This is a genomic window from Methanosarcina sp., from assembly GCF_049706645.1.
GTDB lineage: Archaea > Halobacteriota > Methanosarcinia > Methanosarcinales > Methanosarcinaceae > Methanosarcina.
Genome location: NZ_JBNAKP010000008.1, coordinates 57,672 through 115,342, shown reverse-complemented (window position 1 = coordinate 115,342; position 57,671 = coordinate 57,672). Strand labels below are relative to the sequence as shown.

48 protein-coding genes (2 of these 48 cut by a window edge) are annotated in these 57,671 nt (G+C 43.1%); 28 read left to right on the top strand and 20 right to left on the bottom strand.

Annotated elements, in window-relative coordinates; translation table 11 throughout:
* The 5 genes from purL to ACPK8D_RS03360 all read left to right on the top strand — a co-directional run.
* Nucleotides 1-2,083, top strand: the 3' portion of a protein-coding gene (gene purL / locus ACPK8D_RS03380; protein WP_424716432.1) for a phosphoribosylformylglycinamidine synthase subunit PurL. It extends 65 nt beyond the left edge of the window; only the last 2,083 of its 2,148 coding nucleotides appear in the window; the start codon falls outside the window, past its left edge; it ends in the stop codon at nt 2,081-2,083.
* A gap of 417 nt (nt 2,084-2,500) precedes the next feature.
* Complete coding sequence (locus ACPK8D_RS03375) at nt 2,501-3,637, top strand: glycoside hydrolase family 57 protein (RefSeq protein ID WP_424716431.1); 1,137 nt, start codon at nt 2,501-2,503, stop codon at nt 3,635-3,637.
* On the top strand, nt 3,634-4,830 hold the full coding sequence (locus ACPK8D_RS03370) for a glycoside hydrolase family 57 protein (protein WP_424716430.1): 1,197 nt from the start codon (nt 3,634-3,636) through the stop codon (nt 4,828-4,830). Before ACPK8D_RS03375 ends, ACPK8D_RS03370 begins: the two co-directional genes overlap by 4 nt.
* Nucleotides 4,831-4,867: 37 nt before the next feature.
* The gene (locus ACPK8D_RS03365) at nt 4,868-5,680 is read left to right on the top strand and encodes a V4R domain-containing protein (protein ID WP_424716429.1); all 813 of its coding nucleotides are present in this window, start codon (nt 4,868-4,870) and stop codon (nt 5,678-5,680) included.
* A complete protein-coding gene (locus ACPK8D_RS03360) occupies nt 5,677-7,698 on the top strand; it encodes a glycoside hydrolase family 15 protein (protein WP_424716428.1) in 2,022 nt (673 codons plus the stop codon). Before ACPK8D_RS03365 ends, ACPK8D_RS03360 begins: the two co-directional genes overlap by 4 nt.
* Nucleotides 7,699-8,031: 333 nt before the next feature.
* Here the strand turns inward: ACPK8D_RS03360 and sppA are convergent, their stop codons facing one another.
* On the bottom strand, nt 8,032-9,225 hold the full coding sequence (sppA, locus tag ACPK8D_RS03355; protein WP_424716427.1) for a signal peptide peptidase SppA: 1,194 nt from the start codon (nt 9,223-9,225) through the stop codon (nt 8,032-8,034).
* 325 nt (nt 9,226-9,550) lie between these two features.
* On the opposite strand from sppA, the gene metG reads away from it, so the two are divergent.
* Nucleotides 9,551-11,674, top strand: coding sequence for a methionine--tRNA ligase (metG, locus tag ACPK8D_RS03350; protein WP_424716426.1), 2,124 nt, complete (start codon nt 9,551-9,553; stop codon nt 11,672-11,674).
* 551 nt (nt 11,675-12,225) lie between these two features.
* Here the strand turns inward: metG and cyaB are convergent.
* The 5 genes from cyaB to ACPK8D_RS03325 form a co-directional block, all read right to left on the bottom strand.
* Nucleotides 12,226-12,759: a class IV adenylate cyclase gene (cyaB, locus tag ACPK8D_RS03345; protein WP_424716437.1), complete on the bottom strand. Its 534-nt coding sequence runs from the start codon at nt 12,757-12,759 to the stop codon at nt 12,226-12,228.
* A gap of 160 nt (nt 12,760-12,919) precedes the next feature.
* Nucleotides 12,920-13,318 (bottom strand): Zn-ribbon domain-containing OB-fold protein, encoded by a 399-nt coding sequence (locus ACPK8D_RS03340; RefSeq protein ID WP_424716425.1) that lies wholly within the window; start codon nt 13,316-13,318, stop codon nt 12,920-12,922.
* 6 nt (nt 13,319-13,324) lie between these two features.
* A complete protein-coding gene (locus ACPK8D_RS03335; RefSeq protein WP_424716436.1) occupies nt 13,325-14,497 on the bottom strand; it encodes a thiolase domain-containing protein in 1,173 nt (390 codons plus the stop codon).
* A gap of 16 nt (nt 14,498-14,513) precedes the next feature.
* Nucleotides 14,514-15,563, bottom strand: a complete 1,050-nt coding sequence (locus ACPK8D_RS03330) for a hydroxymethylglutaryl-CoA synthase (protein ID WP_424716424.1) — start codon at nt 15,561-15,563, stop codon at nt 14,514-14,516.
* Between the two features lie 48 nt (nt 15,564-15,611).
* Nucleotides 15,612-16,352, bottom strand: coding sequence for a helix-turn-helix domain-containing protein (locus ACPK8D_RS03325; protein ID WP_424716423.1), 741 nt, complete (start codon nt 16,350-16,352; stop codon nt 15,612-15,614).
* A gap of 139 nt (nt 16,353-16,491) precedes the next feature.
* On the opposite strand from ACPK8D_RS03325, the gene ACPK8D_RS03320 reads away from it, so the two are divergent.
* The 3 genes from ACPK8D_RS03320 (at nt 16,492) to ACPK8D_RS03310 (ending at nt 17,894) form a co-directional block, all read left to right on the top strand.
* Nucleotides 16,492-17,310: a Dna2/Cas4 domain-containing protein gene (locus ACPK8D_RS03320; protein ID WP_424716422.1), complete on the top strand. Its 819-nt coding sequence runs from the start codon at nt 16,492-16,494 to the stop codon at nt 17,308-17,310.
* Nucleotides 17,271-17,465 carry a hypothetical protein gene (locus ACPK8D_RS03315; RefSeq protein ID WP_424716421.1) on the top strand — a complete coding sequence of 65 codons (195 nt, stop codon included), beginning with the start codon at nt 17,271-17,273 and terminating at the stop codon, nt 17,463-17,465. The genes ACPK8D_RS03320 and ACPK8D_RS03315 overlap by 40 nt, the downstream gene beginning before the upstream one ends.
* A gap of 186 nt (nt 17,466-17,651) precedes the next feature.
* Nucleotides 17,652-17,894, top strand: coding sequence for a hypothetical protein (locus ACPK8D_RS03310; RefSeq protein WP_424716420.1), 243 nt, complete (start codon nt 17,652-17,654; stop codon nt 17,892-17,894).
* Nucleotides 17,895-18,247: 353 nt separating this feature from the next.
* Here the strand turns inward: ACPK8D_RS03310 and ACPK8D_RS03305 are convergent, their stop codons facing one another.
* The 3 genes from ACPK8D_RS03305 to ACPK8D_RS03295 all read right to left on the bottom strand — a co-directional run bounded on the left by ACPK8D_RS03305 (nt 18,248) and on the right by ACPK8D_RS03295 (nt 19,302).
* Nucleotides 18,248-18,517, bottom strand: a complete 270-nt coding sequence (locus ACPK8D_RS03305) for a type II toxin-antitoxin system RelE family toxin (RefSeq protein WP_424716419.1) — start codon at nt 18,515-18,517, stop codon at nt 18,248-18,250.
* Nucleotides 18,507-18,710 carry a hypothetical protein gene (locus ACPK8D_RS03300; RefSeq protein ID WP_424716418.1) on the bottom strand — a complete coding sequence of 68 codons (204 nt, stop codon included), beginning with the start codon at nt 18,708-18,710 and terminating at the stop codon, nt 18,507-18,509. Before ACPK8D_RS03300 ends, ACPK8D_RS03305 begins: the two co-directional genes overlap by 11 nt.
* A gap of 304 nt (nt 18,711-19,014) precedes the next feature.
* Nucleotides 19,015-19,302, bottom strand: a complete 288-nt coding sequence (locus ACPK8D_RS03295) for a hypothetical protein (protein ID WP_424716417.1) — start codon at nt 19,300-19,302, stop codon at nt 19,015-19,017.
* A 225-nt stretch (nt 19,303-19,527) separates the two neighbouring features.
* Here ACPK8D_RS03295 and ACPK8D_RS03290 point away from each other — a divergent pair, with 225 nt between their 5' ends.
* Nucleotides 19,528-21,432 carry a phosphoadenosine phosphosulfate reductase family protein gene (locus tag ACPK8D_RS03290; RefSeq protein ID WP_424716416.1) on the top strand — a complete coding sequence of 635 codons (1,905 nt, stop codon included), beginning with the start codon at nt 19,528-19,530 and terminating at the stop codon, nt 21,430-21,432.
* 203 nt (nt 21,433-21,635) lie between these two features.
* Here ACPK8D_RS03290 and ACPK8D_RS03285 read toward each other — a convergent pair whose 3' ends face one another.
* Both ACPK8D_RS03285 and dinB read right to left on the bottom strand, forming a co-directional pair.
* Entirely contained in the window at nt 21,636-21,890 is a 255-nt protein-coding gene (locus ACPK8D_RS03285) for a protease inhibitor I42 family protein (protein WP_424716415.1), read from the bottom strand.
* Nucleotides 21,891-22,259: 369 nt separating this feature from the next.
* On the bottom strand, nt 22,260-23,357 hold the full coding sequence (gene dinB / locus ACPK8D_RS03280; RefSeq protein WP_424716414.1) for a DNA polymerase IV: 1,098 nt from the start codon (nt 23,355-23,357) through the stop codon (nt 22,260-22,262).
* Nucleotides 23,358-23,494: 137 nt separating this feature from the next.
* On the opposite strand from dinB, the gene ACPK8D_RS03275 reads away from it, so the two are divergent.
* From ACPK8D_RS03275 to cbiQ, 4 genes are all read left to right on the top strand, one after another.
* The gene (locus tag ACPK8D_RS03275) at nt 23,495-24,238 is read left to right on the top strand and encodes a hypothetical protein (protein WP_424716413.1); all 744 of its coding nucleotides are present in this window, start codon (nt 23,495-23,497) and stop codon (nt 24,236-24,238) included.
* Nucleotides 24,238-25,839, top strand: a complete 1,602-nt coding sequence (locus ACPK8D_RS03270) for a helix-hairpin-helix domain-containing protein (protein WP_424716412.1) — start codon at nt 24,238-24,240, stop codon at nt 25,837-25,839. Before ACPK8D_RS03275 ends, ACPK8D_RS03270 begins: the two co-directional genes overlap by 1 nt.
* Before the next feature lie 492 nt (nt 25,840-26,331).
* A complete protein-coding gene (locus tag ACPK8D_RS03265) occupies nt 26,332-27,372 on the top strand; it encodes an ATP-binding cassette domain-containing protein (protein WP_424716411.1) in 1,041 nt (346 codons plus the stop codon).
* A 37-nt stretch (nt 27,373-27,409) separates the two neighbouring features.
* Nucleotides 27,410-28,216: a cobalt ECF transporter T component CbiQ gene (gene cbiQ, locus ACPK8D_RS03260; protein WP_424716410.1), complete on the top strand. Its 807-nt coding sequence runs from the start codon at nt 27,410-27,412 to the stop codon at nt 28,214-28,216.
* 213 nt (nt 28,217-28,429) lie between these two features.
* Here cbiQ and ACPK8D_RS03255 read toward each other — a convergent pair whose 3' ends face one another.
* Nucleotides 28,430-29,098, bottom strand: a complete 669-nt coding sequence (locus ACPK8D_RS03255) for a class I SAM-dependent methyltransferase (protein ID WP_424716409.1) — start codon at nt 29,096-29,098, stop codon at nt 28,430-28,432.
* A gap of 1,081 nt (nt 29,099-30,179) precedes the next feature.
* Between ACPK8D_RS03255 and ACPK8D_RS03250 the strand changes: the two genes are divergently transcribed.
* The 4 genes from ACPK8D_RS03250 (at nt 30,180) to ACPK8D_RS03235 (ending at nt 32,781) form a co-directional block, all read left to right on the top strand.
* Nucleotides 30,180-30,704, top strand: a complete 525-nt coding sequence (locus tag ACPK8D_RS03250) for a hypothetical protein (RefSeq protein ID WP_424716408.1) — start codon at nt 30,180-30,182, stop codon at nt 30,702-30,704.
* A gap of 159 nt (nt 30,705-30,863) precedes the next feature.
* Nucleotides 30,864-31,232 carry a hypothetical protein gene (locus tag ACPK8D_RS03245; RefSeq protein ID WP_424716407.1) on the top strand — a complete coding sequence of 123 codons (369 nt, stop codon included), beginning with the start codon at nt 30,864-30,866 and terminating at the stop codon, nt 31,230-31,232.
* A 581-nt stretch (nt 31,233-31,813) separates the two neighbouring features.
* Nucleotides 31,814-32,479, top strand: coding sequence for a cobalt transporter CbiM (gene cbiM, locus ACPK8D_RS03240; RefSeq protein WP_424716406.1), 666 nt, complete (start codon nt 31,814-31,816; stop codon nt 32,477-32,479).
* The gene (locus ACPK8D_RS03235; RefSeq protein WP_424716405.1) at nt 32,476-32,781 is read left to right on the top strand and encodes a PDGLE domain-containing protein; all 306 of its coding nucleotides are present in this window, start codon (nt 32,476-32,478) and stop codon (nt 32,779-32,781) included. The genes cbiM and ACPK8D_RS03235 overlap by 4 nt, the downstream gene beginning before the upstream one ends.
* Nucleotides 32,782-32,794: 13 nt before the next feature.
* On the opposite strand, the gene nth is transcribed toward ACPK8D_RS03235, so the two are convergent.
* A complete protein-coding gene (nth, locus tag ACPK8D_RS03230) occupies nt 32,795-33,508 on the bottom strand; it encodes an endonuclease III (RefSeq protein ID WP_424716404.1) in 714 nt (237 codons plus the stop codon).
* A 117-nt stretch (nt 33,509-33,625) separates the two neighbouring features.
* Nucleotides 33,626-34,978, bottom strand: coding sequence for a dihydrolipoyl dehydrogenase family protein (locus tag ACPK8D_RS03225; RefSeq protein WP_424716403.1), 1,353 nt, complete (start codon nt 34,976-34,978; stop codon nt 33,626-33,628).
* Between the two features lie 385 nt (nt 34,979-35,363).
* Between ACPK8D_RS03225 and purH the strand changes: the two genes are divergently transcribed.
* Nucleotides 35,364-36,980, top strand: a complete 1,617-nt coding sequence (gene purH, locus ACPK8D_RS03220; RefSeq protein WP_424716402.1) for a bifunctional phosphoribosylaminoimidazolecarboxamide formyltransferase/IMP cyclohydrolase — start codon at nt 35,364-35,366, stop codon at nt 36,978-36,980.
* 926 nt (nt 36,981-37,906) lie between these two features.
* On the top strand, nt 37,907-38,692 hold the full coding sequence (locus ACPK8D_RS03215) for a helix-turn-helix transcriptional regulator (RefSeq protein WP_424716435.1): 786 nt from the start codon (nt 37,907-37,909) through the stop codon (nt 38,690-38,692).
* 164 nt (nt 38,693-38,856) lie between these two features.
* On the opposite strand, the gene ACPK8D_RS03210 is transcribed toward ACPK8D_RS03215, so the two are convergent.
* Entirely contained in the window at nt 38,857-39,780 is a 924-nt protein-coding gene (locus ACPK8D_RS03210; RefSeq protein WP_424716401.1) for a UbiA family prenyltransferase, read from the bottom strand.
* Nucleotides 39,781-40,033: 253 nt separating this feature from the next.
* On the opposite strand from ACPK8D_RS03210, the gene ACPK8D_RS03205 reads away from it, so the two are divergent.
* A complete protein-coding gene (locus ACPK8D_RS03205; protein ID WP_424716434.1) occupies nt 40,034-41,332 on the top strand; it encodes an NCS2 family permease in 1,299 nt (432 codons plus the stop codon).
* Nucleotides 41,333-41,942: 610 nt separating this feature from the next.
* Complete coding sequence (locus ACPK8D_RS03200) at nt 41,943-44,765, top strand: cation-translocating P-type ATPase (protein ID WP_424716400.1); 2,823 nt, start codon at nt 41,943-41,945, stop codon at nt 44,763-44,765.
* Between the two features lie 211 nt (nt 44,766-44,976).
* On the opposite strand, the gene ACPK8D_RS03195 is transcribed toward ACPK8D_RS03200, so the two are convergent.
* Complete coding sequence (locus tag ACPK8D_RS03195) at nt 44,977-45,582, bottom strand: acetate uptake transporter (protein ID WP_424716399.1); 606 nt, start codon at nt 45,580-45,582, stop codon at nt 44,977-44,979.
* Between the two features lie 250 nt (nt 45,583-45,832).
* Between ACPK8D_RS03195 and gpmI the strand changes: the two genes are divergently transcribed.
* Together gpmI and ACPK8D_RS03185 are read left to right on the top strand one after the other, a co-directional pair.
* Complete coding sequence (gene gpmI / locus ACPK8D_RS03190; protein ID WP_424716398.1) at nt 45,833-47,401, top strand: 2,3-bisphosphoglycerate-independent phosphoglycerate mutase; 1,569 nt, start codon at nt 45,833-45,835, stop codon at nt 47,399-47,401.
* A gap of 231 nt (nt 47,402-47,632) precedes the next feature.
* Nucleotides 47,633-48,589: a beta-ribofuranosylaminobenzene 5'-phosphate synthase gene (locus ACPK8D_RS03185; RefSeq protein ID WP_424716397.1), complete on the top strand. Its 957-nt coding sequence runs from the start codon at nt 47,633-47,635 to the stop codon at nt 48,587-48,589.
* Between the two features lie 12 nt (nt 48,590-48,601).
* Here the strand turns inward: ACPK8D_RS03185 and ACPK8D_RS03180 are convergent, their stop codons facing one another.
* The 4 genes from ACPK8D_RS03180 to ACPK8D_RS03165 form a co-directional block, all read right to left on the bottom strand.
* Entirely contained in the window at nt 48,602-49,540 is a 939-nt protein-coding gene (locus tag ACPK8D_RS03180; protein WP_424716396.1) for a cation diffusion facilitator family transporter, read from the bottom strand.
* 149 nt (nt 49,541-49,689) lie between these two features.
* Nucleotides 49,690-50,706: a flap endonuclease-1 gene (gene fen / locus ACPK8D_RS03175; RefSeq protein WP_424716395.1), complete on the bottom strand. Its 1,017-nt coding sequence runs from the start codon at nt 50,704-50,706 to the stop codon at nt 49,690-49,692.
* A gap of 625 nt (nt 50,707-51,331) precedes the next feature.
* Nucleotides 51,332-51,634: a hypothetical protein gene (locus ACPK8D_RS03170; protein WP_424716394.1), complete on the bottom strand. Its 303-nt coding sequence runs from the start codon at nt 51,632-51,634 to the stop codon at nt 51,332-51,334.
* Nucleotides 51,635-52,143: 509 nt separating this feature from the next.
* Nucleotides 52,144-52,467 carry a hypothetical protein gene (locus ACPK8D_RS03165; RefSeq protein WP_424716393.1) on the bottom strand — a complete coding sequence of 108 codons (324 nt, stop codon included), beginning with the start codon at nt 52,465-52,467 and terminating at the stop codon, nt 52,144-52,146.
* A 441-nt stretch (nt 52,468-52,908) separates the two neighbouring features.
* On the opposite strand from ACPK8D_RS03165, the gene ACPK8D_RS03160 reads away from it, so the two are divergent.
* The 4 genes from ACPK8D_RS03160 to mmp3 form a co-directional block, all read left to right on the top strand.
* Nucleotides 52,909-53,802 carry a presenilin family intramembrane aspartyl protease PSH gene (locus ACPK8D_RS03160; RefSeq protein WP_424716392.1) on the top strand — a complete coding sequence of 298 codons (894 nt, stop codon included), beginning with the start codon at nt 52,909-52,911 and terminating at the stop codon, nt 53,800-53,802.
* Between the two features lie 95 nt (nt 53,803-53,897).
* Nucleotides 53,898-54,698 (top strand): HAD family hydrolase, encoded by an 801-nt coding sequence (locus tag ACPK8D_RS03155; RefSeq protein WP_424716391.1) that lies wholly within the window; start codon nt 53,898-53,900, stop codon nt 54,696-54,698.
* Nucleotides 54,699-55,058: 360 nt separating this feature from the next.
* Complete coding sequence (gene atwA / locus ACPK8D_RS03150) at nt 55,059-56,672, top strand: methyl coenzyme M reductase system, component A2 (protein WP_424716390.1); 1,614 nt, start codon at nt 55,059-55,061, stop codon at nt 56,670-56,672.
* A 41-nt stretch (nt 56,673-56,713) separates the two neighbouring features.
* Nucleotides 56,714-57,671: the 5' portion of a methyl-coenzyme M reductase-associated protein Mmp3 gene (mmp3, locus tag ACPK8D_RS03145; protein WP_424716389.1), read on the top strand. 599 nt of this gene lie beyond the right edge of the window; only the first 958 of its 1,557 coding nucleotides appear in the window; the start codon lies at nt 56,714-56,716; the stop codon falls past the right edge of the window.

The window sequence follows — 57,671 nt, the reverse complement described above, 5'->3', positions numbered from 1 at the left end:
ACAGGGCTGTTTTTTAAACCTGTGGAGCGAACACTGTTCCTACCGCTCAAGCGCTCCTCTCCTGAAAACTTTTACTACTACGGGCGAAAACGTAATTATCGGCCCCGGAGACGATGCTGCAGTTATTAGATTCGAAGATGGATACGTGCTTACAATAGGTATGGAAAGCCATAATCACCCTTCTTATGTCGATCCCTACAACGGGGCTGCTACAGGTATAGGAGGCATCGTACGGGATATAATCTCCATGGGAGCCCGCCCTATCGCTCTCATGGATCCCCTCTATTTCGGGCCTCTGGACACTCCAAAGAACCTTTTCCTTTTTGAGCAGATAATTAAAGGAATTGCAGGATACGGAAACTGCATAGGAGTGCCTGTGGTTAACGGTGAGACTTTTTTTGACCGAAAATACAGTGGAAACCCTCTTGTAAATGTGGTTGCAGTAGGACTCTGTCGGGAAGAAGATATTATAACTGCCCGCTCCCAGAAGGCTGGAAACAGGCTTGTGCTTGCAGGCTCAAGCACAGGAAGAGACGGACTTGGAGGGGCTTCCTTTGCCTCCAGGGACCTTTCTGAGTCAGCCGAGGCCGAAGACCGCCCAAGTGTCCAGGTGGGAGACCCTTATACTGAAAAGCTTGTAATCGAAATGACTCTGGAAGCCATGGAGAAAGGCTACGTAAAATCCTGCAAAGACCTCGGAGCCGCCGGTCTTGGAGGAGCAAGCTCGGAACTGGCTGCAAAGGGCGGGCTTGGAGCCCGGATCATTACAGATACAGTGCCCCAGCGCGAACCCAATATGAACGCTTATGAAATCTTGCTTGCAGAATCTCAGGAACGCATGCTCTTTGAAGTATCTCCTGAAGATGTCGATGCCGTACTTGCTCTGGTAGCAAAATATGACCTTAATGGGGCTGTAGTAGGGTATCTGACAGAGGAACCAAATTATACAGTTGAGTTTAAAGGGGAAATTGTTGCTGACATTCCAATAGCTTTACTGACAGGTGGAGCTCCGACCTGCGAAAAACCCTCAGTAGCCCCCATTCCCCAGGTTGAAGAAAGTAAAGCACCCGAAACTCCGGAAGACCTGAAAGCAGCTTTCCTGAAAATCCTGTCTTCGTATAATATTTCCTCAAAAGAATGGATCTACAGGCAATATGACCACGAAGTCCAGTTGAGAACCGTTGCCAAACCCGGAGAAGACTCTGGCGTGCTCAGAATTACGGATAAAAGAGGAATCGCGCTTTCCTGCGGCTGCCAGCCAAGAGCTACCCTTCTTGATCCCTACAACGGGGGAAAGACCGCAATCATTGAAAATGCCATGAACCTTGCAGTAAAAGGTGCTGACGGGCTTGCAATTGTAAACTGCCTGAACTTTGGAAACCCCGATCGCCCGGAAATTTACTGGCAATTTAAAAACGCCGTGCTTGGGCTTGGAGACGGGGCCAGGGAGCTCTCAATCCCGGTCGTTGGAGGAAATGTTTCTCTGTATAACGAAAGCGATGAGTTCAAGACTGCAATTCTCCCAACCCCCTCAATAGGAATGATAGGGAAAGTCGACCTTGAAACTCCTCTCCCTTCAGGCTTTTTTGCAAAATCCGGAGATACCATTATCTTGGTGGGAGAAACAACTGCGGACATGGGAGGTTCCGAATATTATGCCTGTCTCGGAGCTCCGAATGCCGGAAAAGTTCCTCCGGTCCCGAAAAATGCCCCGGAAATGGTAAAAGCCGTGATCGAAGCTGTAAGGAGTGGAAAACTCAGTTCGGCCCATGACCTTTCCCTTGGAGGAATTGCTGCCGGGCTTGCAAGGATGTGTAAAAACGCCGGTGCAGAGGTAGACCTGAGTGAAGTTGCAGAAATGAAAGCTGATGAGCTGCTATTCTCAGAAGCTCCTGCAAGAGCTCTGCTTGCTACATGCGAGCCAGAACCTGTACTGGAAATTCTCAAAAACGTACCTTATATCATAATCGGCAACGTCGGAGGCAGTTCACTTAACGTTAAAGGAAAAGATTTCGAGATTTCCCTCTCCCTCAAAGAAATCTCCGATGCGTATGGCAGCCTTACAAGGTTTATGATTGGCTGAACCTACCGAGTTCCGCTTCTTTTCTGAAGAGGTTTGATCGAAAACGGCGTGACGGCGTGATCACAAACCTTTTCAAAAAAGGTTTGATCGAAAAACCCCTGGCAACGGCGTGATCAAACGGCTCAACGGTTGCGGCTCAACGCCTTCACTCAGGCAAAAGAACTTACAGGGCTGCGGCTTTTCCGCGCAGGTCTTGTTCTGGGTACGAGATTTTCTTTGCTTCCAATTTAGGTGGGAGCCCATCCCATCTTACCTTTTAAGCTGTCTTTAATCTAAACTGATCTTTTTAACCCCTGAATTATCCTATCTTTAGTTTTTTCTAATTTCTTGCAAGTCCGGGTTTGACATAAAAATAGTTTTGAGTTAAGCTAAATAAACAATAGTTTTTAGTAGGTTTCCGCACTAGATTACTTTGTTATGAAAGCTGTATGCATCTGTATGGGAGTGCATCTGCCTTACAGTCCCAAGTGGTACTGGCCTGTAGAGGGTTTTTCCGGGGTGCCTGAAATGGACCGGTATTTTGACCGGAACAATATTTTTTCAAAATTTTTAAAAACAAGCCGGCAGTTTCTACGCCTTAATGACCTGATTCTGGAATCCGTGGAAAGGGGAGGGAAATATTCCTTTGATCTATCCGGGCCGTTTCTGGAACAGTGTCGATGGGATCCCGAACTTCTCGAGTCATTCCGCGAACTTGGGGAAACCGGAAGCGTGGAATTCACAGGGAGCTGCGGTTATCATTCCCTGAGTTCGCTGTACCCGGACCTTTCCTGGTTTAAGGAGGAAGTGCTCATGTACAGGGAAACGCTTCAGGAATTGTTTGGGATTACCCCCGAGACATTTGTAAACACAGAGCTTCTATATACTGAAAAGGCAGGAAGAATTCTTACCGATCTTGGTTTTAAGTGTCTTATCGCCGAGGGGTCCAGGAACCTTATGAATGGATACGAGCCTGTATATGTTTTTGAAAATCATCTTCCGACTCTGCTAAGGCATATAAACCTTAGCGAGGACCTTGAGCTGCGCTTTTCGGAAAAAGACTGGCAAGGATATCCTCTTATTCCGGAAAAGTTCGCGGACTGGATTGCCAGCATGGAAGGTGACGTGCTGACTCTTTATTTTAATTATGCAAATCTCTGCCTTCATTATAGAAATAAAAGTCTGATAGCCGACTTTATCCGGACGTTTCCAGAGACCCTCAAAGCCAGGGGCATTGAGATGTTCACGCCTGCAGAGGCTTTGAAGAGATTTGAACCCTTAAAGCTTCCTACGCTGGGAACCGAACAGACAATCCGTTATGGGATGCATAACGCAGTAGGAAATCATGCTCAACAGCTTTACCTGCGAGAACTGGTCAGAGTTGGAGAAGAACTCTCAGGGCTTAAAGAAAATAAGGATTATCGGAAACTTAAACAGGTATTCGGTTACCTCCAGCAGAGCGAAATCTTTTTTTCCATGAATCCTGGAAATATCAGGGAAGGCTATGAAAGGGCTATAAATTATTTTTCCATCCTGTCCGATTTCAGGAGAGCTGTGCTGGAGGAGGGAGCATGACCTCGGTTTGTATGTATTTCCAGGCGCATCAACCGTTTAGACTGCGCAGGTTCTGGCCTGATGACCGATCAGGTTTTTTCCGCTATTTTGATGAGAGAAGCAACAAGGAGATCTTTGAGAGAGTAGCCCGGAAATGCTACGTTCCTGCAAACAGGGTACTCCTGGACTCTCTTGACGAGCATAAAGGGAATTTCAGGTTTTCTCTTTCTGTTACCGGAACCCTGCTCGAACAATGCGAACTCTGGGAAAAAGATGTGCTCGAAGGCTTCCGACAGATGGCGGAAACCGGAGCAGTGGAATTCCTGGACGAAACCTTTTATCACTCCCTTTCAAGCCTTTTTGAAGACAAAACCGAATTTGTTGAGGAGATAAAAGAACACAGAGAACTTCTGTCTGACCTTCTGGGAGTTAAACCTCAGGTATTCCGAAATACCGAACTGCTTTACAATAATACAATAGCAAAGCTTGTTTCCGATCTCGGGTACAGGGCGATCCTTACTGAAGGCGCGGATCATATGCTTGATGGAAGGTCTCCCAACATGCTTTACAGGGCAAAAGGTTCGGGACTTCCCATTATTTTCAGGAACTATAAGCTGAGTGACGATATAGGTTACCGATTTTCAGCAAGGTGGTGGGAAGGATATCCTCTGACTGCGGAAAAATGGGCCTCATGGGCTTCAGGGATTAATGAAGATTGTATTAATATCTTTATGGACTATGAGACCTTCGGGGAGCATCAATGGGAAGAAACCGGAATATTTGCCTTCCTGAGAAAGCTGCCCGAAGAAGTGCTCAAGACTCACCTTAATTTCAACACCCCTCTCGAGCTTGTCGAAAAATACTCGCCTGTAGCCGAAATAAATATCGAGGATTTTTCCACAATTTCCTGGGCTGATATGGAACGTGATACCAGCGCATGGCTTGGCAACGACATGCAAAGGCGCTGCTTTGAAGAGATAAAACTGCTTGAACCCTTTGTAAGGAAGACCGGGGATCCTGAGATCCTGCGTATATGGAAGCACATGCTTACCTCGGACCACTATTACTACATGTGTACCAAGTGGCTAGGAGACGGGGATGTACATTCGTATTTCAGTGTCCACTCCACACCCTACGACGCAGCGGTTAATTTCATGGCCGTACTTATGGACTTCAAAGCGCAGGTATTCAGGAAACTTAACTCAATAGTTTAATTAGATGTACACATACTAATTCATGGGAGTAGAGTACATGGTAAGAGACTTATTTATGTTTGCAGGCTTCAATGAGAGCTCTCAGATCGTATGGTTTAAAATTATTTATTTGAAAGAACCCGGATCTTTATCCTCAATAATCGATTTTCTGGAAAAAGAGAATGCATTCGTCATGTTTGGCCATCTGGATAACATTACACAAAAAACAACAGGAGAATACTCAGTATTTATCGAACTTAATAAAGATGTCGATCCAGAGAGCTTCGCCCGGAAAATAAAGGAACTTGAGGTCGTAAGCGAGGTAGAATATGGAATTTCAAAGTACGGGATGATTTATGCCATGGACTTTCCTCTCAATGTTGTAGGAGTCAGGGGAGTTGCGGCAAGGGCACTTACCATTGTTGATATCATTAAAACTTTCAACCAGAATGCGCCGCATGCCGAAGGACTTCTCACAATTTCAGGACTTAAGGGTGGGATTCACTCAGCAAAATATTTTAAGAGTATTCTGAACCTTAATGATAGTAATTTTGCAAGCGTGCTTGCGGAACTCTATAGGGCTGTGGGTTGGGGAATTCTGGAAATTGAATGTGATCCAGCGACCTTTGAAGGAAAAATCATTGTGAAGGACTCGTTTATAGCTGATGTTTACGGAGGGTCGGACCAGCCAGTTTGCGCCTTTATGAGTGGCTATTTTGCAGGTTACCTGACCGAATATTTCGGGAAAAACATAAGTGTGAGGGAGGTAAGCTGTAAAGCTACAGGAAAGAAGGTCTGCGAACATATAATCTCGCCGGCGCCTTCCGGCGGTACAAGCCAGGAATACCAGATGAGAGGGGAGACACGGTGATAAGGCAACCCAACGTCATTCTCGGAAATGAGGAACTGCTTGTAACAATGGGGAAAAAGGGGGAGATCTTAGGCTTTTTTTACCCCCGCAGAGACCATGCTCAGCACGTTGAAGAATCCGTCGCCTGTATCCATACAGGAGAAAAACTTCTCTGGACAAACGACAACGATTGGCACTGCATTCAGAATTATATTGAGGACACCAATATCGTATCCACAAAACTTTATCATGATTCAGGCATCCGGATTTCCATTCTTGACCTTGTACATCCCGACGTGCCTGTTCTCATCCGCAGGTTTAAGGTTCAGTCCCAGAAAAAAATTTCAGGAAAATTCTTCTATTATTCGAATTTTAATGTAGGGGAGACCTCCAAGAAAAACTCCGGCTTTTGCGATACCGATGCTCGTTTGCTTGTACAGTACTGGCAAAACTATTATTTAGGAATGTATTCCCTGCCAGAGTTTACAGAGTGGCAGATAGGAAAGGCAATGGATACCATATGGTGGACGAATTCCAAATACGATATGGAAGACGGAAAACTCCAGGGCAATAAAGAAGATATAGGGAATATTAATAACGCGGCTGGCTGGGACCTTGAACTTGAGGCGGATGGGGCAAACGAGTTTGTTATCCTGATAGGAGCTGCATCTTCCAGACGCCTCCTGTATAAGAGAATGCACGAGCTCTCAAAACTGCCTCTGGAATATATTTTCGAAAAGACGCGGGAACACTGGGTTATGTGGCTTTCCAGAAAACAGGTGCTCAAAATGCCAGGGATCGAGGGGTACGATAACCTGCGCCAGGAACTGTTTAATGCCTATAACCGGGCTCTTCTTGTGCTTTATCTCCTTAATGACCACGAATATGGATCCTTTGTGGCTGCTCCGGAATTTGATTCCAATTTCGAGAAATGCGGAGGTTACGGCTTCTGCTGGAATCGAGATACTTCAGAAATCGTGCTCGCACTAAAGCATTCCGGATATCCGGAATACTGTGACACTTTTTTCAAGTGGTGTATTCGGACTCAACTCCCTGATGGCTCATGGTTTCAACGCTACTGGCTCAATGGGGACATAGCTCCTTCCTGGGGCAATTTTGATTATTCGACTCAGATAGATGAAACCGGATCCACGCTCTATGCTATGGATGTTTATTACAAGATTCTCGAAGGCCTGAAAAAAGCCGAGTTTCTCGAAGAGGTCTGGGTTTCCATACTCAGGGCTGCCGAATACCTGATGAAGCGGACAAAGTCAGGAATTCATGAAAGCTGTATGGATCTCTGGGAGACTTACTACGGAATTTTCACATATACGAATGCTTCAATCTATGCCGGGCTCATGGGCGCTTCCCACCTGGCTGAAGAAAACGGGGAAGCTGGCATGGCAAGGCGCTGGAAAAAGAGGGCAGAGTTCATCAAACAGGCTACGATTGATCGTTTCTGGCTTCAGGAAGGCTATTTTGCAAAAGGAGTTATTAACGAGAAACTGGACAAAACCATTGATGCAAGCATTCTAGGCACTTATATTCCCTTTGGAATGCTGTCTCCGAAAGAGCCCATAGAGAGGGACATGATCCAGTTTATGATAGAGAATATTCAGAAAAAACTCTCAGTACCCATCAATCTCAATTACGGTATTAAAAGGTATGAGAATGACAGTTACATGAACGGAAACCCGTGGGTAGTAACAACTCTCTGGCTTTCGGAAGCAATGTTTGCCCTTGCCCTTGACCTCCCCTATGAAAAATCAATGTTTGCCCCCACGCATGAGATTCCCCGTGAGAAAGAAGAAAAGTATGATGAGCACGTAAAAAAGCTAACCGGTGAAGGAATTAAATGTCTTAAATGGGTTCTTGCCGGAGCAACCAGTACAGGACTTCTCCCGGAACAGGTGGACCAGTCCACAGGCAAACCTGCCTGGGCAATCCCTCTCGGATGGAGCGAATCTCTGATGCTTGATAATATTCTGCTGCTGGACAAAATCTGCAAGAGAAAAGCCGGGGATTCAAAGGAAAGCTAAGGAAAAAGAGAATTAAAAAATAACAACGGAAAGAACTGAAAAGCAATTGGAAAGAAGAATTGAAGTGTAAGGGCGAAAATAGAAATTATGAATAAAAGTCGTAAGAAAAGTTAAAAATATGAATAAAAGTCGTAAGAAAAGTTAAAAAATTGAAAAGGAAAAGGAAAAGAAAAGGGGAAAGGGTAGGGAAAGGAAAAAAGGAGAAAAAGAGAAAGGAAAAAAGGAGAAAAAGAGAAAGGAAAAAGGAAATTAGGGATTTCTTAATTTTTCTGTAATTGAGTTATTTGCCTGTTACATGGATTCCTTTTTAAGGTTATATGCTTTTAAGCGGTTTCAGGCAAGGATTTTTCCATATGGGTTTTCTTCAAAGTAACTGACAAACTGCTCAGCGGTCTCGTTAGATCCTCCGGAACCCGAACCCAGAAGCAGCCTTGAGAGAGTTGCCCTGTTCATATATTCGATTCTTGGTTCCCCTTCAATTCCTCCGAGTTCCGCAGCTTTGTCAACTGCATCATAAAGATTTCCAAAGCCATCCACAAGCCCAAGCTCTTTTGCCCTGGCTCCGGTGTATATTCGGCCGTCGGCAAGCTCTTTTACTTCACTTCTGGACATGTTACGTCCTTCGGAAACCTCGGTTATGAAATCCTCATAGCTTTCCATAACCACAGCATCAGCGTACTCTTTTTCCTCATCAGTAAGCCCTCTCCAGGTACTTCCCATGTCCTTTAATTCTCCGGACTTTGCAATGTAATGATCTACACCTTCTTCCTGATAAGAGGCAGACATATTCTGGAAGACCCAGATAACTCCTATAGATCCGGTATTCGTTGAAGGGTTTGCAATAATATAATCAGTCGGCGCAGAGATATAATATGCAGCACTGGTTGCAAGATCCCCCATAGACACAACAATAGGAATTCCTTTTGCCCTGGCTTTTTCAATTTCTCTTACAATTTCCTGCGCTGCTGCAGGAGATCCCCCAGGACTGTTAATTCGAAGCACAATTGCCCTGACTCCGCCGTCTGCCGCAGCCTTGCGGATATTTTCGGAAATCTCTTCAGAAGTCGCATAGCCAAGCCCTGCAGGAACATTTCCGGAGAGTATGGTGCCCTGGATATAGATAACTGCCACCTTCTCAGAACTCCCCAGGTCCCCTCCTGCACCGAAACTGAAGGAAATCGCTGCAATACTCACCAGTATAACGGTAATCAGAGCCAGTACTACCAGCAGGTAGGGTATCAGGCTACGTTTTTTTTTCTGTGGAGACAGATTGGAATTCATGCTTAGACTCTTGTTTTCGATTTCTTTATTTCCAAAGGAAGCTCCCTGATCACCTTTTTTTCCCGAAACATCAGGGGCAAAGTCTGGAACTGAGGAGTTACGACCTGAGGAGTTATCGCTCGTACCGTAAGCTCCTTTATCAGGGTTGAAGTTCTCTCTTCCATCGTGAGAACTGCTTTGCAAGTTCTCATCTCCAGATAACTCCTCTGAGTTCGTGTCTTCAGGATTTGTGCTTTTATCGTTCATATCTTATAGGACCGTATATCTTAGATTCGTCGCTTTAATCTGCGGTCTTGAGCGTCGTTGAAATTTATAATTAAGAGAGCAGATATATTACGGTAACCGGCAATGCAGAAAGGAGAACCTGCAGAAGCATACGGGCAATAGAATTTGCTTAGCAGCCTGAATTGTCGGAGCTATTATTTATCTGTCTCTCATTCCACCCTTCTTTATATAGGATTATTAACTATCCCTCAAATAGGTTACCTTGTAAAACACAGTAAGCGAAATATATTTTAGAGTTGCAATCGTCGAAGAGGAATATATTCACAAAAAATATATGGAGATAAGAATGCCAGAATCATCCAGTAAACCCGTACTTGTCACCTGTGGCCTGCCTTATGCTAACGGCAAGGCTCATATCGGGCATCTCCGGACCTACGTGCCCGCTGATATTTTTGCCCGTTCCCTGCGAAAGGAGGGGAGGGACGTTACCTTTGTCTGCGGCTCGGACACTCACGGCACCCCAATTGTCGTAAACGCCGAAGAACTCGGAATCACCCCTAAAGAGCTTGTAGAGATATACCACAAACATTTTGACGAGACTTTCAAGCAGCTTGGCGTTTACTTTGATGCTTTTGGGACAACGGATGATCCTGAGAATCACAACAGGACCCTGGATATTGTCAACAGGCTGATTGAAAAAGACTACGTGTACCCAAAAACCATTGAAATTGCCTATTGCCCGAAATGTAACCGTTTTCTCCCTGACCGCTATGTAGAAGGTTCCTGTCCCCACTGCGGTGAAATTGCAAGAGGAGACGAATGCGATCAGGGATGCGGAAAACACCTCGAGCCCGGAGAACTTCAGAGCCCTGTCTGCACTATCTGCGGAGGGCCTGCCGAATACAGGCAGCAGGAGCATTTCTTTTTCAAGCTTTCCGAATTCAGCGATTACCTCATGGACTATCTCTCAAATGATCTTGGCGGAACCATAAATGCCAGAAACTATGCACTGGGCTGGGTAAAGCAGGGGCTTACGGACTGGTGCATTACCCGGAACCTGGAATGGGGAGTTAAATTCCCCGGACATGATGATCTCGTGGTCTATGTCTGGGTAGATGCCCCTATAGGATATATCGCTTTTACCGAGGAGTGGGCTGCAAAAGCCGGGAATTCCTGGGAAAAATACTGGAAAAACGATGGGGAAATTGTCCATTTCATAGGAGGGGACATTACCTATCACCACTGTATCTTCTGGCCGGCAATGCTTAGAGGTGCGGATTACTCAGTACCTACGGCTGTCGTAGCTTCAGGCATGGTCAAAATCGAAGACAAAAAGTTTTCCAAGACCCGGGGCTATGTGGTCTGGGTCGGAGAAGATTACCTTGACCACGGTTTCCATCCCGATCTCCTGAGGTATTATCTGGCAAGTTATACTTCCCACACAAAGGAGCTGAATTTCTCCTGGCGCGTGCTTCAGGAAAAGATCAATACCGAACTTGTGGCCGTACTGGGAAATTTCCTGTACCGGACAATGCTTTTCGCTTTCAAGAACTACGGGGAAGTTCCAGCCGGAGAACTCGAACCTGAAGTAAAGGAAGAAATAGAAAAGGCTTTAAAAGAAGTAAAAACAGCAATGGCAGAATACGAGTTCAAAAAAGCCGTTGATTCTGCAATGGCTCTTGCATCTTTCGGAAACACTTACTTCCAGTCCCACGAACCCTGGAGCCTGATAAAACAGGATAAGGCAGCCTGCGGACATGTGCTTTATAACTGCCTCCACCTGGCAAAAGCCCTCAGCCTTATTTTTGAGCCCGTGATCCCGGAAACCATGGAGACCGCCTGGAAAGAGCTAGGGCAGGAAGGAGACCTGCATACTATCCCGTATGATGAAGCTCTCGTGCCCATAAAAGTAGGCACAAAGCTTGCAAAACCCCAGATCCTTTTCACCAAACTCGAAGATGACAGGATCGGGGAAATGGAAGAGATCGCAAACCAGAGGGTAAAAGCCGCCGATGCTAAGAAAGCCGCAGGAAAAGGAGAAGAAAAAGAACCCTCCAAATCCGAAGGAATGGGCACTGCAGAAGAAGCCGCAAAATCGGAAAAAGTCGAAGCCGAAACCCCCGAGCCGAGAGAAATCCTCCCCACGATCGAGTACGAAGATTTTGCAAAACTCGATATCCGCGTAGGAAAGGTTTTACTTGCCGAACCCGTGAAAAAGTCCAAAAAACTTCTCAGGATTGAAGTGGATATAGGCGAAGAAAAGCCAAGGCAGCTTGTTGCGGGCATGGCTTCGTATTACACTCCTGAAGAACTTGTAGGGAAACGTGTAATCGTACTCGCCAACCTGAAACCTGCAAAACTCTGCGGAGTGGAATCAAACGGCATGATGCTTGCAGCCGACGACGGCATGGAAATCGTAGCAGCCCTGACTCCGGACAAAGAAATAAAACCCGGTTCCAGGATATGCTGAAACACCCTCCGGATGAAAAATACTTTTACTGATTCAGAACCGCCTTTAATCTACACCTTACAGGATGACCCCGCCAGTTTATCTGGCGGCGCCTCCCATAAAAAGTAGAAGTGAGTAAAAAAGGATGAAAAGGCAGTTTTGAAAAGAATACTGTACATCAGGTGCATAAGTTCTATTTAATTTTACTTTGGGGTTTGTAGAAATTTTCTAAATCAAGTTGCGGTGGCGCAGCCGTTCAAATTAACTCTTGAAAGGCGTTTTGTGGCTGTGCTTTCTTGCGACACAAAGAGCATGCTCATTTTTTAAACCGACTATATTTTGGTTATTTGTTGGCTAATAGTAATTCCTGCAACTCTTGTAACGAGAGGACTGAATCCTTTCTTCTGTGAATTATACGATGACAATTGGCACAAACGCATATTAATAGCCACAAGTTAACCAGCTTTGAACCTAATATACAGTTAGTGAACATTCAAAAAAAGCGTCAGGAAAAAGTATTACGATTTGTAATGTTTAACTGCTAAATGTAAGATAGAAGCATCAATCAGAAATTAATCTTTATATTTTTCCAGCACCATTTCAAGGTAAGAAGTCCGAATAGAATCTTTTTCCCCGGCGCCAAACTGTTTTAGCAATTCAAATAACTTTGCCCTTGAAGTTTCAAGTTCTTTTTCGTTTTCAGCCACGATTTCTACTTCAAGAAATTCTCCAAGGCTTTCGACGGCATCAAGGCAAACGGTTATCTCTCCTGCGCTGAAAACTTCTCTTTTTTTGCGGACTACTCCGGCTTCCGAGAAGCCTAGGGCATGCAGGATTTGTGTTGTGGTGGCCTCGTCTACAGGAGTTTCGAATTCTTTTCGGGTTTTGGAAACGCTATCGAGTTTGGGGCCTTTATAGGTCAGGACAGCCTTGCCGTCCAGTGAACGGATCCTGAGCGCTTCGTCGGTTTTAGCAAAATCCCTGTAAGGAGCTGCAAAATAGATATCGGACTGGCTCTCAACCCCGAGCTGTACTGCTCCTATCGTTTTAAGGATGGAGCGGGCTTTCGAATGCTCTAGTCTGACCTTGACCTCGATTTCGATCATATTTCCAGGCATCTCCAGTTAAATTCGGTTAAGATTTGTTAAATACTTAAAACTAAATGTTTGCTTGCTAGAAATTCACTTAAGAACTAGCTTAATTAATCGAAGAAAAAAAATGGAACCCGGAAGATCCGGATCTTATTGTGGATCTTTATTGATCCTATTACGTATCTGCAGGGACAAACTTGGTGCCGTAGTAAATCATACCGCGTTCGCCGTCTTCACCGAGCTTGCGGAATACGGGTCTTACCCTCATTCCTATATGCATCCTTTCGGGCTCACCGACAACCTGAGATGTCAGACGGGGCCCTTCATCCAGCTGGATTATTGCAAGGGTGTAAGGGGACTGATTTTCAAAACCTTCTGCAGCTGTGTGGATTAATGTATATGTTACGATTTCGCCAGTGCCTTTGAACTTGAAGGGCTCAATCTGGCCTTCACGCCTGCAGTTTACGCAAACATTGCGCGGGGGATAGAAATGTTCCCCGCATTCTTTACAGCGGGTACCTTCAAGATTATACCTGCTGCCGAGGCTTCTCCAGAATCTTGGAACGGAAGACATCGAATATCACCTCTCCCTCGAAAAGATATGCACTACTGCTGTTGCGCCTGACCCTCCGACATTGTGGGTCATGCCGTACTTTGCGCCTTCGACCTGGCGCTTGCCTGCTTCCCCGCGCAGCTGGGTCGTGATTTCTACGGCCTGTTTTATGCCTGTTGCTCCTACTGGATGTCCACAGGCTTTGAGACCGCCGGACGTGTTGACAGGAATCCTGCCTCCTATTGCGGTTTCTCCGTTTGCCGTGACAATTCCGCCTTTGCCTTTTTCTGCAAACCCGAGGTCCTCGATTGCGCAAATCTCGGCAATGGTAAAGCAGTCATGCACTTCCACAAGGTCAATATCCTCAGGCTTCAATTTTGCCATGGAATATGCCCGCTCTCCAGCCACTACGCTTGCATCCAGGGTTGTTAGATCGCGTCGGTCGTGAAGCGCAATCGTATCACTTGCCTGAGCAGTTGCCCTGATAAAAATGGGAGTATCGGTATATTTGTGGGCAATATCCGCAGGAGCAAGCACAAGGGCTGAAGCCCCGTCCGTTATGGGAGAACAGTCAAAAATATGCAAAGGATCGGCTACCATAATGGAATTCAGCACATTTTCAACAGTAATTGCATTTTTGTACTGGGCAATTGGGTTTAGACATCCGTTTTTATGGTTCTTTACGGCAACCTCGGCAAGCTGTTCGCTGGTAGTCCCGTACCTGTGCATGTGCAGCTTTGCAATCATTGCATAAAGTCCGGGGAAAGTTGCCCCTGCCATACCTTCCCATTCCCGGTCAGCTGCTGCCGCAAGAGCTGAAGATGCCTCTTCAGACCCGACATCAGTCATTTTCTCTGCTCCCGCTGCAACCACGATATCACTATAACCGGAAGCTACAGCCATGATAGCCTGCCGCAGGGCAAGCCCGCCCGAAGCACAGGCAGCTTCCACTCTGGTCGCGGGAACGTGCAGGTTCCTGGAAAGCCCCGAGTAATCCGCAATAAGAGCCCCTATGTGCTCCTGCTCAATGAAGCGGCCTCCGCTCATATTTCCTACATAAAGAGCATCGATTTCTTTTCCGCTAACACCTGCGTCTTCAATTGCTCCTATTCCGGCTTCTACCACTATGTCCCTCAGGGAACGCTCCCAGAGTTCTCCGAACTTAGTGTTTTTTACTCCGACAATTGCTACATCTCTCATTATACTCACTCCGTTTTCAGGCCAGGCGAATCTTGCCTTTATGTCTGGCATACCTGGCGTAGTCGATATATATAGGGTCCTTAATCAGCTCGGAAACCGTCGGAGCTCTGTTTCGGATTTCCTCGATCCTGTCTGTAACTGTTATGCTGAAAGCGTCAGACCCTGCACCTGACCCGAAGGCAGTTGCAAAAATCCTGTCCCCAGGTTTTGCCTGATCCAGAGTCGCGGCAATTCCCATAAGACATGAACCTGAGTACGTGTTCCCGATTTTTGGAACTACAAGCCCGGGAGCAATCTGGGCCTTAGTGAAACCCAGGGTTTTTGCAGCTTTGGTAGGGAATTTCCCGTTTGGCTGGTGGAAGACTGCATAATCGTAATCAACAGGCTTCGTCCCTAGTTTTTCCATAAGACCTTTTGCGCCATTGGTTACGTGCTTGAAGTAACCCGGTTCTCCAGTAAAACGGCCTCCATGCTCAGGATAGGGCATTCCTTCCCTTCTCCAGAAGTCAGGGGTGTCAGTTGTAAAGGAGTAAGTGTCTTCAATTATTGCAGCAAGCTCGGATTCTTTTCTCCCGATGAGACAGGCAACTCCACCTGCAGCTGCCGTGTATTCAAGGGCATCACTTGGAGCTCCCTGGGAAACGTCTGCCCCTATGGCCATACCAAGGTCAATCATTCCCGAGCCCACCAATCCCATACAGGCCTGAACTGCGGCTGTACCGGCCTTACATGCGAATTCAAAGTCTGCTGCAGTCATATCCGGGGTCGCTCCTATAGCCTGCGCAACAATTGTGCTTGTCGGCTTAACGGCATAGGGATGACTCTCCGAACCAGTGTATACTGCCCCGATCCGGCCTGAGTCGACCCCGCTTCTTGCCATCGCGTATCTTGCTGCTTCCACAGCTATAGTTGCTGTGTCTTCATCGATATCAGGCACGGATTTTTCATATACCATGAGGCCTTTTTTAAGAGCCTCTGCGTTATCACCCCAGAGCCGAGCGATTTCTTCGATTTTTATACGGTATCGGGGGACATAAGCACCGTAGGATACTATTCCAATAGTCATTATTTTCACCTGTTTTTGAGTTTTTCAGGGCATCAGTTCTTAGAGAGTTTATTCCCTGGCATAATATTGACTGTATTTTTTCAATAACTGGACAATCTGGTCAAGGTCCATTGTAGTTGCGACCAGTGGAATGCGGTCGACTTCAGCCATTTTGATTACAACGGGTTCTACCTCTTCTTTTCGAAGCCCGTGGAGTACCACAGCGCCGGGCTTAAGGTTGGTAACCCGGATGGCTACCATTGGGGATTTCCCGGTACTGACCTTCGTAAAGACCATAGCCCGATCCGTACTCCAGCCATAAAGCTTCTGGAACTCGTGGGAGGAAAGTTCCAGGATTGCCCTCTGGCTGTCAACAATGGAGAAACCATAAAGCGGCCTCTCAATTCCTTTGTAGACAATCTCTCCTTCAATAAGATTGACCAGTTTAGCAAGCTGTATAGGGAGGGTATACTCGTACGTTGAGTAGATTGACTTTGTACTGCTTTCGGCGTTAAGTATTGACTCATAAGCATGAATCTTTTTGCCTCCCCTATCAACGTCAATTTCAAGAAGAGACTCCACAATTTTCTTGATAATCAGTGTCCCTGGAGACTTACGCCTCCCGCTTTCATAATCGCTAATAACAGAAGGGGAAACCTTAAGGTAATTTGCAATATCGGTCTGGGATATCTCGAAATTCGATCTCCATTTTTTGAGTGACTCTCCCGGTTTTTCCGAAAGAGTGATATCTCCAGCCATTTTTTCCGCTAGACGGTTGCGCAGATTTTCTGAGGATTCATTAGATGTCATGACTCACGTACTCTAAGAGGAAACATTACCATATATATCTAACGAATATGAGTTCGGCAATTGTCGCAGAACATCTGTATTGAATTACGGCGAGTACTTTCGAAAAAATATATAACATTTGTAAAAGAAATATTATCTGATGCCAGCCGAATCACCCAATCCGGAGATAAACGTCTCAGATCTTCTTCTGTATGCCAGCTGCCCACGAAAGATATACTTTGTCAATCGGGGCTTTGAGCTGTTTCCAGAAATGAATGGGCAAAGGCTCGAGAGAATGATCCTGAAAGAACTCTCCCTGACTTACCCTGAAATTTTGAGAAAGTGTTCGTTAAACGCCGATACCCTCCGTAAAGAGCTTGAAATTTCCCTGGCACAGGCGTGTACAGATCTGCCGCTCCTGTTTCCGCGGGAACTTGCAGAGGTTACAAGGGAGATTCTTGAGGAAGGAGAAGCGCGGGCGAGAGCTAAAATTCCCGAAATTGCAGCCAATCTCCTGGGAGCACTTGAAGAATATGGGAAAGAGCCCATGCTTGCGGCACTCACGCCTGTTAAAGCCGAGCCGTTTCTTTCTTCAGAAAGACTCAACCTTAAAGGTGTTCCCTCCAAACTTGTTTGCTTTGAAGGCGTGCAGGTTCCGTCAATCTTAAAGCCGGGAAGCTGCCCTGAGCAGGGTGTATGGGCTTCTGACCGGATGCATGCCGCAGCTCTTGTGCTGCTTCTTGAAGCCGAGAATGGGAAAGAAATTCCCTTTGCCTTTGTTGAATATGTGAGTTACGGCCTGCTCCGAAGGGTGGTTGTTCGAAGTTCGGATAGGCGGGAAATTCTCAAAACCTGCAGGGAGGTAGAGAAAATTAAAGCCGGACTCATGCCCGAGAGAAAAGAAGAGAAATTCTGTAAAGAATGCAATTTTTTACAGCATTGTACTTCAGATTCGTCCCTTATGTCGAAGTTTTTCTGAAACGGCATAAATTTGAAAATTACCAGAATGAGTTTGACTTCGGAGTCCTTACCCCTACACCTTCAGAACTCAAGAGAACACCGGAGAAGAGAAGAAAAGCCAGCCAGGAAGCCAGGAAAAACGCACACTGGAAAGGAAGAGGGAACCCTGATTAAGAAGTTATGTAAAAAACTGTAATCAGCCTTTTGAGACTTCGAACCCCAGAAAAGAGACATGTAGTGATAAATGCCGATCCGCTTATTCACGAAGGAGAAAAGTAAGTTTCTGAAGATTCCGGAGTCTTTTTGAACAAATTTAATACTCCCATTGCTTTTTCTAAACTTTGCTCCAAGGAGTCCTGAATGTCTCATTGTGTAGCTGTCGAACAAATACAAATGAAAGCAAAAAAAGAAACGAGAGCTAAAAAGAGACAGGAAGAAACGCATGAAGACGCTATAAGCACAAAGCTAAAAGCGCATGTTAATGCTTCGAAGAAAAAAGCATATAAAACTTCGGAGTGTGGAATTACGAAGATAGAATTTGAACCGAAGGAGCTTTTAGAGCTCATCATGGTTACAGCCATTCTCGTAAGAATGATGCTGTAATCACAAAAGGGCTCTCCTGACAACAAATTTTCTAATCGTCTCGAAGAAAGAAAAGAAGCCTAAATTATCGCATAGAAAAGTAACACGAGACGTTAAAATACCGTGTAATTATTATAAAAGACCAACCAGGCCAGTTGGGAAAATGGTAGATGGTGTATTGATAACAATACAACCAGAAAAACTCGAAAAACGTTGTATAGCCCTTCAAGTAGAATACTATCCATAAGAAAGTGAGAAGAAAAAACGCTGCGACGGCGATGATTTCAAAAAATGCAAACGCTATATGATGTGACACGGCAGGAAACCTATAGAAGAAAAATAAGAAAGGGTAAGTGAGGAAAAAGAGTTTAGGATTATTTAAAACGATTGTACTTCTTATGCGCCTGTTCAGCCGTTATTATATTAAAAACAAGAACTTCGCTTCGTTCAAAATCAATTTCGTATAAAATGCGAAAATCGCCTACGCGAAGCCTATAAACTGTTTTGTTACTTCCTTTTACTTCTTTTTTGTTTCCCCCTGGAAAGGGGTCTTTTAGTTCTTGAAGTGCCTCTTTTATTTGATCCCTACGATCTATGGGAACCTTTTCGAAGACCTTGGGGTGGATCAGAACTTTAAAGGTCATCGATGCTCACGAACTCGTCACGATGTTCTCTTATGAGCCTATCGCCTTCGTCTATAAGTTTATTGCAGTTGTGTTCATGGATCAATTTTCGTATAACGGTATTGTAGTCATCACCCATTTTCCCAATGTTTTTTAACTCATCACGAGTGTCTTTGGAAATCTGTATGGTTGTAGTTTCGGACATAATAACCATTATAGCTATCATAGTATTTATAACTTTAAATGTTCAAAAAACAGAGCGAACTAATGGTTTCAAAAAATATTAAAGGGTAAGTCAAAAGTATACATTTTTCGAAAATATTCTAATGAAAGCACAAAAAGTAAGGAAATGGAGAAAAACCGGCAGTGTGACGATTTTCTCCTTGGCACACAAAAAATGACTTCAAATTTACAGCAAATTCACGACAGTGCACCAAAAAAGGAAGAAAAAACAGAAAAAGGCGAATTACAGAGATGCGAAGCTTCGGTTTTTAATTTTTGATATAAAGTCCGTATTTTTAGCGTAAAACCTCAACTCTGAGCCCTTTTTTCGAGCCAATTACAGTATTGTACAAGCCAGCTGCGATACGCCCTATAAGATAACCCGAGACTCCGTAAAATAGCGGTAAGCTGAATACAGCCTGCCTCCCGAAGATCAGGGAAAAAATCCCAAATCTTTTTGGCATCGAAACCCCCATAAAAGTGGCAATTGTTGTGAAGAATCCGAAAACGAGACCCATTGTCCCGTGAACGATCAAAAGAGTTTTTCCGAATTCGGCAGGATCAATTTCTTTTATAATTACCATTAAATTCCCCCAATATCTCATGTTTCTCGTTTTAGTGTATATAATTTAACTATTGATCTCGAAACGTATCGGAAGATAAAACCTTTCAAATGGATCTTTGATCAAGCTTTTTTGTAAAAAGCCTGGGATGAAAGCCAAACCTTTCAAGTTGATTTTGATCAAACTTTTTCAAAAAAAGTTTGAGCCAAAACCTTTTAAAGGGGAACCTCTCTCAATCTGCATGACATGTCCAGACCAGCATATCTTGGCAAAATGCTTCTGCACTGGTGCGAGGCCTGTAATGTGCCTTTACTGGGAAAACGGTGCGGATGCGGCAAAAGTACAAAAAAAGTTGAGGTCACCCCGCCTGGGGATATCCGTCCGGCTTTTGATTATGATATAAAACGCATAAACGCTGTTTCTGAAAAACAATTCAATGCGTCCCTTATACCCGAAGGGCACCTTGTAGTGCTAAATAAAGCTCCGTATGAAGACCGCATGGATGAAATCATAGTTGACGGGGAAGTGCTTGCATCTCTCAGGTTTGAAATCGAGAGCTGTGAATGGGTCCTGCTTCCCAGGCTCGAAGGGGCAAGAAGGCTTTTCCAGGGCAGGGATAGAAAAGCCCTGAAAAAATGGGTTGTTATCGAGCAGGCAGTTGTACCTTTTATTCTGGAAAAGGGAGCAAGTGTCCTGACGCCTGGCGTTCTTGATGCCGATCCCGAAATCAAAAGAGAAAACGAGGTAGTTGTGCTGAATCCTGCAGGAGAAGTAATCTGCTGCGGGCGTGCCCGAATGGCAGGAAAGGAAATGTGTGAGGAAAAACGCGGTAATGCCGTAAAACCGCGCTGGAGTGGAGAGCCAGAGCCTCAAAAAATAAATTCTGCTGGCCAGAACTGGGAAGATTCTGTGAAAGCCAACGAGAAAATCCTGGACGGCATGATAGAAAAATCCCACGCCTTCATCAAAAACGTAGCAGGGAGCATGAATATGGAGGTAAGCGTATCCTATTCAGGGGGAAAGGATAGCCTTGCCGTGCTCCAGCTTGTTGATGAGAGTCTTGATGATTATGAGATCATGTTCGCAGATACCGGACTTGAGTTTCCGGAAACCCTTGAGAACGTCAAGCAGGTTGCTGAACATTACGGGAAAACGCTCAGGACTGCGGGTGCAGGAGACTCATTCTGGGACTCGATAAGCGTTTTTGGCCCTCCTACCATGGATACCCGCTGGTGCTGCAAGATTTGCAAGCTCGGGCCAATTGCCCGGTTAATTGATGAGAACTACGAAGGAGGGTGCCTGAGTTTCATAGGGCAGCGCCAGTACGAATCTCACGCCCGCTCAATCAGCAAGAAAGTCTGGAAAAACCCCTGGGTTGGAAACCAGGTAGGAGCCTCCCCTATACAGGAATGGACAGCCCTTCATATCTGGCTTTATCTTTTCAGAACAAAAGCCCCCTACAATCCGGCTTATGAGAAAGGATATGACAGGATGGGATGCTGGCTCTGTCCGTCTTCCTCGCTTGCCGACTTCTTCCAGCTCGAAGAAAGCCATCCCGAACTTGCAAAAAAGCTCAACTCCCATCTTCTTGCCTATGCCGAAAAAATGGGTCTCTCTGCTGAGTGGGTAAAGTACGGCTTATGGCGCTACAAGCGGTATCCCCGGGTTCTCCAGACACTTGCCGAGAAGAAAGGGATTTCCCTTCTCCCGTCCCAGGAAGCTCCAAAAGAACTCCATTTTGAAGTGGCAACCGGATACAGGCCCTGCAAGGCTGGAGGAATGTCTGCAGACGGAAGTTTCGGGCAGGCAATCGACATAGAGACCATGGAAGAAAGCGGAATGCTTTCCCCGATCGGAAAGGTTTCTTTTATAGAAGGTGCTGCGTCGGTCGCCTTCGGAGAATCCAGGGCGCAGGTTTTTGCATCTGGAAATGTTAACGGGAGAAGTGACAATGAGAGAATGCTAAAAAAGCTTATGAGAGTTATTGAGTTCTCGGTAAGAAGGGCTCTACTCTGCCAGGGATGTGGAGTTTGCGTGGGGCACTGTGAACACAATGCGATTGAAATGAAAGAAAAAAAGGTAAGGATTAAAGAAAGCTGCATTCACTGCGGTGCATGTATCGAAGTCTGCCCGCTTGTTAAATTTATATAATCTTTTCAGTTGCCGCGAATTAGAACAGGAACAATTTGCAAAAAAAGGCTAAAGGAAAGAACAGATGAAGGAGATGGGGTAGTAGAAGAACTTAGAAAATCTGAAAAGAAAATAAAATGAGCCTCCGGCAAAGTCGGGCAGATCTGTCTTTGCCGGAGAAGGTGCCCTTAGCAGGGCATGGGAACTTCGGAGGATCAGGAGTATTACTCAGCATCAATAATAATTTCAAAACAACTTGCTATCTGCTTACCCCTGCGGTATGTACCCGTGAGCTTTTGACTTCCCTGGCAAGTAACCTGAATATCCCATACGTGGTACCCGCCGCTGCCAATTTTTCCCTCGTCCTCAGGAACGAACCTGTCCCTCATTACCTGCAGTCCGTTACTGGTTGCGATATCCCAGCTAAACCCGCTGACTGGGTTTTCCGGAAACTGGATGGTAAACGGTTTTTTAATCATACAATCTTCTCCTAACCGTCACTGTCTGCAGACGTCCTTTCCTATCCCAATTTACACATTCTGACAAAAATCTAAAATAAAAATAGCCACAGTTGAAAATATGGGAGTAGAAATTCAGGTCATGGATGCAATTTTGAGATATAGCTCATAGAAATATAACTCATATTATTATTACATTTCTTGTTTGATAAATTTTATGAAAAAAGAAGCTTTTTGAGGTTGACAGAAAAGAAGAAATGCAACATTAGATTCCCCGAACTGAAGCCGAAGAAGTATGAATAAGCTATTTGGAAATATAATTACTGTTAGGGGCCAACATCGTTTTGCACCTCAGATAAAGGTAAACATAAAACTTCAAAATAGGTAAACTCAATAATCGAAGAGACTTTTCTGACCCATTCTTTTCTGGAGTTCCCCTACCCTGACGCCTACACGCCTGAACTCAGTCCGACTTTCCGAAAGGAACTCGCCCAGGATTTCGCGAGCCACCTCAAGAAGGACTTCCTTTGAATAGGCCGGGTGGTTTAATGTACGGCTTTTTGTGTACATTCTGAACTTTGAATTTATGACCGTAACGGTTACAGTCCTGAAGGAAAGTCCCCTTGAATCGAGTTTTAAGATTACATCCCCTGCCAGCCTGTCAAGTAACTGAGAAATAATGTTAATGTCAAGGGTATCCTCAGGCAAGGTTGCAATCCTCCCTATCTGTTCGGAGCCTTCCCTTTCTTTGACTGGAGAATCATCGAGTCCTGCAGCAGCCTGTTTAAGCCAGATTCCCCGGGTTTTTCCGAAATTAGAAATCAGGTCGATAACGTCGTATTCAGCAAGATCTTTTATTGTGATTATGCCCATTTCCTGCAGTTTTCCTGCAGTTACGTCCCCGATCCCCCAGAGTTTGGACACATTAAGGGGCCAGAGAAAACTCTCGAGTTTGTCCGGACTTATAACTGTAATCCCGTCGGGTTTCTGTACAGAGGAAGCCATCTTGGCAATGAGCTTATTTGGGCCTATTCCCACCGAACAGGTCAGCTTCTCTTTATCCTTTATTTCATTCTTAATCCTGATTCCGGCCTCAAAGGCCAGGCTAAAATCTCCACCTGTCTTTTCAGTAATTTCCAGGAATGCTTCGTCTATGCTGATCTGCTCAAACGCATCCCCGGTCTCCCTGGCATCCGCATAACTCTTGAGAATTTCCATAACCCGGTCCGAAACCGAAGTGTAGAAATCCTTTCTGACAGGAAGAAAGACAGCTTCAGGATTCAGCTTTTTAGCCTTCGAACAGGACATACCTGCCCTGATCCCGAACTCTCGCGCAGTATAATTGCAGGTACTTACAGCCCCACTCAGTCCGCTTCTTCCGGAGAGCATGCAGACAACGACGGCTTTTCCCTGAAGTTCAGGGTTTTCCCTCTCTTCGATGGCTGCAAAAAAATAGTCCATATCCACATGGAGAACAACACGCTGCATCGAAAAAAATATGCCGGGAAGATTTGTATAATTAACTAATCCTATATACAATTAATAAAAAATCCATTTGTCAGATAATAATGCGAAGAATACACAAAGTTTAAAAATTAGAGTAATGTTCTTATAGCGAAAAATAAATGACAGGTAAAGACAATCCAAGGCATCTAAATATCAAAGAGTATTATCGCGATTTGTACCGGCGATGTGGAGAAATATTAGAATTATCTCTTGAATCGGAAGAAATCGATTTCAATCGGAGCCACAATTTTTTGTCCGATTTAGAAATATGGATGAGAGTATTATCTCTAAGACCTGAAGTTACCATTCTCCAAGCAGCTTCCCGTGAGTATCAGTTTTCCCTTTTGGCATTAGCTTTAGGTCAATATAGACAAGCATTTATGGCACTACGTCTCTTTTTGGAACTTTCTCTCACATCAGTGCATTTTTCAGCCCATGAACTTGATTTCAGGATATGGGAAAAAAAGAATGGGGATATAAAATGGAATATTTTGGTTGATAACGACAATGGAGTTTTTTCTAAACAATTCGTCGAAGTGTTCTGTGAAGATCTAGCTGATGAAGCTTTACATTATAAAACCCTTGCAACGAAAGTCTATCGTGAGTGCTCAGAATATGTGCATGGGAATTCAAACACTCATGATTCGTTACCAGAGAAGTTACAGTTTATTTCAAATGTACATTATGCTTGGCTTGATAAAGCAAAGTCTGTTCGTCAAGTAGTATCTTTTGCACTCAGTGCGAGATATCTAATGACTTTAGACAATGTAGGTAAAAATAATTTAGAGCATATTGTTTGTGACGAATTAGGACATCTAGAGTTTATTCGCCTTTTCTTCGGGAACGACACGGAGGAAAAATAATGCAGGAATTTATTTATAGAACAGAGAGTATAAAAAATGAAGAAATTCTCGATTTTTTTGTAGAAACCGAAGATAATCGGTTAATAATTGATTCTCTAAAAGAACGCAATCCTATTATATTGGTAGGAAGTCGTGGAGTAGGAAAGTCATTTCTCTTTCGTGTAGCAGAAGCAGAACTCACAAATCAATTTGAGGAGAAGCGAATACTTCCAGTATATGAATCATTCTCAAAATCCTCTTTTGTCGTTTCAAAAGATAGTGAACGATTCCAACATTGGATGCTAGCACGTTTATGTAGTAAGATTCTGAGAACTCTTAAAAAATTTGGGTTTCTCTCAAAAATATCTCCAAGTATTTCGATACTCGGTGGAGAAGATTCTTTAAATCTTGAAGAAAAGACTAAAATTGAAAAAATAGCAGAAGAGTTTGAGAACTCTTGGAAAAATCCTACTCGTGAGATTAATACTGATGCTCTCCCAACTACCGATGAATTGAAAGACATAATCGAAGATCTGTGTCTGGACCTAAATATAAATCGTTTTGTTATCTTTTTTGATGAGGCTGCACATGTATTTTTACCAGAACAGCAAAGACAATTTTTTACTCTATATAGAGACCTTAGAAGTCCCTATATAACATGCAATGCGGCTGTATATCCAGGAGTAACATATTATGGAGAATCGTTTCAACCAGAGCATGACGCGACTATGGTATCTCTTGACCGCGACATTAAGTCACCAGAATATATAAATTATATGAAAAAGATGGTTGAAAAACAAGCTGATAGCTCTATTATAAGAGATATAGGCAAAAACGAAGCAAACTTTTCTTTGCTTGCATATGCTTCTAGTGGCAATCCAAGAATATTGTTTAAGACACTTTTAAGCGCTAACAAGGTAAATAGCGCTCAAGTCAATAAAGTAATCCGTGAATATTATCGAACTAATATATGGTCTGAGCATTCAGATCTTGCTGAAAAATATAGTGGGCATAAGTTATTAGTTGATTGGGGACGCAGATTTATCGAAGAAGAGGTCCTTCCAGGCCTTAATGAAAAAAATCAAAAAAATATGAAATCAACGTGCTACTTCTGGATTCATCGAGATTCTCCCCAATTAGTAAAAGAAGCATTGCGCCTTCTAGCTTACACAGGAATAGTGCGCCAGCATTCAAAAGGAATAAAAGCTACACGTTCTGAGATTGGCACTCGTTATATGGTAAATTTAGGATGTTTATTTGCGCTCGAAGCGACACCTACTTCTACTGCTATCGAAATAGTAAAAAACCTCTCTGTTAGTAGAATGAGTGAATACGGCTTAAATCATATTTTTTATCAAGATCTTCTCAATGATGTATCTAATTTAACTGAATCTTTGGATATGTCAGAAGTACTGAGGCAGCAAATGAGTAAGTCTATTGAAGTTTTGGATATTACAGAATGGCAAAAAGAAAGATTAAAATCTATAAATATTAACACAATAGAAGAAGTTCTTAGAGCTAAAGAAGAGAAACTAAAAGAGGCGCGCTATGTAGGAGATAAGAGAGCTAGAAGAATGTATAGCGCTGCAACAACAGCAATTTATGAGTACTTATCTGGATGAAAATTATATAAATACTTTAAAATTTAATGATTCGGGATTTATGAGAAATTCTATTTATCAAGTTTCTCGAATTATTCACCGTAGATTTCTTTATCTGCATTTAATGATCTCAAATTGGGCTCTATACTATTGGATAGTTTTAAGAATAATAAGATTGAAAGGCGAAAGAGATGGAGTATTCCCATTCCGCTCTCTTTTAGCACTGCGGCTTCCCACCTGACTTTATATATACAGGTGAGAAAACCAAAGTTGCAGGCTCTTTAAACAGATTTAGGAGACATATCTGTTTTTGTCGGTTCGTATGACATATTAAGTTACGATGAGGAATTATTTAATACTTTGGCATATGAGCGTGTTACTTATTATGGAGAAACTGAATTTAGATGTTACCCCTCAAAAGAATGAATTTATTTTTGTAAGCTGATACGGAAACGTAAAAAAGTGCAAACCATAACGCATAAAAAAGATAACTTCATTAGTTGTAACACTATTTTGAAAAAAGTTAGTTTTCAGCAGTTAGACGCGATTTTCATACAGGACGTTTTCAGAATGAGCATTTCGAATTCCCCACATAATTCCGAAGAAGCAGCAACCTTCCCGAAAGAAAACGCAGGCATGAGGAGCCATAAATCCGAAGCCGGTTCCGAAAAATCGGGCCAGGCTCCTGAAAGAAGCGGCGTTCCTGTACTGGAGGTCAGAGATCTCTGCCATAGATATCCTCATCTTGATTCAAACGCCCTGGATAAAATCAACCTCAAGGTGTTCAAAGGAGAGAGAGTGGCAGTGCTTGGGGCTAATGGAGCAGGAAAATCAACTTTATTTAAACACCTTAACGGAATCCTCCGCCCTCTTTCAGGGGAAGTCCTGGTAAAGGGGGAAAAAGTAAGTAAAAAGAATGTCCGGGCCTGCAGGGAAACCGTAGGAATCGTCTTCCAGGATCCTGATGACCAGGTGCTTGCTCCGAGTGTTGAAGAAGATATCGCTTTCGGGCCTATTAATATGGGTCTATCCAGAAAAGAGGTCGAAACAAGAGTCAAAGAAGCCCTTGAGATGGTCGGACTCACAGGTTTTGAAGAAAGAGCCCCGCATCATCTAAGCGGAGGGCAGAAAAAACTTGTGGCAATTGCAGGCATCCTTGCCATGCGCCCTGAAGTCATAGTCCTTGACGAACCAACAGCCGGTCTTGATCCTCTCAGTTCTGCCCGCGTTCTTGAACTGATTATGAAGATGAACAGGGACCTTGGAATCACCCTGCTCCTTTCTACACATGATGTGGATGTTGTTCCTTATTTTGCGGAAAGGGTTTTTGTCCTCCACCATGGGAAACTTGAAGCCGATGGAAGCCCGGATGAGATCTTCAGCGATCCCGACCTCCTCAGGAAAGCCCATTTAAGACTTCCGAGGGTAGCTGAAGTGTTCGAGATGCTCCAGCAGGAAGGACTCGAGGTCAATATACAGATAACAGCCGAAAAAGCCAGAGATGAAGTATTGCGGCTCATAAGCTCCGGACAGCAAAAGGCAGGGATGAAGTGACAGCCAGAGAAAAATCTTCTGCACAGGAGAACTTTTAATGGTAACGCTCACGGACATTGAACGTGAATCCTATAAAAACAGTCCATTACACAGGCTTGACCCCAGGATAAAGTTGCTTTTTGCGCTTGCGATAATCATTTATGTAGTTAGCCTACCCCGGATTCACGAAAAAAATATGTTCCGCCTTCTTGCCATAGAAGTCTATTTGATGTTCCTTGTGCTTGCCGCAGGGCTGGATTTAAAATATTTTTTCCTTCGCATTCTTGCGATTTTACCATTCGGGCTCGGAATTGCCCTTATCCAGCCATTCCTAAGACCTTCCTTTATAGAAAGTTATACTCCATACCCTCTTGACCTGCCTTTCGGACTCGGTATAACTTATGAGGGACTTGCCTTTGGAAGTACGCTGCTTGCGAAATTTTTGGTCTGCATAACAGCTGTCGTCCTGTTATCTTCCACTACGCGGCTGAGAGATATGGTTGCAGCAGCAGACAGGATAGGCATCCCAAGGGAATTTACTCTGCTCCTGAGCATGATGGTACGTTATCTCTTTCTGTTCTGGGCCGTCCTCAAAAGGATAAGGATCGCACAGCAGACCAGGCTCTTTGATATCTGGAACAAAAACGTGCCAAGAAGATGGGTCATCGAGCAGGTAGGAAACAGTATGAGCGCAATTTTCATACGCTCCTACGAGCAAGGAGAAAGGACCTATATAAGCATGCTTTGCAGAGGCTACGGAAGTGGATACGAAAAGGCGTATTACAGAACAAAAATCAGAACTCAGGACGTCTTTTTTCTGCTCCTGAGTGCAGGCTGCATATTATTCATCCATCTTTATGTTTAAGACTGCTTCCATTGTTTCCTTAACTCTTCTGAGAACTGAGTATTAATGGCTACAGGTTTAATGGCTACAAGTTAATAGCTACAGGTTTTTGAAAACCACTTATGCAGTCTCAGAAGTTTTTATCTCTAATACAAAAAATGGAAAAGAGAGTTGTTAACAATGGGAAAATAAATGTCCGCATTTTTTGTATAGCTTATCCAGCGTAGCAGGAACTTATTCTAACTTTTTCTGTCCCGATATCAGAAAGATCGAATTGTTTCCAAGAATTCTTTGTGGGAGTGATTGCCTGTTTTTTTTAAATTTCTGTACCTCAAGAAGAGGATTGACTGAAGTATTTACAAATCCGGTTTCTGAAAAGAGGAGGGAGGCATTTTCAGGACTTATTTTCTCATAGAGAGGTAGAGAACTCCGAATTGGCCCATAATGATGTTTGAAGATCGAAGCGTTCGAGTTCTTTTTCACAAACTTCTCTGTCCACTCAGAGAGTGTTCTTTTAACGCGTCTGCTTGGTCGGGGATCAAACCAATCTCCATCTATGGCAAAAACCATTCCTCCCGGTTTAAGAACGCGCTTCCATTCCCTGACAGCAAAGGAAGGCTGCTGAAGAGTCCAGAGCAGGAATTTATTCGTGACCAGATCGAAAGAACCGTCTTCAAAAGGCAGGTTTTCCGCATCCCCATGGAAAAAATCAATCTCAAGGCCCATATTGTCTGCGTTATGCTTCGCTTTCTCGAGCATGCCTGCGGAAAGATCTATGCCTGTTACGTTATGACCCATCTCAGCAAAGAGAAGGGCGAGAAAACCAGCACCTGTGCCTACGTCCAGTATTTTCAAACGCTTACCTGAAGGCAGAGAATTTTCAAATATTTGTCCCCAGACCATGCGTTCTTCTTCATCAAAACCATTTACCCCATTTGTGTATGTGGAAGACCGTATGTTCCAGTAACTGGTAATAACTTTCTTGCAGTCTATACAAACTCCTCCAAAGTTTCCAAAAAAGAATCGTATCTATCTTTATTTTTCATAATCTTTGCTCTTTGATTTCTCAGGTCTCCTTTATATAGGAAAACTTTCCAGAACCACTAAAATAATAATCTTTCACCTGCTGAGTACAATTCAGCGGGAAATTTACCGACTATCACCCAAAAGTTAATCAGGATTACAAATTTGATGTAAATTTGAAGTCAATTTTCATGCATGTCAGGATTTGACTCTATCAAATTTGACATCTTTTAGTGTCAGTTTCTTTAAGACAAAAGGTTTTGATTTAAGACCCTTTATTTTCAGGTTTCTTATGCGCGTATTTTTTAATCTAATAACTTTTGTTCTCGCAATTTCTTCAGGCATATTTTACTCCTTTCCTTGCCAGACAGGATTTTCTCAATTTCTGGCTCATACTAGGTATTGTTTTCTTAAAATAAATTATTTCCTATTCGTTATTAATCTGCATACAAACTGATAAATATATTCATAAAAATAACACAAAAACACAATTTAATGATGTTAAATCAGGTGAACAGTTAGTATCAAGAAAATAGAAATATCCCAATAAATCTGCGTAAGTTAGTTTGAGATTAAAAAGTTTAAGTTCTCCGGTTCCTGTAATCCACAGGGTTCTAAAAGATCTAAAGCAATTGAGCAACAAAAGAAAGCAAATTTCAGCGTAAAATCTGCAAAAAGATATTGAAAAAGCTATTACTAGAAGAGGAAATAAGTGAAGGAAACTACAGGAATTTCCTGAGGTTAGGGTTGAGAAACAAGTTAGATTATGGTTCTCACATAAATTATTTACAACTATTTACTTTTTTCAAAGGATCTCAATTTCTTTGTTACCCAGTATATTAATACTAATTTTTATTTTAGTACGACAAAGTATTTATTATTTAACTTATTTTATTATTAATTAATACTAAAATAGAATTTAGTATTACTACTAACTTAATAATATGGGGAGGATAGGATCATGAGGGACAGATTTATGATGCAGGGAATAAGAGCAAAAAAAGTTTCACCAGGGGAAAAAAACAGTTTGCTGGTACACAGAGCGTGGGGCAAGTTATTCCCTGCATCTTCACTGGCTCCTTCACCGGTCCCTTCTATTGTCCAGTGCTCTCCTCCTGTTTTTTATCCTGTTTCTTATCCTGTTTCTTATCCTGCTTTTTCTCCTGTTTCTGACTTCTCGTTCTTTCCTCCAGGGCTTCTTTATCTTGACCTGAACATTTATCGGGAACCCGTGATAAAAGCTCTCATCAAAGAACAAAGCGAAGATCTGTACCGGTTAATAAAAAGGGTCCACTTTGACGGAAAATATTATCGGGTGAAATGTGTGCATTCCGGAGAATGGGAACACTGCTGGGATCTGGCGGTCAGTGTGCAATTTTTCGGAATGATGCAGGGGCTAGCCTTCGAGCCGGAGAAGATCGTTTCCAGAAAAGACAGGAAAATCATATATAGATCCCTTGTCCTGGTAAATCCGTATGAGTTGTAGGAAAGGGAGCTGGTCGAAAGGTTATGGAACCTTCAGGATAGAATTGAGTTCCTCATAGCAAAAATCCTCTTTCACGAGTGCATCCATATCCTTATTTTCCTCGGGAAAACTCTACCCTCAGGTTTTGGGCAGACGGATATTTTCCTTGAATTCAGAGAGATGCTTAAGTTTGCAAACTCGGAGAAACTGTGCCCCGAAAGCTGTGGCGTCCAGTCTCATCTCCGGAATCTGGTTGGCCTTGCCCCAGACTTTCCCGAGAGTTCCGAAAAAAAGCTGAATCAGGTTCCTGAGCTTTATGAATTCCTGATCCACGAAAAATACAGCATCAAAAAAACCGATCTGGCTTTCGGCCTTTCCTGGAGCAACAGAAAAGTTTCCCTGAACTATGCGAAAATCGCAGCTTTGAAAATGGGCTCCTGTCCGGAATCCAGTAAAAAACTCTGGAAGAATGAAGTTAACAGGTTACGCAAGGATTTGAAAGAACTATATGACAGGATCGATAGTAGTCAGGGTACAAACGTGAGATAAATTGAAAAATATCCTTGAAAGGCTTGAACCCTGTGGTGCCATAACAGGTTTAAATTTATCTTAATGCGCTTTATTCAGCTAAATGTGTCTTCTAAGTAACTTGCATGAAGAAAGTAACCTGCATGAAGAAAAATTGAAAAATGCATATAGATGAAAATAAATAAGATGAAGTGCGCAGGTATTTTTAGAAATAATGAGAGAACGATCAAGAAATCGTAAGTTAAAATCTATAAATTAATACTAGTTGGCCTTATAAGAATATATATTCGATTTAGTTGTAGAAAATAGAATACTTAATCGGACTTGTACAAAAAATTGTCAAAAAAAGTAATACCAAAATGTATTTATGTAATACTGAGTTATCTAATTTATATTAAAATCTTTCACGATATTCATATGGGAATGCATATCGTGAACAGTCATAAGGGATTATAGGTCAGCTTTCACTAACATTAATAGTCGGCAAACTTTGACTTTTTGGGTATTTTTACCTTATTAAAAGGGACACTTTAAGAAATTATTGGCTTATATCAAAGTCAAATAAGAGAATAAGAAATCGGATGTAAGAGAGGGAAATAAGAATGCATATACCTGATTCTTTTATACCTTTAACCCAGGCATTGGTTTATTGGGTAATTGCCCTCCCATTTATAATAATGTCAATGAAATGGGCAAAAAATGAACTTGACGAAATGAAAGTACCTGTTCTTGCCGCCCTTGCAGCAGGAATCTTTGCAATCCAGGCCATGAACATTCCTATCGGAATGGGGACAAGCGGGCACATGGTAGGAGCAGCCCTTGTTGCTATCGTCTTCGGAAGCCCCTGGGCTGGAGTCCTGGTACTTACTCTGGTGCTACTTGTACAGGGATTCGCCTTTGGTGACGGCGGGATCACTACAATGGGAGCAAACATTCTGAATATGGGCATCGTTTCCGGGTTTGTTGGATATTATACCTATGCTGCCCTTCGCAAGAGTACAGGCACAAGCATTGCAGCCTTCGGAGGTGCCTGGTTCGGCCTGTTTATCTCGTCAATGGTCTGTGCAGTTCAGATGTGGATTGCAGGTACTTTCCCACTGGTTCCAGGTCTCATTACCATGGGCACCTATCACCTGATAATTGGCTTCATAGGTGAAGGGCTTATCACCTCAGTTGCGATCACAGCTATTGCAAAATCCCGCCCTGACCTTCTTGAGGATAATTTCATTGCCAGATCGGATAAGTACACAAAGGAGGCTCACGCATGAGCAGAAACTCGAATATGAAATTCCTTTATACGGGAATTGCAATTGCGCTTTTGCTTTCTGTTCTGGCCCCTTTCCTTGCATCTCCTGACCCCGACGGACTTGAAAGCGCTGCTTCAGGCGTGATCGAGGAGTCCAGATTATCCGACCTTGAGGAACAGGAACCAGTTTTAAGTTCTCCAATGGCTGATTATTCGATTGAGGGTATGGGCAAAAGCGGAGAAGTAGCAGCAATAGCAGTTGGAACGCTTGCAGTGCTGGCAATCAGTTTTGGGTTTGGAAAAGTGTTTAAAAAGAAAGCCTGACTTTTCAATGCTCTCATAAATAATACCGGGTCATAAATATTACACTCGAAGGGCAGAGCTGGTTCACAACGCAGGATGGGCATTTTGGCTTTTTTGCCTGGCAGACTTTCCTCCCATGATAAATCAGGGTCATGGAGATCGAATCAAGGTCTTCCTTTCGAGCAAGCGAAATAAGATCCTTTTCAATTTTAACAGGATCGGAATTCTTAGTGAATCCCAGCCTTCTTGAAACCCTTTTTACATGGGTATCCACAGCAACTCCCTCAGCTATTCCAAATGCCCTGGCAAGCACTATATTAGCTGTTTTTCTTCCTACTCCCGGCAAACTGATCAGTTCTTCCATAGTGCTCGGAACTTCTCCGTTGTATTTCTCAACAATAATCTGCGCAGCAGCTTTGATGTTCTTCGCCTTGGTTTTGTAAAAGCCTGTGGAATAAAGATCATTTTCAAGCTCCCTGAGGTCTGCAATGGCATAGTCTTCTACAGTCCTGTACTTTTTGAACAGTTTTTCAGTCACTTTATTGATCTGGACATCGGTTGACTGGGCTGAAAGCACGGTTGCCACAAGAAGTTCAAGGGGATTGCCGTAATTAAGAGAGGGTTTTACATCAGGATACTCTTCCTTTAGAAGAGTCCAGATCCGGTCGAAATTCTGTGTATTGTCAGGGATGTCGTATTCGGAAACAAAATCCTGCATATAAGGTTTTTCTGGCTTTCTTTCAGGCATAATAACTCCATTTTCGAATTTGTTATGGGTGTCAGTCAGGAATGATATGTTTGCAGAGACCGGATTTTCTTGAGTAAACTCCAGACAAGTTTGAGTGCCTGTATCCGGTCCTGCAAGTTACAGCATATAGGGAATATCCGAACACACCGTAGGATAGGTAAAGATTACTTTCTTTATGTCCGATACGCTGAGGTTAAGCCTTATTGCCATAGCGAAAATATTTATAGCTTCTTCAGCATTCGGGCCAAGTATATGAGCTCCCATTATGCGGTCGCCGGCTTCGTCAAGAACCACTTTTGAAGCCGCGAACTCGGTCCCGGCCCTGCGGGTTGTATTCCAGCTGCGTCGGTCCCGAAAGATTACCCTGTACTTATTGCTGTCCTTAGAGGCATTGACTCCTACCGAAGCCAGGACAGGAATGGTAAAAACCGCACTGGGGATACCGGTGTAATCAACTTCTGCGCCGTCTCCATCCAGAATGTTAGAAGCAACAACTTTTCCCTGAAGGGTTGCTACGGGAGTGAGCTGCATGCCGCCAGCCACACAATCTCCTCCGGCGTAAATATGCGGGTTTGAAGTCTGCATGTGTTTGTCAACTATAATACCTTTTTTTTCAGCCTTAACGCCTGCATTTTCAAGTTTCAGGTCTTCGATATCAGGAACCCTCCCGGCCCCGTTCACAACCATGTCCGCATGAAAAGTCCGGGTTTCTGACCCTGTCCCGGTTTTAAACTCAGTTCTGACCAGAAAGCCGTGGTTTTCTTTTTCTACAGCTACTACCGGGTTGTTTGTAAGGATTTTAATGCCTGCGGTTTCTGAGGCTTTTACAAGCAGATCGACCATATCGGGATCGAAAGGCCCGAGCGGTTTTTCACTCCTGTGCAGGATTAAGACTTCAGGCCCTGCCCTTCTCGCAATATGTGCAAACTCAAAAGAAATGTAGCCGCCCCCGAGAAAAATAATCTTTTGAGGGAGCTTTTCAGTTTCCATGAAACCCTCACTTGTTGTAAGGTATTCTTCGCCAGGTATGCCCAGTCTCCTGGGCTTTGAGCCCGTGGCAATGAAAATATATTCTCCTTTAAGTCGGTCTTCTCCTACAACGACTGTATTTTCATCGGCGAAATAGGCTCTCCCATGATACATATCAATTCCCAGATCCGTAAACATTTTTTCAGCTTCAAGGGGATAACCTTCAGTAAAAGTTCTCTTGAATTCGATAAGTGAAGGCCAGTCGACCTCTAAAGGGTCTTTTGTCCCTGCACCTTTTCCTATCAGCCTGTTATTCCAGTCCGTAGCTTCAGATGCACTTGCAAGCACCTTTTTTGGATCGCAGCCCCTGAGAGGGCAGGTCCCTCCATACTCCCTTGAGTCAATAATAGCAAATTTCAATCCTGATGATCGTGCCCTGCCTGCAAGAGTCCTGCCCGCAGTACCCGTCCCGATAATTATAATATCATATTTCCTTTCCATTCAACTCCCCAGCCCTTTGAGATTATTTCCGGAAATGGATTAAAAAGAGATTTAAAAGCCATATTTTATATGCATTTCCTATCCATTCTGATTTCAAAGAATAAGTATTTCACCTGAATTCCGGTTCCAGATAAGAAATATTTCACCTTAATATTTTCCTGAAAGAAGCTAATCATGGTATAATTTCAAGGAGTTATGCATACAAAGTACCAAAAACTTAAAGAACTATACCCCCAGAAGAGTTCTGGCAGCACCTTGATGGAGATACCGGGTTTGCAGAATTGAAGTCCGGTTTTCCAAGAAAAAGACTCCTTTTTAATATAATAACATATAGACCATAAGTTTTATAGCTAGGAATTTTTAAAGCAAGTATATTGGTGATTTTTTGGTAAAAAGGGCACTGCTCAGCGTCTCAGACAAGACCGGAATTGCAGAATTTGCACGCGGGCTTGAATCACTTGGCGTGAAGATTATTTCAACAGGCGGGACCGCGAAAATTCTTCGCGACGCCGGCATAGAAGTTACCGATGTCTCGGAAGTTACGGGCTGTCCGGAGATGATGGGAGGGAGGGTCAAAACTCTCCACCCGAGAATTCATGGCGGGCTCTTATGCCTGCGAGAAAGCAAAGAACAGATGGCTGAAGCTGTAAAAGAAGATATCTCCCTCATTGATATGGTCGCTGTAAACCTTTATCCGTTTGAGGTAACGGTCTCAAAGGAAGGTGTTGAGCTTGAGGAGGCCATCGAAAACATAGATATCGGGGGCCCAACCCTTCTTCGTTCGGCAGCGAAAAACTACCGTTCGGTTACAGTGCTTTCCGACCCATCGGACTACGGGCATGTTCTGAAGGAACTGCGTTCAACCGGAGTGATTTCTGAACCAACCAGGGCTGCCCTTGCAGTTAAGGCTTTCAAGCATACTACGGATTACGATGCAGCCATTGATACCTACCTGAGCAGGACCCTGCTCGGAGAAAACATACTCCGCCTGAATTTTACCGAGGGTGTAAAACTCCGTTATGGAGAAAACTGGCATCAGAGAGCCTTTTTTTATAAAGACCCCAGAGTAGAAGGTCCTACCCTGGCAAAAGCCGCCCAGTTGCATGGAAAAGAACTCTCCTATAATAACTATGTGGACGCCGACAACGCCCTTCAGACGGTCAAAGAACTCGGGAACGCCTCTCCTGCAGTGGCAATTGTAAAACACAATAATCCATGCGGGCTTGCTACCGGAAGCACACTCCTGCAGGCTCTGCAGGCTGCCTGGGATGGAGATCCTATTTCGGCTTATGGAAGTATAATCTGCACCAATGAAATCTTTGACCTTGAGGCTGCGACTTTTCTGAATGGGAAATTTGTGGAAATTATTCTTGCTCCTGACTTCAAGCCCGATGCCCTTGAATACCTGAAAAATAAAAGTGAAAATCTTAGACTCCTTAGACTGCCTGAGCTCAGAGAAGTTTTCGGGACAGATTACACGTATAAGTATATAATCGGAGGCATGCTCAAGCAAACTCGTGATATCGGCCTCTACGAGAAATGGGAGTCAGTCACAGACATCTCGTATCCCGAAGAGAAACGCTCTCTGTCGGAATTCTGCCTGAAAGCCTGCAAGGCAACTAAATCCAACGCAGTGATCCTTGCTCACGAATACGAGCCAGGATTTTTCATGGTACTTGCTATGGGTGCAGGACAGCCGAACAGGGTTGACTCGATTCGCAAACTGGCAGCTACAAAAGCTGTGGAAAATCTCAGGATAATTTACGAACGGGAACATCCTGCAACCTCTTTTGAAGCTTATTGCCAGAAAATTATGTCAGAGTGCGTAATGGCATCGGATGCCTTTTTCCCCTTCGATGACAGCATAGTTTATGCCGCAGAGAATGACATTCGTTACATAGTCTCTCCAGGAGGATCAATTCGGGACGGCGAAGTCATTGCTACTGCAAACCGGCTCGGAGTTGCCATGATCTTTACAGGCATGCGCCACTTCCTCCATTGAGAACCTTTTTCAAGGTATTTATAATAACAAATAATGCAGACAGAATCCGAATAACCCTGCCGTGCCTAGGCAGGGAAAACTTTAATTTCCACGTTTAACTTCGAGGAGCCTTCGCACTCAATTGGTACCGTTTTGAGTATAAAAGGAAAATCAATCACTTAAAATTCAACAGAAAATAGATATTTTTTGATTACTATTTTATAGTTTTTTAAGTGAGATCCGCAAGTAGATCTGTAAAATCTATCAGGGCCATAGAATTAATTAACTGTTCTCTTAACGGTCTTTCTATTGAATATACTTTTATTACCAATACTACTGATGTTATCACTAATGTTACTATTACCACGAATGCCACCACTAATGTTACTATTCCCACGAATGTTACCACTAATGTTACTATTTAATAAATTGGAAATTATACAGATAAAATTTATTTACTACCATTTTTAATATATTTTCCATTTAAGTATTTACGTACTCTTTTAAATTACTTAATATATATCTCAATTTTAAATATTAATTTTTTAATTATGAATTTTGTTATATTTCACGGCGATCAATTCTGAACTTTATATTAGTAAAATAATTTGATACCATTAACATATAAAGTTTCTTTTAATATTCAGAAAAGTTATTCAAAGAGATGGCCTGCATTTTCGGAAGACAGGTACGTACAATTCTAAATCGGAGAGAAAAACTACTAAAAATTAATTACACTTTCGAAAAAGGTAATATATATTGAATTCGTATAGCATTCTAGTATTGCTATATCATTCGGATATAACTGCCCCTTAATTCAATATAAAAAATAAGAGGAATATAAAACTTAAATTTTATTTATTGTAAATCAAAATCAAAGGACTTATTTAAGGACATTAAGCTCCGAGTACCTCCAGAAACATACAAAAAATAATGAGTTGATAGAAGTGAAATCCAGCGGACTTTTAAGCATTCTCACCTTTTCTGAAAAAAGGAAGGATATTCTATTTTTACTTCAGGAGAATCCGAGAACTCTTTCCGAGATCAAAGATTATTTTGATGTAAGGTCACCTGAGATCCTGCCTCGTCTTAAAGAAATGGAAGCCGCAAATTTGATTATCAGGCAGGAGGGAATGTATAGGTTGACATGCCTGGGAAAAGTTTCAGCCATATATTACAAACCCTTCCTGGATACTCTTACAGCTATAGAAACAAACGAAGAATTCTGGAGAGATCATGATCTTGCTGCAATTCCTGAGATACTCTTAAACAGAATTCTGGAGCTTAAAGAGTGTAGAATCATAAGAGATGAACACGAGCATATTTATGATACTCATAAGGCCTTTCTGGAGAATGTGCTGTCTTCTACTCGCTTTATGGGCTTTTCATCCATTTTTCTTCCAAGCCATCCCCCAATGTTTCTGGAATTGGCCCGCAAAAATATTCCGATTTCCATAATTGTTACGCCCAATGTATTTTTCAAAATAAAGAGTGAGCATAGTGCCGAAATTGAAGAATTCCTTAAATTTAAACACACGAGTTTCCATGTATACGACAACGCAAAGGTAGCCTTCGTGGTAACAGATCGCTTTCTATCCCTTTCGCTCTTTTTCAAAAACGGAACCTTTGATCCTCGAAATGACCTGATAGGTTTTGACTCGTCCTCAATCAAATGGGGAGAGGATCTTTTTAAGCATTATAAAGAGAACTCAATTGAAATAAAGAATCTATAAAGCCTGTTGAAGATTTCCTGAAAGCAATCTTAAAACCGATAGGGAAATGGGATTCGGGTTTTCGTCCCGGTAAATTTCCGGGGAACTGGATCGTTTTCTCTGAAATATTTTGCCTGCGTTATTGCTTTCGCACCTGAGCATAGACCCCATTCCGGATACATATTTTATGCGAGGAAAGCACCCGCAATTGTTCTCAGTCCGACAATCGAGGTTGATTCTCCGTCCACAAGAACCGTTCTTTCTAACTTCCGGAAAGAAGGCTCCTCATCATCAGTTTTTGTATAGTTCTGGATGCAGATCAGCCCACAAATGAAGCTGTAGAAGACGATAAGAGGCTCGAAAGCAAGAACTCCGTTAATCAGCGCAATACCAAGTATCAGATGGGACAGCAGGTGCAGTCCGAGAAGGAAATTACGGGTATTTCGTGCCCCAAGACTTACAGGAAGGGTTTTGATACCTGCGAGAGTATCTCCTTTAATATCTTTGAAGTCATACACGGCAGAATTGATAAAGAGTTTGACACCAAAGAAAGTGAAAACTAGAATTATAGGGAGCATGCTTTTACAGGTACTGCCTGCAAGTCCTGAGATAAAAGCGCCCCAGGTGAGACCTACAACAAAGTTTTTGACTCCAAGTCCACCTTTGAGTTTCAAGGCGAATTTTCCGATTTTAATCCCTTTACTGTAAAGGAAGCCAGTTATGAAAGGTAAGAGTGCAAGTGCAAGCATTTCTTCTTTTGCCAGTATATAACTCCCTATAATAAAGGTAAGCATAGAGGCTGCAAGCCCTATTTCCTTTCTTGAACCACTTAACTCCTTCCGGTTTACAATATCCTCTTCGGAGCCAAGGGCCCTATCGAGCGTATATACGCTATAGATTACAAGTCCTCCCGCAATGCAGGTAAATATACTGGAATGGATTTGAAGCAGGAGGAAAGCAATGTGAATTCTTAATGCGCCTGAAAACGCAACTAAAACGGAACTTTTTAAGAGTTCTAGTGTAGCATTCTTTTGCTTAAATTCGGGGGCATTCTTTCGTCTGTACCTGAGAAAGCGTTCAAAACTTCCGAAAAATACATTGGAGCTCATAAAAGTAATACTGGAGCACTTTCAAATATTATTTACTCAATAGAAGATTTTACAATGTGTATAAGATATGAGGAGTTAACTACGTTTTAGAGAAATGAACTAATACTAGCTGAGTAAACTAACAATTATTTTTAGAAGGAAATTATGTTCTCGTTATTCCATAAAAAAGATATTGGCATACGTCCTATAAGAAATCAGAATATTTACAGGCGTCGAAAACAATAAAATTAAATAAACTTATCGAGTGGCACCAATGGAAATCCTGGAAAAGTTATTCAAATTACGCCAGAATAAAACTGATCCCAAAACCGAGGCTCTTGCCGGGCTGACTACGTTTGTAACAATGGCTTACATCATTTTCGTAAACCCCACTATCCTCAGCAGCACAGGGATGGATTTCGGAGCTGTCATGGTTGCAACCTGTCTCTCAGCGGCGATCGGAACTCTTATTATGGGGCTGTGGGCCAATTATCCTTTTGCCCTGGCTCCCGGAATGGGCTTGAATGCCTTTTTTGCGTTTACTGTCGTTCTCGGCATGAATATAAGCTGGCAGGCTGCCCTTACCGCAGTTCTTATCGATGGGATTATTTTTGTCCTTCTGACCCTGACAAAATTCAGAGAGACCGTAGTCAACGAGATTCCAAAAAACCTTAAGATTGCAATAAGTGCGGGTATCGGCTTCTTTATTGCTTTTATCGGATTTACGGGATCAAAGATTATTGTTCAGGATCCTAACACCTTTGTAACTCTGGGGAACCTGAGGGAAACAACAGTACTTCTCTCTATACTTGGTTTTACTCTTATGATAGTTTTGCAGGCTTACAGGGTCAGGGGGGCAATTCTCTGGGGGATAATTGCAGTGACAGTTCTGGGAATGGTTTTGGGTATTACCGAATTTCCTGACAGATTCTTTTCAATGCCCCCTTCTCTTGCTCCCATTGCTTTCAAGTTTGATTTCTCGCTTCTTGCCAATCCTGACTTTTATGTGATAATGTTCACCTTTCTCTTTACGGATTTCTTTGACACGGTGGGCACTCTGGTTGGAGTTTCTTCCAGGGCGGATTTTTTGGATGAGGAGGGAAGACTTCCCAGAGCCAAACAGGCTCTTATGGCCGATGCCATTGCCACATGTGCCGGTGCAGTTATGGGAACGTCTACAGTGACTACCTACGTTGAAAGTGCATCAGGAGTTGAGGAAGGAGGAAGAACAGGGCTTACTTCAGTTGTAGTGGCAGGACTGTTTCTGCTTGCGGTTTTCATCTCCCCTATAGCAGCCGTTATTCCGGGATATGCAACCTCTCCTGCCCTTATCATGGTAGGGATTTTCATGATTCAGAGCTTAAGAGATCTCGATTTTGAAACCTGGACCGAAGTTGTCCCTGCAACAGTTACAATTCTGGTGATGACCTTCAGCTATTCAATTGCCGAAGGAATTGTCTGGGGCATAATTTCCTACACCGCGATAAAAGTCGGAAGCGGAAAACTTAAAGATATAAGTTTAATTATGGTTTTTCTATCTCTGGTCTTCCTGTTAAAGGAAATATACCTTTAAGAAATCCCGGGACTTAAAGAACTGAAAGTGAAAAGCTCAGGATTAGTATTCTCCGAAATAAGTTTCAGGAAGGCAAAAAGCCTGGTCAGGATCTCAAGTTTTAGAGCTTGCATAGAGTTATACGGAGAAAGCCGGGTATAACCCCCCTTTTTAAAAATATTTTTGTTATTGAGTGAATAATAAATATAGTTTTGAAACCGGCTCAAAGATAATGCAATCAAAACGTTATTTTAATTTTTATAATTTATAAAAGTTGCAATTATCAAAATGCGATTTATATAATAAGCAATCTATGTAGTGAAGGGGGATTAACTGTAAGTGTGCTCAGCTAATTGCAAATCTATTCGATTTCATGTGGTACTTCTGTCCCGTATAAAGGAATTTAAAGCCACACCATAGACAGCCTCAATCAGTCATTTTAGCTCGCCTAAGTATGAAAATAATCTCTGGGGGTATTGCCTGAATCGTATAATTTCTCTGTGTGGATGTACTCGGGAGGCTTACTGGAGAAGAGATCAGCTAGACAAAAAACTAAAGACAGGAAGGCAAAAACAGGATCGTATTTACATCATATGCCTTAAGAGAGGAGATATTGGAAAGGGGGGTATTTATGTTCCAGATAGATCCGGATATCCCTGAAGAGGATCGTAGAAAACCCGATCCAAGAGAAGAGAGAGATTATAGTTCCTCAAAAAAACTTCCGGAGGCTTTTGACTCTTCAGAAGATGGCTCGGCACATGCTACTTCATGGCATGCCCTGCAAACTGAAGAAATCTTCAAAAAACTTATTACCTCATCCGAAGGTCTGGCACCTGAAGAAGCAGCTTTAAGGCTGGAAGAATACGGAAAAAATACCCTTCCGACAAGGAAACCTCCAGGAATGGCAGAAATAATCCTTCACCAGTTCAAGAGTCCTCTAATTTATATTCTTCTCATAGCAGGGATTATCTCAATTCTTCTGGACGATATCAAGGATGCTGGGTTCATTTTCCTCGTGGTGGTAATCAATGCAATAATTGGCACCATGCAGGAATGGAAAGCAGAGCAAAGCGCATCTCAATTGCAGACCATCTTGAAGATAACAGCTCGAGTCAGGAGAAAAAAAGCCGAACTGAAAATTCCGGCTGAAGAGATAGTTCCCGGGGATATTGTCTTGCTCGAATCCGGAAACCGTATCCCTGCCGATCTCAGGATTCTTTATGCAGCAAACCTTACAATTGACGAATCACTCCTTACAGGAGAATCCGCCGCCGTGCGGAAAACTGCAGATATCCTGATACAGGACACGCCTGTAAGTGACCGGCATAATATGTCATATGCAGGGAGCACTGTAATTACAGGGCGCGGCTGTGGGGTCGTGACTGCAACCGGCAATCGGACTGAAGTTGGTATGATTGCACGCGCTGTCACAGAAACCGAGCCGGCAAAACCACCTCTTCTTATACGAATGGAAGATTTTTCCCAGAAAATAGGAATCCTTGTAATCGCGGCAAGTCTTTTGATGAGTGCAGTTGCCCTTTTACAGGGTATAGCGCCTGTTGAAGTTTTTTTCCTTGCAATAGCCCTTATAGTATCAGCTATTCCTGAGGGATTGCCAGTCGGGGTTACCGTTGCCCTCTCGATCGCATCCACCAGAATGGCTAAAAGAAATGTTATAGTTCGCAGACTCTCTGCCGTAGAAAGCCTTGGGAGCTGCACTACAATAGCGACGGATAAAACAGGAACACTGACTGTCAATCAGCAAACCGCGAAAATAATTCTGCTGCCCCCAGGAGATTATTTTGAAGTTTCAGGGGAGGGCTATATACCTATCGGGGAAGTCAGGAGAGAAAATAGAGATCCTCCTGATACCGAGGACATGGAAAGGCTTCGAAGGCTTGCACTTGCGGCTGCTGTATGCAATGAAGGTGCACTTTTTCAGGAAGATAAAGAGTGGGTGCACCACGGAGATGCTATAGATGTTGCTTTCCTTGCGCTTGCATCCAAACTGGGAATCGATCCTGGTGAGGCCAGGAATAAGGCAAGGATAATTGCTGAAGTTCCCTTCGAATCCGAGAGGATGTACTCTGCTGTATACTATAAGGAAGATAAGAGTGATTCTCTCAGGATAGCTGTCAAAGGAGCTATAGAAGCTATCCTTCCATACTGTACAAAAATGAATACTTCAGAAGGAGAAGACCCGATTGATCCCGAAATTCTCTATCGGGAACTGAATTCCTTGATGGAAAAGGGATATCGCGTACTCGCAATTGCTGATGGTTTTCCGGAAAAAGCAGGTGACGATCCTGGCCTTGAATCCGCCAGGCCAGAGCTCACTTTTCTGGGCATTACAGCATTCATAGACCCTTTAAGGCCTGATGTCACAGAAGCGGTAGAAACCTGTAAAAAGGCTGGAATTGATGTTGTGATGATTACCGGAGACCATCCCAAAACCGCACTTGCAATAGCCAGTGAGCTTGGAATTGCCAATTCGATGGAAGAGATGATTACTGGCAGACAAATGGAAGAGCTTGGGGACCCGGAAACTCCTGCCTTTATCGCTACTCTCGAGGAAGCACGGGTTTTTGCAAGAGTCACACCAGTGCAGAAAATGCATATTGTTGATGCGCTTGTAAGGAGAGGTCATTTTGTTGCTGTCACAGGGGACGGGGTCAATGATGCCCCTGCACTCAGAAGGGCAAATATTGGTGTGGCTATGGGCTCAGGAACGGACGTGGCAAAAGATACGGCTTCAATGATAGTAACTGATGATACTTTTTCTTCAATTGTTGCAGGCGTTGAGGAAGGAAGAGTTGCATATGATAATATTAGAAAAGTCACCTATCTTCTGGTCTCAACCGGGCTTGCAGAGGTGGTTCTTTTCACACTGGCGCTCTTTGCGGGCCTGTCGATACCCCTGCTTGCGGTACAGCTTCTCTGGCTTAACCTGGTTACAAACGGAATTCAGGGAGTAGCTTTAGCCTTCGAAGCCGGTGAACCCGAAACAATGCGTAGAAAACCGAGAAAACCGAAAGAGGGAATTTTTAATAGCCTCATGATTAAGCAGACATTGACTTCGGGGATAACCATAGGCATTGTGGCTTTTGCAGCCTGGGGATGGTTTACGAGCAGAGGCTATGACGAAGTAGAAGCACGCAATCTACTGCTGCTTTTGATGGTGCTTTTCGAAAACTTCCATGTATTTAACTGTCGTTCTGAATACCGTTCCGTGTTCCAGGTACCATTAAGAAATAATTATTTGTTGGTCACCGGAGTGATCCTGATGCAGGGACTCCATATTCTTTCTATGAACATACCTTTAATGCAGGATCTTCTGGGCATTAGTCCGGTTTCGCTTGAAAGGTGGTTTAGCTTTTTCATAATAGCTGGAATTATCATTGTTGTGATGGAGATCTTTAAAAGAGTGGGAGCTGCTCGTAAAGCCAGGTCTTAAATGAGAAATCTTCCAGAAAATAGTAATATACAAACTGGCTCTCAAGAAAGTGTTCCCGGTAGGAAACCCTTGCATTCTGAGAAAGATAGCCTGCACACGCACAAACAGCCCAAAAAGGAAATAAAAAAGGGATTTCTCAGGAAATCCTGACAGGTAACTACCAAAAATTGGAAATAAAGGGCAAGAAGCCCAGAATAATAGACTATAATTATTACAAAGGAATCATTTTCTTTCCATACATCTCGTTCAGTACCTGACCCATAGCAGCGTAAATTGCTGAAAGTCCTGTAAAAATTCCTTCATAGCCAGCGATTGTAAGTATTTCCGTGCTGCCCAGATAATTCCCAGCTGCAAGCAGGAAGAATAGGATTGTAAGGGTCAGGAAAACAACCTGTAGAGCCCTTGTTGCTTTTAGTGTGCCTATGAACATGTAAAGGGTGAAAAGTCCCCACATGAAAAGGTATGCAGCAAAGGGAAACGACTCTGTGGCAAACCCGGTAAAATTATCTCCAGCCTTAGGTAGCAGGACAAGTCCTACCAGACTGAGCCAGAAAAGCCCGTATGAGGTAAAAGCTGTGGTCCCAAAAGTATTACCCTTCTTCCATTCCATGATCCCGGCAATAACCTGAGCCAATCCGCCGTAAAAGAAGCCCATAGAAAGGATCATCGCGTTCATCGGATAGAAGCCTGCATTATGTATATTCAAAAGCACGGTTGTCATTCCGAAACCCATCAAACCCAGAGGAGCAGGGTTTGCGGATAAATCCGTTATTTTTATATCACGAACACTCATAATATCTTTAATATTTTGACTCATAAAATCAAATCCTCCTTCCCGTTAACCGGAGATTTAGCCTGAACTTCCAGTAAAAAATTTGTATTAAGATAATAAACTGTTTTTGAAGTCTGTTTTTTTACATTTCGGAGATATGTAATTGTTAATACTTATAATTAAGGACAGTAAATATATTTTCAATACACTATAAATATATAATATAAAATTTCATAAAGGCTGTTGAGAGTTTTCATAATAAGCTATTTATGAACATATGCGGAACTTGCTTCATATGATTCAGGCAAGAAGACCTCTTATGCTCATTATTCTCGATGGCTGGGGCTATAGGGAAGCCAGCGAAGGAAACGCTATCCTGGCAGCCCGAACCCCGAACCTTGACCGCCTGATAGAACAATATCCCTGGTGTTTCTTAGAAGCCTCAGGGGAGGCCGTAGGCCTTCCGGAAGGCCAGATGGGAAACTCTGAAGTAGGGCACCTGAATATAGGAGCAGGGCGAGTTGTGTACCAGGACCTTACCCGAATAAATCTCTCCATCAGGAACGGAGATTTCTTCGAAAATCCGGCTTTTCGGGATGCAATTTTAAACGCCAGAGCCAGTGATTCAAGCCTGCATCTCATGGGGCTTGTCTCTTACGGAGGCGTTCACAGTTATATGACGCATATTTATGCTCTTATAAAACTTGCACATGAAAAAGGGTTGAAAAAAGTTTATATACATGCTTTTCTGGACGGCAGAGACGTTCCTCCCAGGGCCGCTCTCAAAGATATAAAGGAGCTTGATGCTTTTTGCAAGGAAAACGAGAGTGCTAAAATCGCAACCGTATCAGGGCGTTACTATGCAATGGACAGAGATCAGCGCTGGGATAGGACAAAACTTGCCTATGATGCCCTGACTATAGGAGTTGCGCCTTACGAAGCTCCTGATGCAGAGACTGCGGTTTCTGAAGCCTACAGCAGGGGAGAAACTGACGAATTTGTGAAACCAACTGTAATCACAGATTCAGAAGGAAAGCCAAAGGCAGTTATACAGGATAACGATTCTGTAATCTTCTTCAATTTCAGGCCTGATAGGGCACGGCAGCTTACCTGGGCCTTTGTGAATGAAAATTTTGAAGGTTTCCCCAGGGAAAAGCGCCCGAAGGTTCACTATGTCTGTATGGCGCAGTACGATGAAACCCTTGATTTGCCTATAGCTTTCCCTCCTGAAAAACTGGAAAACGTACTTGGTGAAATCCTGAGCAAGCATGGACTAATCCAGCTTCGGATTGCCGAAACTGAAAAGTACGCCCATGTGACTTTTTTCCTGAACGGAGGACAGGAGAAATGCTATGAAGGAGAAGACCGTTGCCTCATCCCGTCACCGAAGATCGCTACCTATGACCTCAAACCCGAAATGAGTGCATATGAGGTTACGGATGAAGTGACAAGGAGAATTCGGTCAGGAAAGTACGATGTGATCATCCTTAATTTCGCAAACATGGATATGGTAGGGCACACTGGAATTTTTGAGGCCGCAGTAAAGGCAGTAGAAGCCGTGGATAGCTGTATGGGCAGAATTGCAGCAGCTCTTAAAGAGACAGGAGGTGTTGCACTTATAACTGCAGACCACGGGAACGCCGAACAGATGGAAAACCCGACAACAGGAGAAGCGCATACCGCACATACCTCAAATGTGGTAAAATGCATTTACGCAGGAAACGATGAGGTAAAAGCTCTTAGGGATGGAAAACTGTGCGATCTTGCACCAACTCTTCTGGAACTTCTCAAGATTCGAAAACCTGAAGATATGAAAGGGGAATCCCTTATCTTAAGAGAGGAATTAAGCAGAGAAAAAGTGTAGAAAAAGGAATTAAGTGAGAAAAACTAATCTAAATTTTCAAAAATTTTAATTTCTCTTCAATTCCTGCTCCCCTACTGTTTTATTTCTTTTTTTATTCTTATATTCTGATCATTAAATTAAGGCTTAATGAAAGATAATTTTTAAAAGATTAAATATCAGCAGCTACAATAAAGGAGCGCAGATACTTAGGAAGTTATAAAGCTTTAAGCCCAGTTTCGGAGTTTAACAGGAATGATCAAAATAACCACTCCTTGTCGAATTCATATGACTCTTATTGATATGAATGCAGAGATCGGAAGAGTAGATGGAGGAGCAGGACTGACCCTTTCCTCTCCCAATATAAGGATTACGGCTGAAGAAGCCGATGAAGTCAGGATCGAGGGCCTTCAGGGTTTTGCCGATAGAATGAAAAGAGCTGCAGAAGCCCTGATCCCTGAAGGAAAAGGGATCAGGATCAACGTACAGGAATTGTACCCAGCCCACGTAGGTTTCGGATCAGGGACTCAATCTTCCCTGGCCGCGGCAGCAGCTGTGAATGAACTGTATGGGCTTGGGAAGAGCGTTAGAGAACTTGCACTTGCAGTAAAAAGAGGAGGAACTTCGGGTATAGGAGTAACTGCTTTTGAGAAAGGTGGATTTATAGTCGACGGAGGGCACAAATTCAAAGATAAAGGTGGTTTTATGCCATCGGCTGCCAGCCGAGTGCCCCCAGGGCCAGTGCTCTTCAGAGAGGATTTTCCTGATTGGGACATGGTGGTAGCGATTCCCAATGAAAAGGGAATGCATGACCAGGAGGAGATTGATACCTTCAAGAAATTCTGCCCTCTTCCTATAGAGGAAGTCAGGGAGATTTGCCATGTCGTGCTCATGCAAATGATGCCTGCTGTAATAGAGGAAGATATCGAGAGCTTCGGAGCCGCAGTAAATCATGTCCAGACTGTAGGCTTCAATAAAAGGGAGAGCCTTATCTGGCCTGAGTTTGTGAAAAATATCGCCTCTTTCATGCGCAGCCAGAGTTATGGGGCCGGAGTAAGTTCCTTTGGGCCTGTAGTATATTCCTTTGTAGATAACAAATCGGAAGGCAGGCAGCTTCAGGCAGAGGTCCAAAAAATGCTTGATGAATCCGTTGGCGGGATTGTCATGCTTACCAGGGCAAAAAACCGCGGCGCAGAAATATCAAGAGTTTAAAACCTTACAGGTTCAGTGAGAGTGAGAAGGGAGACTGTCATGCTCATGCTCAGGCAGCCTGTGAAATGATTCGCCGGCAAATCCGAGCGGGTCCACATGTACGACCACGTTTGAGAGATATCCCAGGCTGTGCATCATTCCATGCCGTACCTCTACGGCAATTGCATGCCCTTCTTCAACCGAAAGCAATGGGTCTACCGCGATATTTACTTCCGCATACAGCCTGTGCCCTAGCCAGCGAACCCTTACTTCGGTTACATCTCTTACCCCTTCTATTTTATTGACTACCTGGTGAATTTCGTCAACAATATCCGGTTCAACACCATCAAGCATACGGGAAAATACGGATTTGCCCGCATCCCAGACGATCCTGAGAATTGCAATTGTAATGAGAAGTCCTACAAGAGGGTCCGCGAGGGGATAACCCAGCAGGATCCCAAGTGCCCCGAAAAGCACGGCAAGGCTCGTAAAACCGTCTGCTCGCGCATGGTAACCGTCAGCCACAAGCGCTGCACTCCCAATTTCCGTTCCTATTTTAATCCTGAATTTAGCAACCAGCTCATTTCCCAGAAATCCGACAATCGAAGCTGCAATTACCCCTCCAAGAAACTCCACGGGCTGCGGGAAGAAAAATCTGGAAATGGATTCATAGGCCGCGACAGCTGCACTGAAAAGGATTAAAAAGACGATAATCAGACCTGCAATATCCTCTGCTCTGCCGTAGCCGTAAGTAAAACGCTTATTCGGTTTTTTCCGGGAAAGAAAAAAGGCGAGACCCAGAGGTACTGCGGTTGCGGCATCCCCGAAATTGTGGATTGTATCAGCTAGAAGGGCTACACTTCCCGAAACCCAGACAATAAGGATTTGAAAAAGAGCTGTGGCCATCAGCCCGGCAAAGGACCATTTAACTGCATAAAGTCCCCTGGATGTGGAAAGAAGTTCAGGGTCCACAACTCCATGAGTATGGGCTTGTGAGTGCTCTTTATGAGAAGAATTCGGGCCTGCTTTTGTCAGCCTCGGACCTCCTTGACTGAAGATTTTGCAGTAAGCTAGTATAAAGAAAGAATCTGAGGTAAAAATGTTTTTGAACGGAAAATTCCTTAAAACCACTGATCAAGGGTTTTCTGTCTGGCTCCTGAGGCTGATTTAAGGCGTTCTGCAGCTTTTTCCACCCTGTCAACCGAGAAGTCGTGATTTTCACAAAGGAATTCGAGGAGTTTTTCGGAGTCAGGTTTGCCCCATTTTATTTCATAATTGTCCGTCACTTCAGGCTGGAGAAAGATTTTTCGGATTCTGTCCACAGCTTCGATTTCTACTCCCTTTTCGCGGAGCACGGCATAAATATCCCCATGTTTTTTAATAAGTTTGAGGGCTGTTTTAGGACCTACTTTTTCCAGTCCTTTATTGTAATCCGTCCCTACACAGATGGCGATATCTATAAGCTGCTCCCTGGTAATTTCCAGGGCTTCGAGAGTCCCGTCCAGCTCGATTATTTCGGGTTCGACGTCAACGTAAATATTCTTTCCCGGAAGCTTGCGTTTTCCTGTTACAGCCAGGTTCCGGACAACGACCGGAGCTCCGAAAAGGAATGAATCATAATCCTGCGAAGCAACGCAGCTGGCATCTTTTTTGAGAACCAGATATGCAGCCTGTGCTTCCCCTTCACACGGAGCCTGAACAAAGGGAATTCCCATAACGTCAAGGAGATACTTGGAATCTTCAACGATTTCCTGATTTACCTTTGAAGAAGCCTGGGCATACTTATAAGCCGATTCGAGATCCCCTACAGCCTTTGCATTCTCCCATTTTTCCCGTGAAGATTCCCTTATTTCTTTCCTTTTATTCAGAGTTTCGGACTTCAGATCCGGAGGCTTGCCGTCAAAAACAAAAAGAGGTTTGATACCGGCTTCAACAAGGCTCGCTGTCCGGTAGAGCAGGCCTGAGAGGTGGGAGGTCACTCTCCCTGCGGAATCGACCAGAGGACTTCCATCCCGCTGGCGAATAATGCTTAAAAACTGGTGAAGCGTGTTAAATGCATCAATTGCAACCACCTGGTTTGTAAGATCCGAAAGCTCAACTTTTCTTTTCTGAAGCAGGTCGCCTATATCTGTTCCCATATTTTCCCTCGAGTATCTGAAATTTTCCTGAAAGCTTCAGAGCTTCCTTTACCTTCTTTCTTGCTCTGTTCTTACTTTTTAGTTTTTCAACGTTTCGTAGAAAGTCGACATCAAAGATTTCTTACCGCAGGTTAATATCCAGAGTACTTTACCATGATTCAATATTCACGATACTTTACTGCAACTCCTGTTCAGGATGCTTTACCGCAATCCTGTTATTTATTGATCAATACGCTTTATAGGCACTGAAGTTTTATACTTACCGCGCATTCGCAGTTATCCTCAAACGCCCTGTTGAAAGATAGAGCTATTGAAAAACTATTGCCGCTCAGGGGAAAAAGAAAAAGTAAAGCAATGTAATCATGTACATGGATTTCAGTCTAATTAATTGAGTCTCAACCCAATTAATGAAGTCTAAACCCATTAACGGGTCTAAACCTAATTAACGAATTAACGGGGTTCAATCCAATAACGAGTTTTAGTTTAGATTCGTAAAGCCTGAATCCCATTTATGAAGTTTATATCAGATTAGCCCTTCCTGGCGGCCAATCAAATCTATCCAGTAAGGAAGAGAAAAGGGACGAGATTTAATAAGCTTTATAAGTCTCTATAGAGACTTCAGAAATCAGGCGGTAAGGTCAAGTCGGACATCGATTACTGAATCTTCATTTGCTTCTATTTTAGATATTGTCAGCAAATTGCCTTTTCTCTCCAGCAAGGTCGCTTTCGTGACCTGAACCTGGTGGCCATCTACCTGTTTTTTGCTGTTATTTTTATGAATGACCAGGAGTTTCTGTCCCTTCTCGGCCCCTTCTCCTATTTTGGACACAATATTTCGTATGACCTGTTCAAAATCAGAATAAATCAAAATTTCCGACTTATTTGCAACCTTCTTGATAATGCCAATCGGTTCCAGATTAAGGTGCATATTAGCTTTCCTTCTTTACCTGCTTACACAAGTAATCAAATAATACTAACTCTGAGTAATAATAACTTGCGATACGTAATAACTGACTAATTATTTTTATAATTGTTGGAATTTAAGATATTCCTCTTTACTACAGAAGAACCAATATATATACTTTACTAAATCACTGAGCCTGCACCCGAAATGCCTTTAGGGGGCATGAATTAAATTGGAAGTATTAGAAGATATTACGAGTAAGGTGAAGATAAATAGTAATAAATTTATATTCAAAACCGAATTAGACCCGAAGATCTGTTTAAAAAATCGTCGAACTACTTTTCATTTTAATTAATTCTGTGCATGGAGAAAATTCGTGCACTATAAAGGGCATACAGCTAAACTATTAAATACTCCTAAATCAAAAATTATGTTTAATTGTTAGCAAAATTTGAATATTCAAACCATAGCTTTTTTTAAAGATAGAAAATGAAAATTTAGTCTTTAATAAAAAATAGAATTATAAGTAGAGTTTAGTGGTACTTCCTGCGGTTGAATTCGTAAACCGCATTATCAACTTTGCTTGAGAGCTCATTCATCCTTTCTTCGATCTTTATTCCCGTACTCTCCATGTTGACCTTGAGGGTGCGGTCCTTCGCTTCCATTTTATCTTCGAGCTCCTGAAGCCTGTTGTTAATAGAGATGAGCATAATAGCCAGCGTTCCGACCAGAACCATAACCGAGAGAATAATCAGGGGGTTTGTGGGTTTGTATGCAAATCTTCTAAGCCACTCAAAGGATAGAAGAAAGGATGACAGAACCATCACAACAAGAAATACTGTATCTCTAGTCTCCATCGTATACCTCTAACATACCTGTAAGATTTTTCCGCATTATACAAGCTTTCTGTGATAGCATGTTTCAAACTCAAGCGGAGATACTTCCGTTAAAGTATTTACTGCTTTTCTATTTTTACTATTTTCTACTTTTTACTATTTTCTATTTCTGTTTATTTTTTAAACAGATATAATATATAATTTTTTTCACAAACTATTTATGTATGGTTCTATCCCGTTAGCTTTTATATCATTCATGTGAAAAAGGAGCCAGAATCTCAGCGAAATGCTTCCGACATATATCGCTGAGAAATTTCCTGCGTCGAAAAAATATGTGAAAAGAAATAATATTTTTCAGGCAGAGTTATTATATAAACAGTTCAGAAGAATCGGAGATAAAAATACAGTAAATATATAAAGGAATAGAAAAGGCATACTGTTAAGAATTAAGGAGTTTAGCACTTGAGTTCCAGCGAACAATCCATTAAAGATTATTTACCTATTCTCTCCATGGGAGGATTAATCCTGATAGTGCAGGTTCTTGCACTTTTTTTGTCCACGCCCATGGAAGTTAATGAAATGCAGGCTTTTGAAGACCCGACCCAGGTGTCCAATTCCATATATTATCTTGTACTGATCCTGGTTTTTACCCTGTTTGTCCTGATGGCACTGAAGAAAAATATGAAATGGGTAATCAGCATCTCTATCTACCTGGCCATAATAAGCACTCTCTATTACGTATTTTTCGCCCTGTTTACCCTCATTCCATTTCTTTCAGGATTTGAAATCATTGCCTCAACTGTACTATCCACAGGAATAACGGTACTGCTCTATAAATATCCCGAATGGTACGTAGTTGATATTGTGGGCGTTTGTATTGCAGCCGGGGTCAGTGCCCTGATAGGAATTTCCCTTTCGGTTATCCCCGTAATAATACTCCTGCTGCTACTCGCAATCTACGATGCTATCTCGGTATACAAAACAAAGCATATGATTGCTATGGCCGAGGGAATAATGGATCTGAAGCTTCCGATCCTGTTCGTAATTCCGAAACACTCGAATTACTCCTTCTTGCAGGAAAGTTTTAAACCGGGAGAACAGCGCGAAGCTTTTTTCATGGGTCTCGGAGATGCGGTTATGCCTACCCTGCTGGTAGTCTCAGCAAATGTCTTCATGGAAAGCAATGGGATCTCATATCCAGTCCTCGGGGCCATAATAGGCACCCTTGCAGGGCATGCGGTACTTTCGGTCCTTGTAATGAAAGGAAAACCGCAGGCAGGGCTTCCCTTTTTGAATTCCGGAGTGATCCTGGGATTCTTTGCTGGTTTCCTGCTCTCAGGGGCCTCAATAATGTGAAGTTAGCTTTTCTTCACACATTTTATTTTTATGAAATCTATTGTATTTTCGGATTTTCGCAAAGATTTTTTTATTTTATAGCGTAATCACTTGATATGTCCAAAAGAATTGCAGTGGTCTTTGACAGCGCCGGAACCCTTCTGCATATGTACAGAGTTGCGAAGGAAGCCAGCACCGGGAATATCCTTGAAAACATAGAGAGCACTGCTATTGTCGCGCAAAAGAATGGATGCGGGCTTGTAGTCCTGAATGCCGAAAGTGATATAATCCTGCGCTCAAGAAAAGATATGCCTTTATTTGAGTTTATAAGAGAGTACAGGGTTTCAATAGGCATAAGCTGTTCAAAAGGAAATTTTACCCCGGAGATTGCATGTGAAATTATAAGGAGAACAGCCCCCAGCATGGGTGATGTACATGATGTTCTGGAAGCAGTCGCTGCCCGCTGTCCAAATGTTTTTTACCTTGCAGCAGGCCTGATAATTGACTCTGAGGCCAGAAGCGTGCCGTATGTACTGAGCACAGGCGGGCATGTATTCAGTACCACGCTACAAGCGGTCCAGGCTCTCCATGCCATGAAAGTGGATATGTATATAGCTTCCGGAGATAGTTTATTCGCTCTCGTGCAATTGGCTGAGTTCGTAAACATCCCCCAGGAAAGAGTCTTTGCCTTTTCAAACGCTGTGATGAAGGAAAAAATTGTGCTTGAACTAAAAAGGAAATATGAAAAAGTAGTCATGGTAGGGGATGGTATCAATGACATACTGGCGTTCAGGGCAGCAGACGTGGGGATAATGACAACACAGCAGGGTGACAACAGACCCGAGGAACTCAGAGAAGCGGCAGACGTGATAATTGACAATATAATAAAGGTTGTGGATGTGGTAAAAGCGCTGTAACTAGTATATAAAAGAAATTATTATATAAAACGAATTAATATAACACGACGGGTCAATATAATAAGAAGAATCAATATAACACAAAGAGTCAATATAACAGGACAAGATCAATACTGATTAAGCAAATTCGCCAGATGAATTTGACTCTAAATATTACTTTAAATGTTAACAGTGAAAAAATAATGCGTTATGTTTATGTAATCTTTACTCTTATGTACTTGTTGCCCAAATGTGTGAAATTCATTGTTTATATCACTGTGTTATTCACTTGTAGTAATTGCTTTTCACTCTTGAGCGATATGCCCAGGCAGGCAGGAGCCACCAGAAAGTTTTGCAGCTCATAATTGCGGAGGAAAATTCATGCCAGTATTTATTGAAGTCAAAAACTTAACCGTAGATTTCGACGGTCACAAAGCCCTGAAAAATGTAAGCTTAAGCATTAACGAAGGGGAAATCGTTGGAGTTCTGGGAAAAAGCGGGTCCGGGAAAACGATCCTGATGCACGTACTGCGCGGTACAGAATCTTTTGAAAACATTTCAGGTGAAGTAATTTATCATCTTGCCCGCTGCCCGAAATGCGGATACATAGAGCGCCCCAGTAAAACAGGCCAGAGATGCCCGGTATGTGGAGAAACGCTGGAAGCTTTCGAAGCGGATTTCGTAAAACTTTCCCTTTACGACCCGGTAAGGAAAGATACTGCCAAGCGTATAGCTATCATGCTTCAGCGCACCTTTGCCCTTTATGGAGATGAAAGAGTTCTCGTAAACGTCATAAACTCCCTGAATGAGATTGGGTATACGGGAAAAGACTCCATGAGAAAAGCGGTCGAACTGCTGGAAGAAGTAAACCTGAGTCACCGCATGATGCACGTTGCAAGGGAGCTTTCAGGCGGAGAAAAACAGAGAGTTGTGCTTGCAAGGCAGCTTGTAAGAAATCCCCTGCTCCTGTTAGCCGACGAGCCCACAGGCACCCTTGACCCCATGACTGCAAGGCTGGTCCATGATGCTATGATCAGGGCAGTGAAGAACTATAATATGAGCATGATCCTGACTTCTCACTGGCCTGAAGTTATTGAACAGATGGCAGATAAGGCTATCCTGCTTGAAAATGGGGAAGTCGTCCAGGAAGGGGATCCGCTTGAGGTTTCTGCGATTTTCATGCAAAGTGTGTCCATGGTAAAGCAGGAAAAAAATGTAATGGTTGGGGAACCTATAATCAGGGTAAGGAACCTTTCAAAGCGTTATATCTCGGTTGACCGTGGCGTGGTAAGAGCTGTAGATGATATCTCTTTTGATGTAAATGAAGGAGAAATCTTCGGGCTAGTCGGGGTGAGCGGAGCAGGCAAAACCACAACCTCAAAGATTCTTATGGGAATTTTACCGCCCACATCCGGGGAAGTTGAAGTTCGCGTGGGAGACGAATGGGTTGACATGACAAAGCTGGGAGTGGAAAATAAAGGAAGGGCAACCAAGTATATGGGATTTTTGCACCAGGAATATGGTCTCTACACTCACAGTTCCGTAATCGATAACCTTACCGAGTCTATCAGCCTTGACCTGCCTTTCGAACTGGGAGTCAGGAAAGCCGTAATCACACTCAAGGCTGCAGGCTTTGAGGAAAACAAGGCAAAAGCTATTTTACCCAAAATGACTGATGAACTGAGTGAAGGGGAGCGGCATAGGATTGCACTTGCACAGGTCCTGATCAAAGAACCGAGAATCGTCATTATGGACGAACCGACAGGGACTATGGACCCGATTACCAAGGTATCGGTGACGAATTCCATCCTGAAAGCCAGAGAAGAGATCGGGGAAACGTTTGTTGTCGTTTCTCACGATATCGATTTCGTAAACGAAATCTGTGACCGTGTAGCACTTATGCGTGACGGGAAGATTGTAGACATAGGTCAGCCGAAGAATATCCTATCTCAGCTCACTGAAGAAGAAAGGATCAAAGCTGCAGAAGAAATATAAATATGCTGCCACCTCTTAGTATTGAAAAATACTAAAATGAGGTGCCGATTACGAGTAATGAGATCAGCGTAGAGGTGAATGGGCAAAAATATACCTTACCTGCAGGCTCTACCCTTGGAGATGCCCTTAAAGTTTCCAGAGCCCCTTACATGGAAGGTACAGCGATCGGAATTCTGAAAGAGACCGCTGAGGAAAAGACAGGAATAATCACCGAATACGCTATCAATACTCCCAGAGGAGAATTCAGGATAGAAATAAAAGATCCTGAATCACCTTCAGGAAAATTATGGGCTGAGCATTTTAAAGAGTACGAAGGGAAACCTGTTCACTGGGCAAGCCCTGAAGCTCTGGCTTTTGGACCCTTTGAAGCCGAAATTAAACCTTCGCGTGAGACAAGGGGGTTTGAAGCGTTTGAGGTGATGTTTGGAGCAGGAGGGTTTGATCCCCGTAACACTCATCTTATCTTTTCACTGAAAAGACATACTGCTGAGTATGGGACTCCTGAAGACGGAATTTTTGCAGAAGTTGTGACCGGAAGAAAAATTTTGTTCAGGCTTTCAAGAGAGGATACAATTCTCAGTATTGAGCCAATTATAGAATGGGAGCAACTCTTAGAAAAGACCTGCACAACTGATCTTTCTATTCCGCTTGAAGATGGAAACGGAATATTTACTTATTTTGAGGTAGAGCTTTCCAGAAATGCTCCCCGAGGGGCAGAACATTTTTATGCCCTGACCCGTGAAGGAACTCTTACTGTAGATGTTACTACCAGTTCATTTATTTCGGACGATGGCCTGAAAGGAGAAACTGTTCCTTACGAAAATTTTGAGCCGAAAAGAGAAGGGGCGATCTCTGTCCGAACAGTCGGATATGGGCTGGGCAGAACATACATTTCAAGAGAGGAGCGGCCTTCGAGCCTTGTGCATTCGGTTGTAGGGCAGGTAACAAAAGGCATCGAGCTGATCAAGCTCGCAGAAGAAGGGCAGAAACTCTCGGTTG

What these genes read in the sequence shown, in the direction of transcription:
- ACPK8D_RS03170 (WP_424716394.1), bottom strand. Translation starts at nt 51,634, where the DNA reads ATGCACCTTAATCTGGAACCGATTGGCATTATCAAGAAGGTTGCAAAT.
- ACPK8D_RS03335 (WP_424716436.1), bottom strand. Translation starts at nt 14,497, where the DNA reads ATGAGAGATGTAGCAATTGTCGGAGTAAAAAACACTAAGTTCGGAGAA.
- ACPK8D_RS03290 (WP_424716416.1), top strand. Translation starts at nt 19,528, where the DNA reads ATGTCCAGACCAGCATATCTTGGCAAAATGCTTCTGCACTGGTGCGAG.
- ACPK8D_RS03285 (WP_424716415.1), bottom strand. Translation starts at nt 21,890, where the DNA reads ATGATTAAAAAACCGTTTACCATCCAGTTTCCGGAAAACCCAGTCAGC.
- ACPK8D_RS03330 (WP_424716424.1), bottom strand. Translation starts at nt 15,563, where the DNA reads ATGACTATTGGAATAGTATCCTACGGTGCTTATGTCCCCCGATACCGT.
- ACPK8D_RS03185 (WP_424716397.1), top strand. Translation starts at nt 47,633, where the DNA reads ATGATCAAAATAACCACTCCTTGTCGAATTCATATGACTCTTATTGAT.
- fen (WP_424716395.1), bottom strand. Translation starts at nt 50,706, where the DNA reads ATGGGAACAGATATAGGCGACCTGCTTCAGAAAAGAAAAGTTGAGCTT.
- ACPK8D_RS03340 (WP_424716425.1), bottom strand. Translation starts at nt 13,318, where the DNA reads ATGTCTTCCGTTCCAAGATTCTGGAGAAGCCTCGGCAGCAGGTATAAT.
- ACPK8D_RS03225 (WP_424716403.1), bottom strand. Translation starts at nt 34,978, where the DNA reads ATGGAAAGGAAATATGATATTATAATTATCGGGACGGGTACTGCGGGC.
- ACPK8D_RS03255 (WP_424716409.1), bottom strand. Translation starts at nt 29,098, where the DNA reads ATGGTCTGGGGACAAATATTTGAAAATTCTCTGCCTTCAGGTAAGCGT.
- ACPK8D_RS03295 (WP_424716417.1), bottom strand. Translation starts at nt 19,302, where the DNA reads ATGGTAATTATAAAAGAAATTGATCCTGCCGAATTCGGAAAAACTCTT.
- atwA (WP_424716390.1), top strand. Translation starts at nt 55,059, where the DNA reads ATGCCAGTATTTATTGAAGTCAAAAACTTAACCGTAGATTTCGACGGT.
- ACPK8D_RS03235 (WP_424716405.1), top strand. Translation starts at nt 32,476, where the DNA reads ATGAGCAGAAACTCGAATATGAAATTCCTTTATACGGGAATTGCAATT.
- ACPK8D_RS03375 (WP_424716431.1), top strand. Translation starts at nt 2,501, where the DNA reads ATGAAAGCTGTATGCATCTGTATGGGAGTGCATCTGCCTTACAGTCCC.
- ACPK8D_RS03195 (WP_424716399.1), bottom strand. Translation starts at nt 45,582, where the DNA reads ATGAGTCAAAATATTAAAGATATTATGAGTGTTCGTGATATAAAAATA.
- ACPK8D_RS03275 (WP_424716413.1), top strand. Translation starts at nt 23,495, where the DNA reads ATGACAGGTAAAGACAATCCAAGGCATCTAAATATCAAAGAGTATTAT.
- gpmI (WP_424716398.1), top strand. Translation starts at nt 45,833, where the DNA reads ATGATTCAGGCAAGAAGACCTCTTATGCTCATTATTCTCGATGGCTGG.
- ACPK8D_RS03365 (WP_424716429.1), top strand. Translation starts at nt 4,868, where the DNA reads ATGGTAAGAGACTTATTTATGTTTGCAGGCTTCAATGAGAGCTCTCAG.
- ACPK8D_RS03300 (WP_424716418.1), bottom strand. Translation starts at nt 18,710, where the DNA reads ATGGTTATTATGTCCGAAACTACAACCATACAGATTTCCAAAGACACT.
- ACPK8D_RS03245 (WP_424716407.1), top strand. Translation starts at nt 30,864, where the DNA reads ATGCTTAAGTTTGCAAACTCGGAGAAACTGTGCCCCGAAAGCTGTGGC.
- cbiQ (WP_424716410.1), top strand. Translation starts at nt 27,410, where the DNA reads ATGGTAACGCTCACGGACATTGAACGTGAATCCTATAAAAACAGTCCA.
- cyaB (WP_424716437.1), bottom strand. Translation starts at nt 12,759, where the DNA reads ATGATCGAAATCGAGGTCAAGGTCAGACTAGAGCATTCGAAAGCCCGC.
- cbiM (WP_424716406.1), top strand. Translation starts at nt 31,814, where the DNA reads ATGCATATACCTGATTCTTTTATACCTTTAACCCAGGCATTGGTTTAT.
- ACPK8D_RS03200 (WP_424716400.1), top strand. Translation starts at nt 41,943, where the DNA reads ATGTTCCAGATAGATCCGGATATCCCTGAAGAGGATCGTAGAAAACCC.
- ACPK8D_RS03270 (WP_424716412.1), top strand. Translation starts at nt 24,238, where the DNA reads ATGCAGGAATTTATTTATAGAACAGAGAGTATAAAAAATGAAGAAATT.
- metG (WP_424716426.1), top strand. Translation starts at nt 9,551, where the DNA reads ATGCCAGAATCATCCAGTAAACCCGTACTTGTCACCTGTGGCCTGCCT.
- sppA (WP_424716427.1), bottom strand. Translation starts at nt 9,225, where the DNA reads ATGAACGATAAAAGCACAAATCCTGAAGACACGAACTCAGAGGAGTTA.
- ACPK8D_RS03250 (WP_424716408.1), top strand. Translation starts at nt 30,180, where the DNA reads ATGAGGGACAGATTTATGATGCAGGGAATAAGAGCAAAAAAAGTTTCA.
- nth (WP_424716404.1), bottom strand. Translation starts at nt 33,508, where the DNA reads ATGCCTGAAAGAAAGCCAGAAAAACCTTATATGCAGGATTTTGTTTCC.
- ACPK8D_RS03305 (WP_424716419.1), bottom strand. Translation starts at nt 18,517, where the DNA reads ATGACCTTTAAAGTTCTGATCCACCCCAAGGTCTTCGAAAAGGTTCCC.
- dinB (WP_424716414.1), bottom strand. Translation starts at nt 23,357, where the DNA reads ATGCAGCGTGTTGTTCTCCATGTGGATATGGACTATTTTTTTGCAGCC.
- ACPK8D_RS03370 (WP_424716430.1), top strand. Translation starts at nt 3,634, where the DNA reads ATGACCTCGGTTTGTATGTATTTCCAGGCGCATCAACCGTTTAGACTG.
- ACPK8D_RS03325 (WP_424716423.1), bottom strand. Translation starts at nt 16,352, where the DNA reads ATGACATCTAATGAATCCTCAGAAAATCTGCGCAACCGTCTAGCGGAA.
- ACPK8D_RS03205 (WP_424716434.1), top strand. Translation starts at nt 40,034, where the DNA reads ATGGAAATCCTGGAAAAGTTATTCAAATTACGCCAGAATAAAACTGAT.
- ACPK8D_RS03320 (WP_424716422.1), top strand. Translation starts at nt 16,492, where the DNA reads ATGCCAGCCGAATCACCCAATCCGGAGATAAACGTCTCAGATCTTCTT.
- ACPK8D_RS03210 (WP_424716401.1), bottom strand. Translation starts at nt 39,780, where the DNA reads ATGAGCTCCAATGTATTTTTCGGAAGTTTTGAACGCTTTCTCAGGTAC.
- ACPK8D_RS03155 (WP_424716391.1), top strand. Translation starts at nt 53,898, where the DNA reads ATGTCCAAAAGAATTGCAGTGGTCTTTGACAGCGCCGGAACCCTTCTG.
- ACPK8D_RS03310 (WP_424716420.1), top strand. Translation starts at nt 17,652, where the DNA reads ATGTCTCATTGTGTAGCTGTCGAACAAATACAAATGAAAGCAAAAAAA.
- ACPK8D_RS03165 (WP_424716393.1), bottom strand. Translation starts at nt 52,467, where the DNA reads ATGGAGACTAGAGATACAGTATTTCTTGTTGTGATGGTTCTGTCATCC.